The organism is Streptomyces sp. NPDC047014 (genome assembly GCF_040644195.1).
Lineage (GTDB): Bacteria > Actinomycetota > Actinomycetes > Streptomycetales > Streptomycetaceae > Streptomyces.
Window position 1 is genome coordinate 1 of record NZ_JBEYVX010000027.1, and the last position, 56031, is coordinate 56031.

At 72.9% G+C, this 56031-nt stretch carries 49 protein-coding genes, 4 tRNA genes and 1 pseudogene (1 of these 54 only partly in view); 25 read left to right on the forward strand and 29 right to left on the reverse strand.

Annotation, left to right across the window (positions count from 1 at the left end; all coding sequences use genetic code 11):
• Positions 1-7: 7 nt before the first annotated feature.
• Positions 8-81 (reverse strand) — tRNA-Lys (locus tag ABZ873_RS17345).
• A gap of 222 nt (positions 82-303) precedes the next feature.
• Between ABZ873_RS17345 and ABZ873_RS17350 the strand changes: the two genes are divergently transcribed.
• The 5 genes from ABZ873_RS17350 to ABZ873_RS17370 all read left to right on the forward strand — a co-directional run bounded on the left by ABZ873_RS17350 (position 304) and on the right by ABZ873_RS17370 (position 7441).
• Positions 304-1686, forward strand: coding sequence for a peptidoglycan-binding protein (locus ABZ873_RS17350; protein ID WP_360872198.1), 1383 nt, complete (start codon positions 304-306; stop codon positions 1684-1686).
• A gap of 1589 nt (positions 1687-3275) precedes the next feature.
• Positions 3276-4748: an SPFH domain-containing protein gene (locus tag ABZ873_RS17355; RefSeq protein WP_360872032.1), complete on the forward strand. Its 1473-nt coding sequence runs from the start codon at positions 3276-3278 to the stop codon at positions 4746-4748.
• 203 nt (positions 4749-4951) lie between these two features.
• The gene (locus tag ABZ873_RS17360) at positions 4952-5545 is read left to right on the forward strand and encodes a lytic polysaccharide monooxygenase (protein ID WP_360872201.1); all 594 of its coding nucleotides are present in this window, start codon (positions 4952-4954) and stop codon (positions 5543-5545) included.
• A 26-nt stretch (positions 5546-5571) separates the two neighbouring features.
• Complete coding sequence (locus ABZ873_RS17365; RefSeq protein ID WP_360872035.1) at positions 5572-7281, forward strand: AMP-binding protein; 1710 nt, start codon at positions 5572-5574, stop codon at positions 7279-7281.
• An 86-nt stretch (positions 7282-7367) separates the two neighbouring features.
• Positions 7368-7441: transfer RNA gene (locus ABZ873_RS17370), tRNA-Lys, on the forward strand.
• Positions 7442-7550: 109 nt separating this feature from the next.
• On the opposite strand, the gene ABZ873_RS17375 is transcribed toward ABZ873_RS17370, so the two are convergent.
• Positions 7551-8309 carry an IclR family transcriptional regulator C-terminal domain-containing protein gene (locus ABZ873_RS17375; RefSeq protein ID WP_360872038.1) on the reverse strand — a complete coding sequence of 253 codons (759 nt, stop codon included), beginning with the start codon at positions 8307-8309 and terminating at the stop codon, positions 7551-7553.
• A 240-nt stretch (positions 8310-8549) separates the two neighbouring features.
• Here ABZ873_RS17375 and ABZ873_RS17380 point away from each other — a divergent pair, with 240 nt between their 5' ends.
• The 5 genes from ABZ873_RS17380 to ABZ873_RS17400 all read left to right on the forward strand — a co-directional run bounded on the left by ABZ873_RS17380 (position 8550) and on the right by ABZ873_RS17400 (position 13789).
• Positions 8550-9695: an LLM class flavin-dependent oxidoreductase gene (locus ABZ873_RS17380; RefSeq protein ID WP_360872040.1), complete on the forward strand. Its 1146-nt coding sequence runs from the start codon at positions 8550-8552 to the stop codon at positions 9693-9695.
• Positions 9696-9950: 255 nt separating this feature from the next.
• A complete protein-coding gene (locus tag ABZ873_RS17385; protein ID WP_360872043.1) occupies positions 9951-11648 on the forward strand; it encodes a glycosyl hydrolase family 18 protein in 1698 nt (565 codons plus the stop codon).
• Between the two features lie 155 nt (positions 11649-11803).
• Complete coding sequence (locus ABZ873_RS17390) at positions 11804-12640, forward strand: helix-turn-helix transcriptional regulator (protein ID WP_360872046.1); 837 nt, start codon at positions 11804-11806, stop codon at positions 12638-12640.
• Positions 12615-12860, forward strand: a complete 246-nt coding sequence (locus ABZ873_RS17395) for a DUF397 domain-containing protein (protein WP_360872049.1) — start codon at positions 12615-12617, stop codon at positions 12858-12860. The genes ABZ873_RS17390 and ABZ873_RS17395 overlap by 26 nt, the downstream gene beginning before the upstream one ends.
• Positions 12861-12865: 5 nt before the next feature.
• Positions 12866-13789, forward strand: a complete 924-nt coding sequence (locus tag ABZ873_RS17400) for an aminoglycoside phosphotransferase family protein (RefSeq protein ID WP_360872204.1) — start codon at positions 12866-12868, stop codon at positions 13787-13789.
• A gap of 12 nt (positions 13790-13801) precedes the next feature.
• Here the strand turns inward: ABZ873_RS17400 and ABZ873_RS17405 are convergent, their stop codons facing one another.
• Positions 13802-15721 (reverse strand): EAL domain-containing protein, encoded by a 1920-nt coding sequence (locus ABZ873_RS17405; protein ID WP_360872052.1) that lies wholly within the window; start codon positions 15719-15721, stop codon positions 13802-13804.
• Positions 15722-16066: 345 nt separating this feature from the next.
• On the opposite strand from ABZ873_RS17405, the gene ABZ873_RS17410 reads away from it, so the two are divergent.
• On the forward strand, positions 16067-17302 hold the full coding sequence (locus ABZ873_RS17410; RefSeq protein ID WP_360872055.1) for a M6 family metalloprotease domain-containing protein: 1236 nt from the start codon (positions 16067-16069) through the stop codon (positions 17300-17302).
• Positions 17303-17365: 63 nt separating this feature from the next.
• Here the strand turns inward: ABZ873_RS17410 and ABZ873_RS17415 are convergent.
• The 3 genes and pseudogenes from ABZ873_RS17415 to ABZ873_RS17425 all read right to left on the reverse strand — a co-directional run bounded on the left by ABZ873_RS17415 (position 17366) and on the right by ABZ873_RS17425 (position 18542).
• A tRNA-Lys gene (locus tag ABZ873_RS17415) sits at positions 17366-17439 on the reverse strand.
• A pseudogene (locus tag ABZ873_RS17420) lies at positions 17430-17982 on the reverse strand (hypothetical protein); the annotation flags it as partial. The gene ABZ873_RS17415 and the pseudogene ABZ873_RS17420, both read right to left, overlap by 10 nt.
• A gap of 215 nt (positions 17983-18197) precedes the next feature.
• A complete protein-coding gene (locus ABZ873_RS17425) occupies positions 18198-18542 on the reverse strand; it encodes a hypothetical protein (RefSeq protein WP_360872058.1) in 345 nt (114 codons plus the stop codon).
• A 137-nt stretch (positions 18543-18679) separates the two neighbouring features.
• Here ABZ873_RS17425 and ABZ873_RS17430 point away from each other — a divergent pair, with 137 nt between their 5' ends.
• Positions 18680-19156 (forward strand): MarR family winged helix-turn-helix transcriptional regulator, encoded by a 477-nt coding sequence (locus ABZ873_RS17430; RefSeq protein ID WP_360872061.1) that lies wholly within the window; start codon positions 18680-18682, stop codon positions 19154-19156.
• A gap of 6 nt (positions 19157-19162) precedes the next feature.
• Here the strand turns inward: ABZ873_RS17430 and ABZ873_RS17435 are convergent, their stop codons facing one another.
• The 3 genes from ABZ873_RS17435 to ABZ873_RS17445 are packed head-to-tail and all read right to left on the reverse strand — an operon-like array spanning position 19163 to position 23342.
• Positions 19163-20503: an AAA domain-containing protein gene (locus ABZ873_RS17435; RefSeq protein WP_360872064.1), complete on the reverse strand. Its 1341-nt coding sequence runs from the start codon at positions 20501-20503 to the stop codon at positions 19163-19165.
• The gene (locus tag ABZ873_RS17440) at positions 20500-22098 is read right to left on the reverse strand and encodes a hypothetical protein (protein WP_360872067.1); all 1599 of its coding nucleotides are present in this window, start codon (positions 22096-22098) and stop codon (positions 20500-20502) included. Before ABZ873_RS17440 ends, ABZ873_RS17435 begins: the two co-directional genes overlap by 4 nt.
• Positions 22086-23342, reverse strand: coding sequence for a hypothetical protein (locus tag ABZ873_RS17445; RefSeq protein ID WP_360872070.1), 1257 nt, complete (start codon positions 23340-23342; stop codon positions 22086-22088). Before ABZ873_RS17445 ends, ABZ873_RS17440 begins: the two co-directional genes overlap by 13 nt.
• Before the next feature lie 192 nt (positions 23343-23534).
• Between ABZ873_RS17445 and ABZ873_RS17450 the strand changes: the two genes are divergently transcribed.
• Positions 23535-24131 (forward strand): histidine phosphatase family protein, encoded by a 597-nt coding sequence (locus tag ABZ873_RS17450; protein ID WP_360872073.1) that lies wholly within the window; start codon positions 23535-23537, stop codon positions 24129-24131.
• A gap of 1790 nt (positions 24132-25921) precedes the next feature.
• On the opposite strand, the gene ABZ873_RS17455 is transcribed toward ABZ873_RS17450, so the two are convergent.
• Positions 25922-27250 carry a tetratricopeptide repeat protein gene (locus ABZ873_RS17455; protein WP_360872076.1) on the reverse strand — a complete coding sequence of 443 codons (1329 nt, stop codon included), beginning with the start codon at positions 27248-27250 and terminating at the stop codon, positions 25922-25924.
• A gap of 222 nt (positions 27251-27472) precedes the next feature.
• Here ABZ873_RS17455 and ABZ873_RS17460 point away from each other — a divergent pair, with 222 nt between their 5' ends.
• The 3 genes from ABZ873_RS17460 (at position 27473) to ABZ873_RS17470 (ending at position 29590) form a co-directional block, all read left to right on the forward strand.
• Positions 27473-27874: a hypothetical protein gene (locus tag ABZ873_RS17460; protein ID WP_360872079.1), complete on the forward strand. Its 402-nt coding sequence runs from the start codon at positions 27473-27475 to the stop codon at positions 27872-27874.
• Between the two features lie 34 nt (positions 27875-27908).
• Complete coding sequence (locus ABZ873_RS17465; RefSeq protein ID WP_360872082.1) at positions 27909-28781, forward strand: fused MFS/spermidine synthase; 873 nt, start codon at positions 27909-27911, stop codon at positions 28779-28781.
• Positions 28782-28957: 176 nt separating this feature from the next.
• Entirely contained in the window at positions 28958-29590 is a 633-nt protein-coding gene (locus ABZ873_RS17470; RefSeq protein WP_360872085.1) for a class I SAM-dependent methyltransferase, read from the forward strand.
• Here ABZ873_RS17470 and ABZ873_RS17475 read toward each other — a convergent pair whose 3' ends face one another.
• On the reverse strand, positions 29591-30130 hold the full coding sequence (locus tag ABZ873_RS17475) for a hypothetical protein (RefSeq protein ID WP_360872087.1): 540 nt from the start codon (positions 30128-30130) through the stop codon (positions 29591-29593).
• A 79-nt stretch (positions 30131-30209) separates the two neighbouring features.
• On the opposite strand from ABZ873_RS17475, the gene ABZ873_RS17480 reads away from it, so the two are divergent.
• From ABZ873_RS17480 to ABZ873_RS17500, 5 genes are all read left to right on the forward strand, one after another.
• Entirely contained in the window at positions 30210-30899 is a 690-nt protein-coding gene (locus tag ABZ873_RS17480; RefSeq protein ID WP_360872090.1) for a response regulator transcription factor, read from the forward strand.
• 48 nt (positions 30900-30947) lie between these two features.
• On the forward strand, positions 30948-32342 hold the full coding sequence (locus tag ABZ873_RS17485) for a HAMP domain-containing sensor histidine kinase (RefSeq protein WP_360872093.1): 1395 nt from the start codon (positions 30948-30950) through the stop codon (positions 32340-32342).
• A 36-nt stretch (positions 32343-32378) separates the two neighbouring features.
• A complete protein-coding gene (locus tag ABZ873_RS17490; RefSeq protein WP_360872096.1) occupies positions 32379-32543 on the forward strand; it encodes a DUF5993 family protein in 165 nt (54 codons plus the stop codon).
• A gap of 2 nt (positions 32544-32545) precedes the next feature.
• Positions 32546-33211 carry a disulfide bond formation protein B gene (locus tag ABZ873_RS17495; protein WP_360872098.1) on the forward strand — a complete coding sequence of 222 codons (666 nt, stop codon included), beginning with the start codon at positions 32546-32548 and terminating at the stop codon, positions 33209-33211.
• A gap of 63 nt (positions 33212-33274) precedes the next feature.
• The gene (locus ABZ873_RS17500; RefSeq protein WP_360872101.1) at positions 33275-33937 is read left to right on the forward strand and encodes an NAD(P)-binding domain-containing protein; all 663 of its coding nucleotides are present in this window, start codon (positions 33275-33277) and stop codon (positions 33935-33937) included.
• A gap of 135 nt (positions 33938-34072) precedes the next feature.
• On the opposite strand, the gene ABZ873_RS17505 is transcribed toward ABZ873_RS17500, so the two are convergent.
• The 6 genes from ABZ873_RS17505 to ABZ873_RS17530 form a co-directional block, all read right to left on the reverse strand.
• Positions 34073-34252 carry a hypothetical protein gene (locus ABZ873_RS17505; RefSeq protein ID WP_360872104.1) on the reverse strand — a complete coding sequence of 60 codons (180 nt, stop codon included), beginning with the start codon at positions 34250-34252 and terminating at the stop codon, positions 34073-34075.
• A gap of 260 nt (positions 34253-34512) precedes the next feature.
• A complete protein-coding gene (locus ABZ873_RS17510; protein ID WP_360872107.1) occupies positions 34513-35013 on the reverse strand; it encodes a MarR family transcriptional regulator in 501 nt (166 codons plus the stop codon).
• Between the two features lie 289 nt (positions 35014-35302).
• Complete coding sequence (locus ABZ873_RS17515; protein WP_360872110.1) at positions 35303-36661, reverse strand: GH1 family beta-glucosidase; 1359 nt, start codon at positions 36659-36661, stop codon at positions 35303-35305.
• Positions 36658-37482: a carbohydrate ABC transporter permease gene (locus ABZ873_RS17520; protein WP_360872113.1), complete on the reverse strand. Its 825-nt coding sequence runs from the start codon at positions 37480-37482 to the stop codon at positions 36658-36660. Before ABZ873_RS17520 ends, ABZ873_RS17515 begins: the two co-directional genes overlap by 4 nt.
• Positions 37479-38384 (reverse strand): sugar ABC transporter permease, encoded by a 906-nt coding sequence (locus ABZ873_RS17525; RefSeq protein WP_360872207.1) that lies wholly within the window; start codon positions 38382-38384, stop codon positions 37479-37481. Before ABZ873_RS17525 ends, ABZ873_RS17520 begins: the two co-directional genes overlap by 4 nt.
• Before the next feature lie 97 nt (positions 38385-38481).
• On the reverse strand, positions 38482-39834 hold the full coding sequence (locus ABZ873_RS17530) for an extracellular solute-binding protein (protein WP_360872116.1): 1353 nt from the start codon (positions 39832-39834) through the stop codon (positions 38482-38484).
• Positions 39835-39936: 102 nt separating this feature from the next.
• Between ABZ873_RS17530 and ABZ873_RS17535 the strand changes: the two genes are divergently transcribed.
• A complete protein-coding gene (locus ABZ873_RS17535) occupies positions 39937-40995 on the forward strand; it encodes a LacI family DNA-binding transcriptional regulator (protein WP_360872118.1) in 1059 nt (352 codons plus the stop codon).
• Positions 40996-41083: 88 nt separating this feature from the next.
• Here ABZ873_RS17535 and ABZ873_RS17540 read toward each other — a convergent pair.
• From ABZ873_RS17540 to ABZ873_RS17555, 4 genes are all read right to left on the reverse strand, one after another.
• Positions 41084-41156, reverse strand: a tRNA-His gene (locus tag ABZ873_RS17540).
• A gap of 115 nt (positions 41157-41271) precedes the next feature.
• Positions 41272-41874 (reverse strand): oligoribonuclease, encoded by a 603-nt coding sequence (gene orn / locus ABZ873_RS17545; RefSeq protein WP_360872120.1) that lies wholly within the window; start codon positions 41872-41874, stop codon positions 41272-41274.
• Between the two features lie 142 nt (positions 41875-42016).
• Entirely contained in the window at positions 42017-43189 is a 1173-nt protein-coding gene (locus tag ABZ873_RS17550; protein ID WP_360872122.1) for a helix-turn-helix domain-containing protein, read from the reverse strand.
• Positions 43190-43565: 376 nt separating this feature from the next.
• A complete protein-coding gene (locus ABZ873_RS17555) occupies positions 43566-44012 on the reverse strand; it encodes a hypothetical protein (protein WP_360872125.1) in 447 nt (148 codons plus the stop codon).
• Positions 44013-44334: 322 nt separating this feature from the next.
• On the opposite strand from ABZ873_RS17555, the gene ABZ873_RS17560 reads away from it, so the two are divergent.
• Together ABZ873_RS17560 and ABZ873_RS17565 are read left to right on the forward strand one after the other, a co-directional pair.
• A complete protein-coding gene (locus tag ABZ873_RS17560; RefSeq protein WP_360872127.1) occupies positions 44335-44871 on the forward strand; it encodes a universal stress protein in 537 nt (178 codons plus the stop codon).
• 98 nt (positions 44872-44969) lie between these two features.
• A complete protein-coding gene (locus tag ABZ873_RS17565; protein WP_360872130.1) occupies positions 44970-45539 on the forward strand; it encodes a GPR1/FUN34/YaaH family transporter in 570 nt (189 codons plus the stop codon).
• A gap of 79 nt (positions 45540-45618) precedes the next feature.
• Here ABZ873_RS17565 and glmS read toward each other — a convergent pair whose 3' ends face one another.
• The 3 genes from glmS to ABZ873_RS17580 form a co-directional block, all read right to left on the reverse strand.
• Positions 45619-47436, reverse strand: coding sequence for a glutamine--fructose-6-phosphate transaminase (isomerizing) (gene glmS / locus ABZ873_RS17570; protein WP_360872133.1), 1818 nt, complete (start codon positions 47434-47436; stop codon positions 45619-45621).
• 50 nt (positions 47437-47486) lie between these two features.
• Positions 47487-47762, reverse strand: coding sequence for a hypothetical protein (locus tag ABZ873_RS17575; protein WP_030025937.1), 276 nt, complete (start codon positions 47760-47762; stop codon positions 47487-47489).
• A gap of 97 nt (positions 47763-47859) precedes the next feature.
• A complete protein-coding gene (locus tag ABZ873_RS17580) occupies positions 47860-48741 on the reverse strand; it encodes a DUF4429 domain-containing protein (RefSeq protein ID WP_360872137.1) in 882 nt (293 codons plus the stop codon).
• Positions 48742-48793: 52 nt separating this feature from the next.
• Between ABZ873_RS17580 and ABZ873_RS17585 the strand changes: the two genes are divergently transcribed.
• Positions 48794-50377, forward strand: a complete 1584-nt coding sequence (locus ABZ873_RS17585) for a beta-N-acetylhexosaminidase (protein ID WP_360872140.1) — start codon at positions 48794-48796, stop codon at positions 50375-50377.
• A 139-nt stretch (positions 50378-50516) separates the two neighbouring features.
• Here the strand turns inward: ABZ873_RS17585 and ABZ873_RS17590 are convergent, their stop codons facing one another.
• The 5 genes from ABZ873_RS17590 to ABZ873_RS17610 all read right to left on the reverse strand — a co-directional run.
• Complete coding sequence (locus ABZ873_RS17590; protein WP_360872143.1) at positions 50517-52298, reverse strand: IucA/IucC family siderophore biosynthesis protein; 1782 nt, start codon at positions 52296-52298, stop codon at positions 50517-50519.
• Positions 52295-52882 (reverse strand): GNAT family N-acetyltransferase, encoded by a 588-nt coding sequence (locus ABZ873_RS17595; protein WP_360872146.1) that lies wholly within the window; start codon positions 52880-52882, stop codon positions 52295-52297. Before ABZ873_RS17595 ends, ABZ873_RS17590 begins: the two co-directional genes overlap by 4 nt.
• Positions 52879-54180, reverse strand: a complete 1302-nt coding sequence (locus ABZ873_RS17600; RefSeq protein ID WP_360872149.1) for a SidA/IucD/PvdA family monooxygenase — start codon at positions 54178-54180, stop codon at positions 52879-52881. Before ABZ873_RS17600 ends, ABZ873_RS17595 begins: the two co-directional genes overlap by 4 nt.
• Positions 54164-55654 carry an aspartate aminotransferase family protein gene (locus ABZ873_RS17605; protein ID WP_360872152.1) on the reverse strand — a complete coding sequence of 497 codons (1491 nt, stop codon included), beginning with the start codon at positions 55652-55654 and terminating at the stop codon, positions 54164-54166. Before ABZ873_RS17605 ends, ABZ873_RS17600 begins: the two co-directional genes overlap by 17 nt.
• Positions 55655-55814: 160 nt before the next feature.
• Positions 55815-56031: the final stretch of a siderophore-interacting protein gene (locus tag ABZ873_RS17610; protein WP_360872154.1), read on the reverse strand. 683 nt of this gene lie beyond the right edge of the window; the window shows 217 of its 900 coding nt (coding positions 684-900); the start codon falls outside the window, past its right edge — the gene reads right to left on this strand; its stop codon occupies positions 55815-55817.

Consider the following 56031-nt stretch of genomic DNA (forward strand, 5'->3'; position numbering starts at 1 on the left):
CCGTCTGTGCGCCGCCAGGGACTCGAACCCCGGACCCGCTGATTAAGAGTCAGCTGCTCTAACCAACTGAGCTAGCGGCGCTTGCTGACAGGGAAAACTCTACCCCACGTTCCGTGGTGCTCGTGACCAGCCACGCCCGCCTTGTCCGATTAACCCATGTTTGAGGGGTTTATCGTGCACGATATGTCTGCGCCGTGCCAGATCTGATGCTTTATCAGGTCAGGTCGGGTCCGGGGCTGACCAGTGGAGGAGCAGGGGAGTGGACGGAACCGCATGACCATGCAGCCGCCGGCGCAGGCGCCGATGCCGATGCCCGCCTTCGAGGAGTACGAGCCCGCCGGCGACTGCGCCTGCCGGGGATGCGCCGAGCGCCGCCGCTCCCTCGCCCGCGCGCGGGCCATACCGCTCCGGGACGGCGGGCACCCCGCGGCGCGCGGCGCCCGCCGCGCGCTGGTCCTGGCCACCGCCGCGGGCGTGGTGCTCGGCGGGGCGGGCGGGACGGCCGCCGCGGTGGACGTCGTCGACGCGGTGGGCGCGGCGGAGACGCCGCTCCCCGGCGCGGCGGTGGCCGGGGACGACGGGCCGGGCTCCCCGCAGGGCGCCCGTACCCCGCTGCACGGGCCCAAGGGCGGCCCGGCCGGCAGCCCCGGCGCACCGGCCCGGCCGGGCGTGGTCAGGCGGATCGACCGTACGACGATCATCAACCGGGCGAAGCTGTGGCTGGACGCGAAGGTCCCGTACAGCATGTCCGAGTACTGGACGGACGGCTACCGGCAGGACTGCTCGGGCTATGTCTCCATGGCCTGGAACCTGGGCTCGAACGAGTGGACCGGCAGCCTCGCCTCCTTCGCCACGAAGATCACGAAGGAGCAGCTGCTCCCGGGCGACATGCTGCTCTTCCACAACCCGGCCGACCCCAACAACGGCTCGCACGTGGTGATCTTCGGCGGCTGGGTGGACGAGACGCGCACGCACTACGTGGCCTACGAGCAGACGCGCCCGACGACGCGGAAGCTGGCCACGCCGTACGGCTACTGGGCCAACGCGGCGAAGTACGTCCCGTACCGGTTCAACGGGGTGACGGGCGGGGTCGTCCCCGGGGCCCCGGACGGCGGCGACAAGCCGCCCGCGCCGGGGCCGCGGCCGGGGGACGTCAAGGCGTTCCCGGGGGCGGCGAAGTTCGCCGCCGGTGCCACGAACGACGCGGTGGGGCAGCTGGGCCGGATGCTGATCGAGCGGGGCGGTTACCGGTTCTACCCGAAGGGGGTGGCGGACCGGACGTGGAGCGAGCACGACCGGCTCGCGACGCAGGCGTTCCAGCGGGCCCAGGGCTGGACGGGCGCGGAGGCGGACGGGGTCCCGGGCGCGCACACCTGGCGGCTGCTGGTGGAACGCCAGGGCAAGGACATCCCGCCGCTGGTGGGCGGCGCGCCGGGGCCGGGCGGCGTACGGGCCTACCCCGGGGCGGCGGTGTTCCGGCCGGGGCAGACCCATCCGGCGATCGAGTCCCTGGGCCGCCAACTGATCAAAAAGGGCTTCGGCAAGCACTACACGACCGGGCCGGGCCCGCGCTGGAGCGAGGCGGACCGCCGCAACGTCGAGGCGTTCCAGCGCGCGCAGGGCTGGCGCGGCGCGGCGGCCGACGGCTACCCGGGCCCGGAAACCTGGCGCCGGCTGTTCGCATGAGGGAGTCAACGATGTACCCCACCCGCACCACAACCACCACCGGCACCCTCCACCTCCTCCCACCCCCCACCACTTTCGGCTGGGCCCAAGCCACCCCGCCGTACGGCACCCACGTCACCCCGGGGGCGGCGGATCCGGTATCCCCGGCCCGGCCGACACCGGGCGGTCCCGAGCGCTTGGCGGCGCAGCCGGACCCGGCGCGCGCGCCCGGCCAGACCCCCTGCCCGCAGGCGGCCCCCGGGCTGGACGGTCCCGAGCGCCAGGCGGCGCAGCCGACGGGGCCCGGCCGGGCCCCGTGGCCCGAGGCGGTGCCGCACGCGGCCTCTACGCTGGGCGAAGCCCAGCGGCCCGCACCGCAGACGGCCCCCGGCCGGTCCCCCTGGCCGGAGGCCCTGCCGCACCCGGATTCCGCGCTCGCGCGGGGCGCGGAACTTCCCGCGTCGCACCCGATGTGGTCCGGCCGGGGCCCGTGGCCCAAGACGCTGCCGCACGCGACCTCCGCCCCGGGCGAAGCCCAGCGGCCTGCTCCGGGCCGGGACTTCGTTCCCGCGTCGGGCGGCGGCCAGCATTTCGCGCCTCAGGCTGCGCCCGGCCGGTCCCCCTGGCCGGAGGCGCTGCCGCACCCGGATTCCGCGCCCGCGTCCCGGCACCCCGCGCCGCACGCGGATCCCGCACTGGGCGGTGCCCAGGGGCCCGCGCCGTACGCGGGGCCCGCGTCCGCGCGGCTGGCGCCGGAGGCGGACCCGGCGTCCGCGCCGGGCATGGCTTCCGGGCCGGGGGCGCTGCCGCGCCCGGACTCCGTTCCCGCGGCGGGGGCGTTGTCGCACCCCGGCTCCGTGTCCGCGTCGGGCGCCGCTCGGCGCTCCGCGCAAGGGGAGGGCGTGGCCGGGCGTATGCCGTGGCCTGAGGTGGTGCCGCACGCGGGTTCCGTGCCCGCTTCGGTCGGGGCCGCGGGGTCCGCGCCGTCGGCGGAGGCGGCTCAGGCTGTGCCTGCGGCCCGCCCGGAGCCCGCCCAGCCGCAGGCTGATGCCCGTACCCCCTGGCCTGCGACCCCGCCGCATGCCGACCAGGCGCCCGCGCAGGCCGTGCCTGCGGCCCGGCCCGAGTCGGAGCCCGTGGTTCCGGCTGCTGCGCCGCACGCGTCGCACCTGCCCGCCCTGGCGCCGGAGGCGGACTCCGTGCCCGCGCACGGCGGGGCCGTCCTGGCGTACTCGTCGGACCCCGGTCCGGGGGCAGGACACGTGCCCGCTCCGTCGCCGGACGCGGATTCGGCGCCCGTAGGAGGTAAGGCCGAGGGCGTTGCTGCCTCGGCGGCTTCTGGCCCCGGGGCAGCGCGCCCGCCCGTACTGGCGCCGGAGGCGGACTCCGTGCCCGCGCGCGCCACGGCCGCGTGGCCGGAGCCCGCCGGCCGCGCCGCCTCGGCGGATCGCAGCCCCGGTACAGCGCACCTGCCCGCGCCGTCGCCCGAGGCGGATTCCATTCCCGCGCCCGGCAAGGCCGCATGGCCGGAGGCCGAGGGTGGCGCCGCCTCGGCGGAGCCCGGCCCCCGTGCAGCGTGCCTGCCCGCGCCGTCGCCGGAGGCGGACTCCGTGCACGCAGCCGGCAAGGCCGTGGGCCCGGCTGCCTCGCCGTACTCGGGGGACCCCGGCTCCGTGGCAGCGCACCTGCCCGAGGCGGACTCCGTTCCCACGCCCGCCAAGGCCGCATGGCCGGAGGCCGCGGGTGGCGCCGCCTCGGCGGACCCCGGCCCGGGGGCAGCGCACCTGCCCGCGCCGGCGCCCGAGGCGGATGCCGCCGCGGCCACCGGCTTCGCCGTCCGCCCGGAGGGCGAACTGGACGCCGCCTCGTGGCGGCACGCCGGGCACGGCCCCGGGGCGGAGACCCCCGTCGGGCCCCCGCCGCAGGCGGGATTCGGGCGCGGCGGTGTGGAGGGGCGCAGCGGCGTGCCCGGCCCCGGCGTCGTCGAGATCGTGGCGCAAGCCGTCGCGCGGGGGATGGGGGACGGGGGTGACACCCTCGGGCTCGTCGGCGTCGCGGCGGCCCCGCACGCGCGGGGGGTCAGCGCCGTGCCCGCGGGGCTGCCGTTCCCGGAGGCCGCCGCCGCGCGGCCCGCGCCCGCCCCGCGCCCCCGCGCGCCCCGCCCCGCCCCCGGGCGCCGCGTCCCCCGCGGGGACGACCGGCTGCGGGAGCACCGCGGCCCCGTGCTCCCCGGCTGGGCCGGCGTCGCCGTCGGCGGGCTCGCGCTCGCCGGCTGCGCCGCCGTGCTCTGGCGGGCCGGAGCCGTCCCCGACGCCCTCCTCGCCGCCTTCGGCGCGGCCCCCCGCGCCTACCAGGGGCTCCGCCCCGCCCACTGGCCCCCGCTCGCCTTCCTCGGCATCGTCGCCCTCGTCGCACTCGGCGGCCTCGGCCGCTCCCGTACCGGCCACGCCTGGGTGCTCACCCTCTTCGGCCGCTACCGCGGCACGGTCCGCCGTACCGGCCTGACCTGGGTCAGCCCCCTCCTCCTGCGCCGCCGCGTCGACATCCGCCTGCGCCACTGGCGCAGCGACCCCATGCCCGCCGTGGACTCCGGCGGCCTCGCCCTCCAGGTCGTCGTCCAAGTGGTCTGGCAGGTCAGGGACACCGCCCGCGCCACCCTCGCCGTCGAGGACCACACCGACTACCTCGCCGAGCAGGTCGAGTCGGCCATGGCCCGCGTCCTGTCCCAGCTCCCCGCCGACGCCTTCCACGAGGACGCCCCGACCCTGCGCGACGCCGAGGCCGTCGGTGACGCCCTGACCCGGATGCTCGCCGCCGAGACCGAGGCCGTCGGCATCGAGGTCTTCTCGGCGCAGCCGACCAGGATCGAGTACGCCCCGGAGGTCGCGGAGGCGATGCGCCGCCGCCGGGTCGCCGCGATCGACGCCAAGCACCGCGACACCGTGCTGACCTCGGTGGTCGACGCGGTGGACGACACCGTCCACCGGCTGACCTCCCGCGGCCTCGTCGAGCTCGACGACTACGAGCGCAAGGCCCTGGTGAAGGACCTCACGGTGGCCTTCTATACCGGCCGCACCGACTGACAGCACCACGCACCACGCACCACGCACACGGGAACGGGTGGCCGGAAGCATACGGACCACCCGTTCCCCCATTGGTCTGGACATGGCCAACTCCTGTCAATAATCTGGGACTTGGTCTAGACCTGAATGCCCCGCACCACCCCACCCCGCGCGCGCTCACCGAACTCCCCCCACGTTCAAGGAGCCTCATGCGTACCGTCCGCATGCCCCGCCGGGCCGGCGTCGCCACGCTCGGCCTCGGCCTCGTCGCCGGCATCACCCTCCTCGGCGCCCCCAACGCCACCGGCCACGGCTACACCGACACCGCCATCAGCCGCCAGAAGCTCTGCGCCAACAGGACCGTCTCCGACTGCGGAGCCATCCAGTGGGAGCCGCAGAGCGTCGAGGGCTTCAAGGGCTTCCCCGCCGCCGGTCCCGCCGACGGCAAGATATGCGCCGGCGGCCTGCCGCAGTTCGCCGAGCTCGACAACCCCCGCGGCGGCGCCTGGCCCACCACCAGGCTCACCTCCGGCCAGAGCTACGGCTTCGGCTGGCAGTTCACCGCCAACCACTCCACCACCGACATCAAGTACTACGTCACCAAGAACGGCTGGACCGGCACCAAGGCCCTCACCCGCGCCGACCTCGACCCCCAGCCCTTCCTCACCGTCGCCTACAACGGCGCCCGCCCCGCCATGACCACCGTCCACCAGGGCAACCTGCCCGCGGGCAAGACCGGCCGCCACCTGATCCTCGCGGTCTGGACCGTCAACGACACCCCGATGGCCTTCTACGCCTGCTCCGACGTTCAGTTCTGACGCTACGTCAGCTACCCTCCGGCGGCATGCGGAGGACGACGACGACAGCACCGGTGACCGTCGCGGAGCTCATCGCGAGCCGATGGGGCGATCACCGGCCCGGACTCAGGTACGAGGAACGGGGCGACGGCGACGGCCGGCCCGCCCGGTACCGCGTCCTCACCCACCACCGCACCGCCCAGGAGTCCGCCGCCCGCGCCGCGCTCCTCGTCGACCTCATGCCCGCCGGAGCACATCCGCACCTCGGGGTCCTGCTCGACAACACCCCCGAGTTCCCCTTCTGGCTCGGCGCGGCGGCCCTCGCCGGGGCCGCCGTCGCCGGGATCAACCCCACCCGCCGCGGCCCCGAGCTGGCCCGCGACATCCTGCACACCGACTGCCGACTGCTGATCACCGAGCCCGCCCACCTGCCGCTGCTGCGCGGCCTGGACCTGCCGGGCGTACGGATCCTCGTCACCGGCACCGAGGAGTACGCCGCCCTCCTCGCCCCCTACGCCGCCGCCGCGCCCGGCGCCGCCACCCTGCGCGCCCCCGCCTCCGGCTCCCGCTTCCTGCTCTACTTCACCTCCGGCTCCACCGGCGCCCCCAAGGCCGCCGTCTGCACCCAGGGCCGGATCGCGGCCGCCGGCTCCGCGCTGGCCCGCCGCTTCGCGGTCGGACCGCAGGACGTGCACTACGTCTGCATGCCGCTCTTCCACGGCAACGCCGTCATCGCGGACTGGATGCCCGCCCTCGCCGGCGGGGCCGCGGTCGCGCTGCGCCGCCGCTTCTCGGCCTCGGCCTTCCTGGACGACGTACGGGCCCACGGCGCGACCTACTTCACCTACGTCGGCCGGGCCGTGCAGTACCTCCTGGCCACCGAGCCCCGCCCCGACGACCGCGACCACCCCCTGCGGCTCGGCTTCGGCACCGAGGCCGGGGCCGTGGACGCCGCCCGCTTCACCGAGCGCTTCGGGGTCCGGCTGGTGGAGGGGTACGGGGCCACCGAGGGCGGGGCCTCCGTCCAGAGCACCCCGGACACCCCGCCGGGCGCCCTCGGCCGGGCCGGCGCGGGGGAGGACCTGGCGGTGATCGACCCGGAGACGGGCGAGGAGTGCCCGCCGGCCGTCCTGGACGGGGACGGCCGCCTGCGCAACGGCTCCGAGGCCATAGGCGAGCTGGTCAACCGGGGCGGCGGCCTCTTCGAGGGGTACTGGCGCAACCCGGAGGCGGAGGCCGAGCGCACCCGGGACGGCTGGTACTGGACGGGGGACCTCTTCTTCCGCGACGCCGACGGCTTCCTCTACTTCGCGGGCCGCACCGACGACCGGCTCCGGGTCGACAGCGAGAACCTGGCCGCGGCGGTGATCGAGAACATCCTGGCCCGCTGGGAGCCGGCGGCCGCCGTCGCCGTCCACGCCGTCCCGGACGAGGCGGCGGGGGACCAGGTCATGGCGGCCGTGGCCCTCCGGGAGGGCGCCCGGTTCTCCCCGGAGGAGTTCGCCGCCTTCCTCGCCGCGCAGCCGGACCTGGGCACGAAGATGGCCCCGCGCTATGTGCGGCTCGTTTCCGCCATGCCCGTGACGGCCACCAACAAGATCCACCGCGCGGCCCTGCGCCGTACCGGCTTCCGCTGCCCGGATCCCGTCTGGCACCGCACCCCGGCCGGGGGCTACGCCCCGCTCACCCCGGCGGCCCTGACCGCCCTCCTGGGCCGGTACGCCGACCACGGCAGGGCGCACCTGCTGGACGGGTAGCGGCCCGGCCGCCGCCCCCCCGCCGGGCCGCCCGCTCGTGGTGTGGAGCACCCCTGGGGACCAGGTAGTATTTTCTCTGTCAGCAGGCGCCGCTAGCTCAGTTGGTTAGAGCAGCTGACTCTTAATCAGCGGGTCCGGGGTTCGAGTCCCTGGCGGCGCACCTGTCCTTCGGGCGGTTACCGGTTCACCGGTAACCGCCCGAAGTGTTTTCCGGCTGTTCGCCGGGTGTCTTCCGGCCGATGTTTTCCGGCCCCTCCCGCTGCGCAGTCCTAGAGGGTGAGCGACAGCAGCAGCGGTGCGGCCTTGCGGTTCAGGGTGTCGGCCGCCGCCCGCAGCCGGTGCGCGTGCTCGACGGGCATCGACAGGGCCAGGCAGCCGACCGAGGCGCCCGCGGTGATCGGGACGGCCGCGCAGACCGTGCCCACGGCGTACTCCTGGAGGTCCAGCATCGGGACGGTGGCGGGCTGGGCGTCCAGCTTCGAGAAGAGGATCCGCTCGTTCACGATCGTCTTCGAGGTGAGCCGGGCGATCTTGTGGCGGGAGAGGTGGTCGCGCCGCCCGTTCAGGTCCAGCTGGGTCAGCAGGCACTTGCCGACCGCGCTGGCGTGGGCGGCGGAGCGGAAGTCGACCCACTCGTGGACCTTCGGCGTGCGCGGGCTGTCCGCGAACTGCGTGATACGGACCTCGCCGTCCACATAGCGGCTGATGTACACGGCCGCGCCGACCGAATCGCGCAGCCGGTCCAGGGTCTCCTGGAGCTTGTCGGTCAGGGCCTGCTTGCGGTCGACGCCGGAGCCGAGCAGGACGAGGGAGTCCCCCATGGCGTACGCGCCGTCCGCGACCTGGAGGACGTATCCCTCGCGGCGCAGCATGAGCAGCATCGGGGCGAGGTGGCCCACGGGCAGGCCGGTGTCACGCGCGATCTGCGCGTCGGTCACGCCGCCGGGGTGGCGGGCGATCGTTTCGAGTACGCGCAGTGCGTACTGCACCGAGTGGAACGGCGCGGTCGGCTCGGGCTTCAGCGCCACGGTTTCCCCCTAGCAGGTTGTTACCGCTTGCCCTACCACGATAGCCATCAAGGGGGCTCTGTGGAGCGCCTGTTGAGGAGATTGATGGCTCAATCAAGTCGGTCTGCCTGGATCTACCCCAGAGGCATATGCCACGGTCAACGCGCTCGTCCCGGCCCGCCGGGAATGCCCGGCGCCCCTTCATGGTTCGAATTCCTCGTACGGTGCCATACGCATGCGCAGCACGTGACAGGAGCGACGATGAGTGACCCGGGCGACGCAAACCGGCCACACCGGACCGACCGCGGAGCGGAAGCCGCGGCCCGCGACCCCCACGGGATCCGCGGCGCCGCCCCCGGGCGGGCACCCGTGCCCCTGTCCGTGCTCGACCTCGTCACCGTCGGGGCCGGGAGCACCGCCCGCGAGGCGCTGCGGACCAGCGTGGACATAGCCCGGCTCGCCGAGGCCCGCGGGTACCACCGGCACTGGGTGGCCGAGCACCACTCCATGCCCGGCGTTGCCAGTTCCTCGCCCGCCGTGATCCTGGCCCACCTGGCCGCGCACACCTCCCGCATCCGCCTCGGCTCCGGCGGCGTCATGCTGCCCAACCACGCCCCCCTCGCCGTCGCGGAGCAGTTCGGCACGCTGGAGGCGCTCGCGCCCGGCCGGATCGACCTCGGGCTCGGCCGCGCCCCCGGCACCGACGGCCGCACCGCCGCCGCCCTGCGCGGGCCCGGCCGCCTCGACGAGGCCGCGGACGAGTTCCCGCGCCGGCTCATGGAGCTCACCCGCTTCCTCGACGACGACTTCCCCGACGGGCACCCCTACGCCCGCGTGCACGCCGTACCCGGCCCGGTGCAGGGCCCCACCGCCCGCCCGCAGCTCTGGCTGCTCGGCTCCTCCGGTTTCAGCGCCCGCCTCGCCGGCGAGCTCGGCCTGCCCTTCGCCTACGCCCACCACTTCTCCGCCGCCGGCACGATCCCCGCCCTCGACCTCTACCGCGAGAGCTTCCGCCCCTCCGCCGTCCTGGACGCGCCCTACGCCGTCATCGGCGTCTCCGCCCTCGCCGCCGACACCGACGAGGAGGCCCGCGCCCAGGTGCTCACGGGCGCGCTGTCCATGCTCCGGCTGCGCACCGGCCGCCCCGGGCTCGTGCCCACGCCCGAGGAGGCCGCCGCGTACCCGTACACCCCGCTGGAGCGGGAGTTCGTCGACGGCTGGCTCGCGAACATCGTCCACGGCACCCCCGGCGCGGTCGCCGACGGCCTCGACGGGCTCGCCAAGCGCACCGGCGCGGACGAGCTGATGCTGACGGCCAACGCCCACAGCGGGGCGGCCCGGCTGCGCTCCTACGCACTCGTCGCGGACGCGTACGGCATGCCCGCGGAGGTACCCGCCGCCGACTGACCGCGTGCCAACGGGGTTTGGCTGGTTCATTGCCAAAACCTTGCGGAAGCGTGTCTCAAGGCAGCCTTAAACCGCTCGTCACCCGGGGTGGCGGGCGGTTTCTGATGTGCGCTCAGGTCTCTGACTTGGGGAAATAGCGCGGCAGTGGTCTAGTCCTTCTTTGGTCCGAACCATTGACGGGGCGCCGGAGTGATCGCTATCACTTCTCTCACCCGAACTTCCCGCTCTCTCCTCCCACCCCACCGGAGGCAGTTCATGCACATCCGTAAACCCCTCATCGCCGCCGCCGCGACGGTCGCGCTGGCCGGCGGGGCGCTCGCCTCCTTCGCGGGGCTGGGCACGGCCCAGGCGGCCGGCGCCTCGGCCGGTGCCGCGGCGGGCGGCGTCCGCATCGCCTACTACGACCAGTGGAGCGTGTACGGGAACGCCTTCTATCCCAAGCACCTCGACACCCGCGGCATCGCCGGCAAGCTGGACGTGCTGAACTACTCGTTCGGCAACATCCACCCCACCGAGCTGACCTGCTTCGAGGCCAACAAGGCGGCGGGCGACGACAACAACCCCAACGCGGGTGACGGCGCGGGCGACAGCTACGCCGACTACCAGAAGTCGTTCAGCGCCGCCGACAGCGTCGACGGCGTCGCCGACAAGTGGGACCAGCCGATCGTGGGCGTCTTCAACCAGTTCAAGGAACTGAAGGCCAAGTACCCCCACCTCAAGATCAACATCTCGCTGGGCGGCTGGACGTACTCCAAGTACTTCCACGACGCGGCCAAGACCGACGCCTCCCGCAAGAAGTTCGTCGCCTCCTGCATCAAGCAGTACATCAAGGGCGACCTCCCGGTGGAGGGCGGCTTCGGCGGCCCCGGCACCGCGGCGGGCATCTTCGACGGCATCGACATCGACTGGGAGTACCCGGGCTCCTCCGGCGGCCACCTCGGCAACCACTACGGCCCCGAGGACAAGCAGAACTTCACCCTCCTGCTCCAGGAGTTCCGCAAGCAGCTCGACGCCGAGGGCGCGGCCAACGGCGGCAAGAAGTACCTGCTCACCTCGGCCCTCCCGGCCGGCCAGGACAAGATCAAGTACATCGAGACCGACAAGATCGGCCAGTACTTGGACTACGCCAACATCATGACGTACGACATGCACGGCGCCTGGGACGGCGACGGCCCGACCTACCACCAGTCCCCGCTGTACCCCTCCGCGGCCGACCCGACCGACCCGATCGCGCCGGGCACCGAGAAGTACAGCATCGACAACGCCATCGACTCCTGGATCGACGGCAACCCGGCCTACGGCATCACCGGCGGCTTCCCCGCCAACAAGCTGACGCTGGGCTACGAGTTCTACTACCGCGGCTGGAAGGGCGTCCCGGCGGGCAGCACCCACGGCCTCGCCCAGACCGCGACCGGCGGCTCCGGCGCGCGACCGCTCAGCCAGCAGGCGGGCATCGCGCACTACAAGGAGCTCGGCGGCATCGTCGACAACCCGGCGACCACCTTCTGGGACGACCAGTCGAAGTCCTCGTACTTCTACAAGGACGGCGAGTTCTTCACCGGCCTCAACCAGAAGTCCATCCAGGCCCGGGTGGACTACGGCAAGCAGCGCGGTCTGGCCGGCGCGATGATGTACTCCCTGCTCGGCCTGGACAACAACGCCACGCTGCTGGGCCAGATCTCGGACGCCCTCGGTGGCACCACGGTCCCGCCGACCACCCCGCCCACGACGCCTCCGACGACCCCGCCGACCACGCCCCCCACCACCCCGCCGACCACGCCTCCGACCACCGGCTGCGGTGCGACTCCGGCGTACGTGGCGGGCACGGTCTACACGGCGGGCAAGGAAGTCGCCCACAACGGCCGCAAGTACAAGGCCCAGTGGTGGACGCAGAACGAGACGCCCGGCACCACGGGTGAATGGGGTGTCTGGAAGGACCTCGGCGCCTGCTGATCTCCCCCCACCCCGCGCCGAGCGACGCCTCCGCCCCGCCCCGGATCTCCGGGTGCGGGGCGGAAGTGTCACATGGTTATGGGATTTCCGGTACCCCTGCGTGGCGCGATCGCTACGCTCGGCGATATCTGCCAATCCCTTGGGGGTGCCGTCGCATGGTCCTGACCCGTCGTGACATCGATCCCAGTGAGTCGCCGCTGGCGTACTACGGCTCCGAGCTGAGGCGGCTGCGTGAAGCCGCAGGGTTCAAGCAGCAGAGGTTGGGCGACATCATCTACTGCACCGGTTCGCTGATCGGCATGGTCGAGAACGGCCGCCGCATCCCGACCCGGGATTTCTCGGAGCGCATTGATGCCGCCCTCGGAACGGACGGCCACTTCTCCCGCCTGGTCGGGCTCGTCCTGCGCAGCGTGCTGCCGACGTGGTTCCGGGCCTACGCGGAGATGGAGGCCCGGGCCACGTTCATCTCCACCTTCCAGGCCCAGGTGGTCTACGGGCTGCTACAGACGGAGGCATACGCGAAGGCCCTGCTGAGCGTCGAGTTCCCCGACCGGGCTGACGACATCGCGGCGGCCCGGATCGAGCGTCAGCGGATCCTGGGCCGTGACGAGCCGCCGGCGCTGATGGTGGTGCTGGACGAAGCGCTGCTGCACAGGAACGTCGGCGGTCGTGAGGTCATGCGCAACCAGCTGTCCCACCTGTTGAGCTTTGCTGACCGGCCCTGGGTCCAGATCCAGGTGATGCCGTTCTCATCCGGTGAACACAGCGCAATGACTGGATCGTTCAACCTCCTGCGCTTCGACCGGGAGCCTGACCTCTTCTACCGGGAGAGCTACGACTCCGGTCATATGACAGCTAACTCGCAGCTGATCAAGCAGCGTTCAGTCGGCTACGCTCGGCTGCAAGCCGACGCCCTCTCGCCGAGGGAATCGGCCCTTCTGATCGCACGTGTAATGGAGGAGCGCTATGGGGACCAGCCTGCTTTGGCGTAAGTCGTCCTACAGCAGCACCAACGGGGGCGACTGCGTCGAGTGCGCACCCCTCGGCGGCGTGGCCTGGGTCAAGGCGTCGTACAGCAGCACCAACGGAGGCGACTGCGTCGAGGTGGCCGCTCAGCCCTGCAAGGTAGCCGTGCGGGACTCCAAGTGGGCCGACGGGCCGATGTTCAGCGTCGGGCCCGAGGCGTTCGGGGCGTTCGTCCGGAGCCTGTGAGCACCCTGCCGGGCGCCACCCGCGCATGGGTGGGGAACGCCCTGGCCGAGTCGGAACGTATCGCGGAGGTCGTACCGCTGCGCGGCGGCTGGACCTCCGAGATGCGCCGCCTTGAGCTGCGGCACGGCCCGGCGGGCCCCCGCTCGCTCGTGCTGCGGTCCTTCACGAAGCCCTTCTACGTCCGCCACGCGGAAGGGCTGTTGACCCGGGAGGCCGACATCCTGCGGCTCCTGGGCGACACCGACGTGCCCGCCGCCACGCTCGTGGCGGTGGACGCGACGGCCCGGCACTGCGCGCACCCCTCGCTGCTGATGACCCTGCTCCCCGGCGCCGTACAGCTGGCCGACGAGGGGGCGCAGGCGCGGGCCGAGCTGATGGCGCGGCAGCTGGTGCGGATCCACCGGCTGCCGGTGACAGGGCGGCGGCCCCGGGACTACCAGGCGTGGACCTCGCCCGAACGGGTGAGCCCGCCCACCGGTACCGCCCGGCCGGACCTCTGGGCGCGGGCCGTCGACGTCATCCGGCGGGAACCCCCGGCCTACGAAGGCCGTTTCCTGCACAGGGACTTCCACCCGGGGAACATCCTCTTCACGGGGAGCGGGCCCGAGGCGTCGATCAGCGGTGTCGTCGACTGGGTGGAGACCTCCTGGGGCCCCGCCGACCTCGACGTCGCGCACTGCTCGACGGCGCTCGCCCTGCTCCACGGCGCCCCCGCCGGCCTCCGCTTCGCGGACCGGTACCTCGCCGCCGGGGGCGTGCTGGCTCCCGACGGCGCGTCGCGCCTCTACTGGCGGCTGCTCGACGCCCTGGCGTTCGCGCCGGACGCGGAGAAGGTGGCCGTGCCGTGGCGCGAACTGGGCCGCGCCGACCTCACGTCCGAGGTCCTGGCCGGGAGGCTGGAGGACTACCTCGCGGCCCTCCTCGGCTGAGCCCCCTGCGGGTCAGACCAGCGGATGCGGAGCCGGTTCGTCCGGCTGGGCCGCGGGCGCCGGGCCCACGCGGTGGCCGATCATGCGGGCGATCACCTCCGGGGCCACCGCCCGCGAGTACAGCCAGCCCTGGCCCGTGTCGCAGCCGACCCGCCGCAGCCGGGCCGCCTGGCCGGCCGTCTCCACGCACTCCGCCGTCACCGTGAGGCCCAGCCGGTGCGCGAGCTGTACCAGCGCCTCCACGATGGTCTCGTCGGCCGGATTCGGGTGCGCGCCCTCCTCGTAGCGGAAGCCCTTCACGAAGGAGCCGTCCAGCTTGAGGACCGACACCGGGAGCCGGCTCAGATAGGCCAGGTTCGAGTAGCCCGTACCGAAGTCGTCGATGGCGATCCGCACGCCCATGTCGCTCAGCGCCTGGAGCGCCTGGAGGGGGCGCCCGGCCGAGCCCATCACGGCCGATTCGGTCAGCTCCAGCTGGAGCAGCTGCGGGGCCAGGCCCGTCTCGGCCAGGATCTCCGCGACATCGCCCACCAGGTCCGAGTCCCACACCTGCCGCACCGCGACATTCACCGAGACGAAGACCGGCGCGTCGCTCGGCTGCTCGATCTGCCAGCGCCGGGCCTGCCGGCAGGCGGTCCGCAGCACCCACTGCCCGAGGGGGACGATGGAGCCGTCCTCCTCCGCGATCCCGATGAACCGATTCGGCGTCAGCGTGCCGAACTGCGGGTGGTTCCAGCGCACCAGCGCCTCCACCCCGCGCAGCGCCCCGCTGTCCAGATCCACCAGCGGCTGGTACTCCAGCGCGAACTCGCCGCGCTCCACGGCCGGCCGCAGCGTGGAGGAGAGCGCCTGCCGGGTCATGCGGTGCGCGTTGCGCTCCGGGTCGAAGAGGGTCCAGCGGGCCTTGCCGTCCGCCTTGGCCCAGTACAGCGTCGTATCGGCGGCCTGCATCAGGCCGGTCGCGGAGGTGCCGGCGGCGGCCCGCTCCACCACGCCGATGGAGGCGGAGACCGACAGCCGCTGCCCGGCCAGGTCGAAGGGCTCCTGCACCGCCGTGAGCACACTGCGGGCCAGCTCCGCCAGCTGCTCGGTGCCGGTGGAGTCCTCCACGAGCAGCGCGAACTCGTCCCCGCCGAGCCGGGCCACGAGATGCCCGCCGGTGCGGCCGTAGCCGGACTGGTCGGCGCACTGGGAGAGCCGGGCGGCGACGGCGGTCAGCAGCCGGTCCCCGACCCGGTGGCCGAGGGTGTCGTTGACCGCCTTGAAGCCGTCCAGGTCCAGGTAGCACAGGCCGATCCGGCCGGTGCCGCCGCCGTGCTCGTAGGAGGCGGACTCCAGGGCGCCGGAGAGCCGTTCGAAGAACAGCGCGCGGTTGGGCAGCCGGGTGACCGGGTCGTGCATCTGGAGGTGCCGCAGCCGCGCCTGGAGGTCGCGCCGGTCGCTGATGTCCGCGACCGACAGCAGTACGTTCCCCGTGCCCGGTACGGGCCCCAGCGTGACCTCCGTCCACAGCGAATGCCCGTCGGGGTGCTTGAGCCGCCGGGTGCAGCGCAGCCGCGCCTGCCGCCCGCGCAGCACCTCCTGGTACGCCGCCCAGGTGCGGGCCTCCGCGCCCAGGTCGACCAGATCGGCGGCGCAGCGCCGGACGAGGGCCTGCGGTTCGCTGCCCAGCAGCCCGGCGAAGGCGTGGTTCGCGGTGACCACGCGGCCGTCCCGGTCCACCACGGCCATGGGGAGGTGGGCGGCGTTGAAGGCGGCCCGGTAGTCGCGCGACTCGGACTCGGCGGCCGGAATGGGGGCGATGGCCGGATTGACCGGATTGCCGGGATCGGCCGGGCCGGACGGCACTGCCGGCACTGCCATGTGACGCTCCGTGATGGCCGATCGGATGCTGTCGGCCGCCGAACCGGTTCCTTCTGAGGTTCCGCTCACCGTTGGCCCCGCCGTGTTCGTGAGTGTCCGTGCAGGAAAGTGTGCCGATCATAGAGGCTGCCGGGAGGCTCTATCCAGCGGCGTCGCCGCGGAACACGGTGAGGTTCGGCGTGATGACGGATCGTCGGCCGTGACCGGCTCGATCGTTTCTGCGCGGCTCTGGACAGGATCCGCCCCCTCCTGATCCCCGGTGATCGGTCGTGACGTTCTGTAGGGAGGGGCGTGAAGTCCGGGGGTCACCGGCTTGCCGTATCGCTCACTCGTGTGGGGCACCGGAACAGGGCGTTAGTAAGACAATCGACTCAAGGTGGCTAAACAGGAACGAATCCACCACCGGAGGTCGATGTGACGCGACAGCAGACACCCGGGGGAGTGGACCGCTCTCGCGTCCGAAGTACCGCCGCGGCCCTCACCTCCTTGACGGCGCTCGCCGCCATGTCGCTCGTGGCCGGCCCCGCCGTGGCCGAGTCCGGGGCCGCGCCGTGCGCGCTGACGCGGACGGCGGCGCACCACTCGCTGGGCCTGGACAGCTGGAACGGCGCCTACCCCAAGCCCGTGCGCACCCTCAACGCGGTCATGGTCTTCCTCTCCTTCCCCGACCACCGCACCACCCTCCCCACCCGCACCCTCACCCGCGACTACTTCCCCTCCACCAGCGATTTCTTCGAGCGGGCCTCGTACGGCCGCTTCAAGCTCGTCCCCCATCCGCAGCAGCGGTGGATCCCGATGCCCCGGCCGTCCACCGCCTACGGCATAAAGCGGGACTGGGCCCCCGCGGACCGGGCGGCCTATCTGCGGGACGCGGTGGCCGCCGCCGACGCCCAGGTCGACTTCGGGCAGTACGACGTCGTCTACTTCGTGGCCGACCCGGACGCGCCCGGGGTGGACTCCGACGCCACCAAGGTCGTCAACTTCGACCGGCCGATCGTCGCGGACGGCGCGGAACTGCGGCGCATCGTCACCGTCTTCGAGCGCCACCCGCCGGACCGCAACGTCCTGGCCCACGAGACCGGGCACGTCTTCGACCTGCCCGACCTCTACCACCGGCCCACGGACGGAAAGGGCGACTGGGACACCTACGTCGGTGACTGGGACGTCATGGGCAGTCAGTTCGGCATGGCCCCCGACCTCTTCGCCTGGCACAAGTGGAAGCTCGGCTGGCTCGACCCCTCGCAGGTGGACTGCGTGCAGTCCGGCTCCTCCCTGCACACCCTCCAGCCGCTGGCGGAGGTCCCGCCGGACGGCGGTACGGGCGGCACCCGGCTCGCGGTGATCCGTACTGGGCCCGGCAGCGCGATCGCCGTCGAGGCGCGGGGCTCCGCCGGGAACGACGGGGACACCTGCACCGAGGGGGTGCTCGTCTACCGGGTGCGCAACGAGGCGGCCTCGGGCGGCGGCCCGATCGAGGTCCTGGACGGCCATCCGCGCACCGAGGCGTGCTGGGACCGCTCGGTGTACCCGCCGCTGGCGGACGCGCCGCTGGAGGTGGGGGAGACGTACACCGTGCCGGGGGAGCGGATCACCATCGAGGTCGCGGACCGGACCCGGTCCGGGGCCTACACGGTGAAGATCACGACCTAGCGCCCGGAACGCTCGCGACACGAAGAAGGCCCCCCACTCGCGTGGGGGGCCTTCTTCCGTCTGTGCGCCGCCAGGGACTCGAACCCCGGACCCGCTGATTAAGAGTCAGCTGCTCTAACCAACTGAGCTAGCGGCGCTTGCTGACAGGGAAGACATTAGCAGGAGGATCCGCGGAACGAAAAATCGATATCCGCTGGTCCGCCCGGTGCGGCCGGAGCGGGCGTGCGGGCCGCCCGTACGAAGGCCCACAGCAGGGCGTCGGGCCCGGGGAGCCGGGGCTCGCGCGTCTCCGGGGCCACCACCCACCGGGAGGAGCCCGGCCCGGCGGCCAGCGGCGGCACGGTCACGGCGTCCCCGAGGCCGTGGCACAGCGGCGCCGGGGTGCTCCGGGAGCCGCCCCACTCCTCCCAGGCCAGCAGCGCGGGCAGCCGGTGGGCGGTACCGGGGGCGGCGAACAGCAGCATCCGGCCGCGGTGCACGGCGACGGGCCCGCAGCCGGGGCCCTGGGGGCGCAGCAGGTCCAGGATCCGGCGCCCGGGGACGAGCGGGACGTTGACGACGTCGAAGGCGACCCCGCACGGCAGCGTGGCCGGCAGTCCGGGCCGCGCCTGCCACAGCGCGAGGGTGCCGCGCGGGTGGGCGGACGCGGAGGCCAGCCAGGCGGCGCCCTGCGGGGTGACGTGCGTGCCGGGGGCGGTGCGCGGGGCCTCGGCGCGCGCGGGGAGGGCGGTGCGTCCGTGGGCCGTCGTCAGCGTCGTCATATGCCAGGTCTACCCGGCGTAGCGGGCCGAACCCCCGGAGTTACCGAAAACCCGGACACGGCGGCCCGGAGGGGCGTATCGTGCGCCCCGCATATGCCTGCTGCCGGTGGTACCGGGCCAGGGCCGGGCAGGTCCTACGTGAGGTCGGCCCGGCCGCGCTGGAGGGATTCGCCGAACTCGATCATCCGGCGGGCGTAGTCCTCGGTCCACTCCGCCTGCGCGGCGATCGCGTCGGGGGAGAGCCGGTCGAAGCGGCGCGGGTCCGCCAGCTGGGCCGCCGCCAGCGCCTGGAACTCCACGGCCCGCTCCTGCGCCGCCCGGAAGGCGAGCGTCAGCTCGGTCGCGCGGGCCAGCAGCTCGCGCGGGTCCTCGATGGACTCCAGGTCGAAGAAGTGCTCCGGATCCGCCGTGGCCTCGGCGGGTTCGAAGAGCAGCGGCGCCGGCCGCAGCCGCCGTCCGGTCCGCTCGGGCTCTGCCATGCCTGTCCTCCTGCTGCGCTGCGAAATCCTGCCGGGCCACCGTCCATTGTCCAACGGCGCGCAAGTGCGCATGCGCGGATGACCGCCCGTCAGGCCGGCATAGATGATGTGTCATCGAACTGGCTACAGTGGAAGCCATGACAGCCCCACCCGAGCCGCGCTGGCTCACCGAGGCCGAGCAGGACGCCTGGTATGCCTGGCGGCGGATGTTCCCGCTGGTCAACGCCGGGATCGCGCGGGATCTGACCCGGGACAGCGGACTCTCCGAGGCCGACTACGACGTGCTCTCCGTGCTCGGCTCCGCCGACGGCCACCGCACGCGCATCAGCACCCTGGCCGAACTGCTGCGCTGGTCCCGCAGCCGGGCCTCCCACCAGCTCAGCCGCATGGAACAGCGCGGCATCCTGCGCCGCGAGGAGGTCGAGGGCGACGGGCGCGGTGCCGAGGTGGTGCTGACCCCCGACGGCGTGAGCGCGATCACCGAAGCGGCCCCGCTGCACGTGGAGTCCGTACGCCGCCATCTCGTGGACGTCCTCACGCCCGAGCAGCTGCGCACCCTCGCCGAGGTCGGGGAAGCCCTCCGGGAAGGGCTCGGGGCGCCCCCGCGGGCGTAGGACCGCTCAGGGGCGCCAGGCCACCCGGTGCTCCGCCAGGTGCGCCAGCACCGAGTGGTTCGCCTCCCAGCCGTCCGGGAACTTCACCGTCACGCCCAGCTGCACCGGCTCCGTCGACGGATGGTCGTCCAGCAGCTCCGCGATACCCGCCCGCGCCACCACCACGCAGGCGTGCCGGTGCCGCGAGGCCAGCACGCACAGCCGGCCCGTCTCCAGATGGAAGGCCGTCGCGTCCGGCCGGCCCGACAGCGGATGCAGGACCACCGTCAGGTCGTACTCCCGTCCCTGGAGCCGGTTCGCGGTGTCCACCGTCACCCCCGCCACGCCGAGCCCGGCCAGCGCCGCGCGCACCGCCGCCGCCTGGTCGCGGTGCGCGGTGCCCACCGCGATCCGGTCGGCCGTCAGCGGGGCCGGGACGGAGGACCGCTCGTCGGAGGTCACCGCCCCGCGGTCCAGGGCCCGGCGCACCACCAGCGCCACCGCCGCCACCGCCTCCGGGTCCGTGCGCGGCGTGTGCCGCGCGGGCAGCTCCAGCAGGCCCCAGCCCGCCTCGGCCGCCTCGTCCAGCACCCGGTCCGGACCCGACCCGTCCGAGGCCACGCCGTACGACAGCCGCCGCTCGCCCGGCCCCGTACCGCTGCGGAACTGCGTGTACGGGTAGAACGCGCGGGAGACCAGCGGCGCGGCCGTCGCCGGGAGCCGCCAGGACACCGGCAGCCGGTGCTGCGGCAGCTGCGGATTGTGCGCCAGCAGCGTGCTCACCGCCGACGCCGAAGGGTCGTAGGACAGCCCCGCCCACTGCTCCGCGCCGACCACGCTGAACGGATCCAGCTGCCCCGGATCGCCCACGAACAGCGCCCGCTCGAACAGGCCCGCCACCGCGAGCAGCGCGTCCGAGCGCATCTGGTACGCCTCGTCCACGATCGCGTGCTGCCAGGGCTCCACATCCTTGACGTAGGCCCATTTCGCCGCCGTCGACAGCGTGATCGGCAGCTCGGCCAGATCCCCCGGCTTCGCCGACAGGGTCACCGAGGACAGCTCGCGCAGCGCCGGATCGTAGGCGTCCCCCTCGCTGCTGTGCAGCCGGCCGACCCGCAGCTCCGGATCCTTCTCGGCCAGCCGCAGCACCAGGTCGTCCACCTGCGCGTTCGTCTGCGCCACCACCATCAGCCGGCGGCCCGCCGCGGCCAGCTCGCGGGCCGCGCGCACCACCAGCGTGGACTTCCCGGCGCCCGGCGGGGAATCCACCACCACGCCCCGCTCCGTGCCGTGCAGGGTGTCGTGCAGGATCGCTGCGGTCGCCCGGGCGGCCGCGGCCCCCGGGTCGAAGGCGGCGGGTGCGATCACAGGATGTCCTCGTCGGTGACGGCGTCGGGCAGGTGGACGGCGCCCGCGGACCCGGGCGGGCCGCCGTGGGTCCAGGGCGTGGCCTCCGGATCCGGGAGCTTCGGGCCGCCGCGCGCGTCGTGCTCGAAGAGCGTCCAGCACAGCCGGTCGCCCTTCTCGGGAACCGAACCGGGCTCCGGGTCCCGGCCGCGCCCCATCTTGTCGAGGAGGCGCAGCACGACCTGGCCGTCCTCCTCGTAGCGGACGAACTGCGCGCTCTGCGGGCGGCCGTCCAGCGAGCGGAACACCTTCCCGCCGCCGCCGTCCGCGAGCTGCGGACTGTCCTCCGTCGCCACCGTGACCAGCGGGCGCGGACTGGGCCGCTTGGACTCCGTCCACTCCATCACCACCTCGGTGACCTCGCCCGCGAACGCCTCGCCCGCCAGCCGGCGGCCCGCCATCACCAGCGGATCGTCCAGCGCCTCCTGGGCGTCCAGCCGGACCTGCTCGGTCTCCCGCGTGGCCAGCTTCTGCGCCGCCGTCACCGCGTCGTCGCGGCGCGGCTGCGGGGGCTCGCCGGCCCGGACGCGGTCGCGGTGGCCGGTGTAGGACCAGCGGTCGCGCGTCCAGCGCTCCTCGGCGCGCTCGCCGGGGGGCAGCGCGCGGACCAGGTCGACGGCCTCCCAGGTGCTCCACCAGGTACGGGACATCTGCTCCACGACGAGGCGGCGCACGGCCTGCTCGGCGGCGCGCACGGCGTTGTCGTCCTGCGGGGCCTCCTCGCCCGCGTGGCCGGTGGCGAGGGCGGCGCGGGCGGCGTCGTAGCGGGCGATGGCCGGGGCCAGCAGCTTGTTGTCGAAGGCCGGATCGGTGGCCGGACCGGCCGGCGGGCACAGCAACTGGCCCGCCGCGTCCCGCTCCAGCTCCGCGCTCAGCGCCACCTCGGCGCCGGACCGGCCCTCGGGCGGGGCGATCCAGCCCAGCAGGGCGCCCAGGTGCTGGTCCTCCAGATTGCTCTGCCCGGTGGCCCAGTGCCGCGACAGCAGGTCCGTGGCCGCGAGCAGCATCGAGGAGCCGGGCACGCGCGAGCGCTCCGCCAGATGGGTGAACCAGCGGCCCAGCATCGGCACCCGCGAGGGCGCCGGGAACGGATTGTCCGGGTCCTCCTCGGCCGTCCGCCGGAACCGCATCGACCGCCCCAGCAGCCGTACGTACTCGATGCCCGCGCGGCTCGGCACGATCAGCTGCGGGGCGTCCACGCACAGCTCGGTCTCGACCTTGACCCGCTTGCCCGTCTCCGGATCGGTCTCGGTGCGCTCGGCGGGCTCGGTCTCGTCCGCGTACGCCTCGATATGGGCCAGCACGTCCACGGCCAGCTCCGCGAGGAAGGCCCAGCGCAGGTCGCGGTCGCGGGGCTGCGGTATGACGAAGACCCGCGGCGCGTGGCGGTCGGTGCCGACCAGCGCGCCCAGCGGAGCGCCGGCCTCACCGGCGGTGGTGAGCGGGACGAAGACCATCGGCTTCTCGCTCAGGTGGCGGTGCCGGACGGTGGCGAGGGGGCGGGCCTGCCCGGCGCGGACGGCTTCCAGCCGGGCCAGGGTGCTCAGCAGGGGCATGCGGGGCCCTCCGAGGGCTCGTACGGGGGCTCCGGGTGCGCGGCCTCGGGGTGCGCGGCCTCGGGGTGCGCGGGCTCCGGGTGCGCGGGCCGGGCGTGCGGCAGCCGGGCCGCGGCCTCTTCCAGGGCCTCGGCGCGCAGGCGGGCGGCGCGGTGCAGGGCCTCCGCGGTCGGATCCTCGGCGGGGCCGTCCCCGGCGGCCGCCGCGAGGGCGGCCTCGACGGTGGTCAGCCCGCCCAGCTCGCCGCGCACGGAGCGGCCCAGCGCGGTCACCCGGTCCGCGGCGCGGGCCCGCTCGCGGCAGTGGAAGGCCAGCTCGCAGGCGGCCAGGCACTCCGGCGCGTACGAGGCGTCCACCGCGGCCACGGCCTCGGCCAGCTCCTCGGCGGTGCGCTGCGGGTCGAAGCTGAGCCCGGCGGGGAGGGCGGCGGCCAGCTCCTCGACGCGGGTCAGCCGGTCGAGCTGCCGGCGGGTCACGGCGCGCTCGCGGCGGATGTCGACGGGGGCGGCGGCCGGCAGGTTGGAGAAGTCCTTCGGGCAGACCAGCAGCACGGTGTGCCCGACCTCGGCGCCGGCCAGCTTCTCGGCGGTGCGCTCCAGGGCCAGGACGTACACGGCGGCCTGGCGGGCGGCGGCGCCCACCTTCGCGGCGTCGGCCGCGCCGTCGATCATCGGGAAGGACTTGATCTCCACCACGGTCCAGCGGCCGTCCGGATGCACGACGACGGCGTCGGGCTCCAGATAGGCCGGGGAGCCGGCCACCTCCAGCGCCAGCATGGGATGGTCCAGCAGGGTCCAGGCGCCGTGCTCCCGCCCGGCGGCGGTGGCCTCGCGCAGCGCGAGCGCGGTCCGCGCGGCCCGGCCCTCGGGCCCGGCCGCGGTGAGATCCGGGACGCGGGCGCCGGTGGCGGGGGGCTCGGCGGAGGGATCGAGCCGGGCGTGCACGAGCCGCAGCAGCTCGGCGCCGCCGTCGGCCTTGACGCGGGCCTCGAAGGAGTTGCCGCGGACGATCGCGAACTGCGACTGGCCGAAGGCGGCGGGCGAACCGAGGGCGGTGGCCAGGGCGTTCTTGTCCACGCCGGCACCGTCGAGCAGGGCGCGTCTGCCGCAGCCGGGATTGGCGGCGAGCGCTGCGAGCGCCCGCGCGTCGAGCGGGCGGGGCGGCACGGCGGGACCGCGCAGACCGGCGAGCCGCTGGCGCAGCGTGGTCGGCTGCGCGGGGCTGCTGGGCGGGTAAGAGCTCACCCGCGGAAGTGTCCCATCCGCCACTGACAATCGTGGTCGGAGCGGGGAAAAGGGCGGGGGGTGGGGGGAGAGGCGGGGGCGTTCGCGGGGTGATGGATGATGGTCACACAAGAAAACCACCGCAAAACGCGCAATTGGCGCACCGCTGACGCACTGCTCACGCACTACTCATGCACTGATCGGGAGATTCGCATGGCCCCCCGCATCCTGCTGGCCCGCCACGGCCAGACGGCGTGGTCCAAACTCGGCAAGCACACGGGACGCACGGACGTGCCGCTGCTGGAGGAGGGCAGGCGGGGCGCGAAGCTCCTGGGCGAACGCCTGGCCCGCGAGCCGTGGCAGGGGCTGCCGGGCGTGGAGGTACGGACGAGCCCGCTGGTGCGCGCGAGCGAGAGCTGCGAGCTGGCGGGGTTCGGGGTGCGGGCGGAGCCGTGGGACGCGCTGCTGGAGTGGGACTACGGCGAGTACGAGGGCATGACCCCGGCCGAGATCCAGGCGATCCGGCCGGGCTGGCTGATCTGGCGCGACGGGGTCCCGGGCGGCGAGTCGGTGGCGGATGTCGCGGCCCGCGCGGACGAGGTGATCTCCTGGGCCCGCGCCTCGGAACACGACGTCCTGGTCTTCGCCCACGGCCACATCCTGCGCACGCTGGCCGCCCGCTGGCTGGGCTTCGACGCCGCTTTCGGCGCCCGAATCCGCCTGGACCCGACGTCACTGTCAACCCTGGGCTGGGCCTACGGCGCCCCAGCCCTGGAACGCTGGAACGACACGGGCCACTTGGACGGCTAGGCCCCAGCCCCTGCGGGGCGACGGATTCCGGCGGGGCCGAAGCCCGCCTCCGGGTCGGGGGCCCGGGGTGCGGGCAGCCCCTGCCGGCGGCGCGGAGGTCCCGGCGCCGGGCGGGCCCGAGCCCCTGGGGCGGGGGTCCGGGGTGCGGGCAGTCTCTGCCCGCGGCGCGGCAACTCCGGTGCAGGGCGGGACCACGCCCCCCCGGGCTGGCCCGAGCCCCCGGGGCCGGTTTGGGGTGCGGGGAGTCTCTGCCCGCGGCGCGGGAGTCCCGGAGCCGGGTGGCCCCGATCCCGGCGCGGGGGTGCTTCTCCCGCCGAGCGGAGCCCGGTCCCGGTGCGGGTTGCTTCGTCCGCTGGGCGGGGCCCGGTCCTGGTGCGGGGTTGCTTCGCCTGCTGGGCGGGATTGCTCATCCTGGCGGGCGGTTTGCGGTGCCGGGGTGGGGTATCTCCTCGGCTCGCGCGTGCGGCGGGGTTCGTCCTGTACGGGGTGGTTGCGCGCTCGTCCTGCGGGGACACCCCACCCCGTCCCCGCTGCGCGCAGTACGAGCCCGATCCCCGAAACAGCCCAAGCAGCCCGACCTCACCGTCCCGTACGAGCCGACTCCCCGAACAGCGCCAACCGGCCCGGCCCCACCACCCCACACGGGCCGACTTCCCGAACAGCGCCAACCGGCCCGGCCCCACCACCCCGTACGAGCCGACTCCGCAAGCAGCCCCATTCGGCGCGGCTCCGCCCTGCCCGTACGGGCCGACTCGGCGAACAGCCACCCAGCCTGGCCTTACCTGCCCACACGAGCTGACTCCGAGAACAGCCCAACTGGGCCAGCCCCACCCGCCCGCACTGGCTGACTCCGCGAACAATCAAACGGCTCGGCCCTACTCGCCCGTACGGACTGTTTCCTGAACAGGACAGTCGGCCCTGCCCCACGGCCCCGGATGAGCCGACCCGCGAACACCGCAGAACAACCCGGCTCCACCCGCCCGTACGGGCCGACTCCGCTATCGCCCTGACTGCCCCGGCCCCGTGCACGAACCCCGGCTCCGCCTGCCATACCGCCCCACCTCCCCGTACGAGCCGATTCCGCAGGCGGATGCCGCGAGCGACACGGCCTGGTCTTGCCCTGCCCGTACGGGCCGGTCCCGCGTGCCACACCCCGTACGGGCCGATGCCATAAGCGACGCTGCCCGGCTCGGTTCCGCCCGCTCGTACGGCCCACCTCCGTGAACAACAACGCCCGGCCCGGACTTACCCGTACGGGCATGGGTCGCGCACGCAGCCCCGTACGGGTCGGGTCCCGGTGATGGTGATGAGGCGTTCCCGTGCGGGGACAAGGTCGAGGGGGCGGAGCCGGGGCAGTGGGGTGGGGACACGCAGGAGGGTCCCCGCAGGACGAGCGCGCAACCCAGGCCGTACGGGACGAACCCCGCCGCACGCGCGAGCCGAGGAGACCTTCCGGAGGGGCACCGCCCCACCCACCCCCACCCGGCCGCGCCGAAACAAACCCGCGTACCGCACCACCCCGCACCCGAACCCAGGCCCCACCGCCCACAGGGCACCGCCCCGCACCGCACGACACCGCCAAGCCGCCCGCAGGGCACCCCGCACCGAGCCTCGGGCCCGCCAGGGCATCAGCCTGCGGAACGGCCCGCGCAGCGGAGCACCGCCCCGGCCGCCCGCAGGGCACCCCGCACCGGAGCCCGGGGCTCAGCCGCCCGCAGGGCACCCCGTGCGGAGCATCGGGCGCTCGCCCGCACGGCACCCCCCCGCCCCCGGGGCCCCCGCCCCCCGGCCTAGACCGCCGCGTGCCGGGTCAGGAACTTCGATACTCGCGGCGAGCGTTGGTGGGGGAGGAGGGAGTGGGCCGTTTCGGTCAGGGTCGTGCGGACGCGGGTGGAGCGGACCTCCGTCAGGAGGTCCAGGACGCGGGTGCCGGCCCACGCCGCCTCGTCGGGGGCGTTCGCCCGGGCCAGGTTCGCGGCCAGCTCCGCCGTGTACAGCGCCACGTTCCGCGCGAAGTGCGGGTCCTGGAGGTCCGCGGCGCGCCGTGCGTGCCGCGCGGCCCGGCCGTGCTCGCCGAGCGCCCCCCAGCACCGCGCCTCCAGCGACTCCCGCTCGGCCTCGCCGAAGAACGACATCCACTCGGGGTCGGCGTCAGCCGTCCCCCGCGAGAACTCCTGGTGCGCGCGCGTCAGCGCGCCCTCGCACGCCCGCCGGTCCCCCAGCCCCGCCCAGCCCCCCGCCTCCCGCAGCGCCAGCAGCGACAGCAGCCGCGGCGAGCCCAGCGAAGCCGCCGCCCGAAGACCCGCCTGCGCCGCCCGCACCGCCTCCCGCGGCCGCCCGCAGTCCCGCGCCAGGAAGGACATATTGCTGAAGGCGTGCGCCTCCAGATGCGCGTCCCGCGCCACCCGCGCCGTCGCCAGCGCCTCCGCGTAATGCGAGCGCGCGTCCTCGAAGCGGCCCGAGTCATGGGCCAGCCACCCCACCGAGACGGCCAGTTCTCCCGCCCCCGAGTGCAGCCGGTCGTCCGTGGACTGCCGCGCCGCCCCCGCGTCGAGCAACGCGTACGCGGTGCGCAACGGCTCCGCCGCCTGCCGGTAGAGCGCGTCCGCCCCGTGCCGGTCGTCGAGCAGGCGGATCCTGCGTACCGCGTCCTCGACGGCCGCGGCCTCGGTCTCGCCGGGCCGGGAGGGAAGCCGGCGGCCGTCGCCGAGCAGGGTGAGGCCGAGCGTCGCGGCCGCCACGGTCGCGGAGCCGCCCGCCATGAACGCGCGACGCAGCACGTCGCTCTCCTTGGCACTGGTAGGGGTAGGGGCAGGAAGGGGAAGGGCAGGGGCGCCGGGCGGCCGCTGCGCTCCGCGGCCGCGGACGGTCTCGCGGGGGGAGAAGCCCAGGTCGGCCAGGGTGCGGCCGGGGAACATATGGAGGAAGACCCGCTCGTAGGCGTAGTTCGGGCAGCGGATCTCGCCGGACTCCACCCGGCCGACGTAGCGCGCGTCGCAGGAAACCGTTTCTCCGATCTCCCGCGCCGCCCGCCGCACCTGCGCCGCGAACTCGGCCGGGGACTGCCGGCCGCGCAGCGTCCGGAAGCTGGAGTTGGGTGAGTGGGGGGACGCCGCCATGGACGTGACCTCTCTGGCAAGTGCTGGGGCCCAGCGCGCATGAAAGTACCGCCGCCGAGGGGCCGTTCACCCGACGTTTGGCTACAAAAGGGATATCTCACCTGCGATCCGCCATGAACTGCCATCCTTTGCGGCGTCTTGGCACCGAACCTGTTGACGCGCCCGTGCGTTGTACCCATGCGCAGACGGATCGAGGAGGGGTTCCCCTTGTTGGAGGCCGGCATGGAGACCACTGGAGCGAACACCGCGCCCGAGTTCGGTGCGGCCCCGGATCTGGACCTGGTGACCGTGCCCACGCGGCAGGGCCTGGAGGCGGTGGACATCATCCGCCGCGGGGCCAGCCGGACTTGCGGGGTCGGGCCCGTCCTGCACGACGGCTCGGGCGACACCCTCGGCTTCCTCGTCCCCTCCGGCACCGCCGACGCCTGGGACCTCCCGGGCAGCGCCTGCACGCAGACCGACGGCCGGGGCATGCGCTTCGGCGACGCGGTCTCGCCCGCCGCCGGGCCCACCGACTGGCTGCTGCCGCCGGAGGCCGTCGGTCCGGTCACCGACCCCGAGGTGCTGCGGGCGGCGCTCGGCGAGGCGGCCCGGCTGATCGAGGCCGCGGACAACTGCCGCTGAGCCCTCCGGTCCGCCCGCCCCGCACAATGGGGTGGTGGCGGGTAAGGACAGGAACAGAGGCAGGCAGCGCGGCGGCGCGGAGACGGTCGTCGGGCAGGTGGGCGGCGGCCGGGCGGAGCTGGAGCCGGACCGCGAGCGTTCGCGCGCCTGGACCCTGCTGATCGACGGCGCCCCGCAGTCCCATGTGGACCTCGACGACCCCGGCCACCTGGACTTCTCCTACCAGCGGCGGATCGGCCACCTCATCGACCTCGTCGCCCCCGCCCGCCAGCCGCTGAACGTGGTCCACCTCGGCGGCGGCGCCCTCACCCTGGCCCGCTACACCGCCGCCTCCCGCCCGCGCTCCACCCAGCAGGTGGTGGAGATCGACGCCGCGCTGGTGGCCTTCGTACGGGAACACCTGCCGCTGGACCCGCAGGCGCGGGTCCGGGTCCGCGCGGTGGACGCCCGGGCCGGGCTGGCCAAGGTGCCGGACGGCTGGGCGGACCTGGTGATCGCGGACGTGTTCAGCGGCGCGCGGACCCCGGCGCACCTGACGAGCGCCGAGTTCCTGGACGACGTACGCCGGGCCCTGTCGCCCACCGGCTGGTACGTGGCCAACCTCGCGGACGGCCCGCCCCTGGCCCACCTGCGCGGCCAGATCGCGACGGCGGCCACCCGCTTCACCGAGCTGGCGCTCGCGGCGGACCCGGTGGTGTGGCGGGGGAAGCGTTTCGGCAACGCCGTCCTGGTGGCCGCCGACCGCCCCCTCCCCGTGGCGGAGTTCACCCGCCGCGTCGCGACGGACCCCCACCCGGGCCGCGTGGAACACGGCCGCGCCCTCACCGCCTTCACCGGCGGCACCCCTCCGGTCTCGGACGCCTCAGCGGTAGCCTCCCCCCAGCCCCCACCGTCGGCCTTCCGGTGAAAAACCGGCCGTACGGCGAGCGGGCGGGCACTTTCTCCGGCGTGACTTGCCCGCGGGTGACAAAGATCTTGCAGATCCCTCCCGTTGAGCCGCTGAGCTGCGTAGCCTGATCGTTCCTGGGAGGCCGCCCGGTGCCGGGCAGCCCCATCGCGCAGCGTCCGGAAGACGGCAGAGCCATGTCTGATTTCGCCACCCCCTCCGAGCCCGACCCGAACACGCCCGGTACCGCCGGTGCGGACTACACCCGGCGGCTCGCCCGCCTGGAGCAGTCGGGCATCAAGCGGCTCGTGCCCGCACAGGCCCCCTACCGGTGGAACCTGCGGCGGCTGAGGCTCGGCCGGGTGCTCGACATCGGCTGCGGGCTGGGGCGCAACCTGGCCCACTGCGGCCCGGACAGCGTCGGCGTGGACCACAACCCGCACTCGGTGCGGACCTGCCGGGAACGCGGCCTGAACGCCTACGTCCCCGACGAGCTGGCCGAGGCGCCGGACTGCGGGCCCGGCTCCTTCGACAGCCTGCTCGTCGCGCACGTGCTGGAGCACGTGGACGAGGAGACCGGGGAGAACCTGCTGGAGCAGTACCTTCCGCTGGTCAGGCCCGGCGGCTCGGTGGTCATGATCACCCCGCAGGAGGTCGGCTTCCGCTCCGACGCCACCCACATCCGCTGGGTCGGCTTCGAGGAGCTGCGCGACCACGCCGGGCGGGCGGGGATAGCGGTCCGGCGGACCTACTCCTTCCCCTTCCCCCGCAGCGCGGGCCGGGTCTTCCCGTACAACGAGTTCGTGCTGGTCGGGACCGTCCCGGCCTGATCAGGGATCGACGGTCTCGACCATCGGGGGGTGGTCGTGCCAGGTGCAGAAGACCGAGACCTCGCGGCCGTCGCGGGTGAAGGTGACCCGGATCCAGTAGTCCAGCTTCCACACCTGCATGCGCCAGCCGGCCGCCGGGGTCGCGGAGACCAGTTCGGCCGAGGACGTGCCGAGGGAGAAGACCACCCGGCCGCCGGAGACCGGGTACGCCTGCACCTTGCCCGCGTCCTGCCCGCTCGCGCCCTGCTGCGCGCCGCGCGGTGAGGCGGAGGGCTTCGGCGAGGGCTTCTCCGGGGTCGGTGACGGCGACTGCGAGGGCGACGGGGACGCGGACACCGGTGCGGAGGCCGACGGGGACGGCGACTGCGACGGTTGGGCGCTGCGCGTCGAGGAGGACAGCGGCTGCGTGGCCAGCGGCACCGCGAGCGGAGGATCGTAGGCCGTGCCCGACATGACGGTGTGCACGCCCCACCAGGACAGCGTCACCGCCGCCCCGGTCGCCAGCGTCCAGGCCATGGCATGAACAATTCCTCTGTGCATCACGGCACATACTGCACCACCCGTCACAAGAGTGGCCCGACACCCCGTGAGGTCCCCCGGATGGACTACGGTGCCGCCCATGGCAAGTGTGCTCGTGGTCGAGGACGACCAGTTCGTACGATCCGCCCTCATCCGGCACCTGACCGAGGCGTCGCACACCGTGCGCAGCGTCGGCACGGCCCTGGAGGCCCTGCGCGAGGTCGCGCACCACCGCTTCGACGTGGTGATCCTCGACCTCGGTCTGCCCGACCTGGACGGCTCCGAGGCGCTCAAGATGCTGCGCGGGATCACCGACGTACCCGTGATCATCGCCACCGCCCGCGACGACGAGGCGGAGATCGTCCGGCTGCTCAACGACGGCGCCGACGACTACCTGACCAAGCCCTTCTCCGTCGAGCACCTCTCCGCCCGGATGGCCGCCGTACTGCGCCGCTCCCGCGCCGCCGCCGGGGCCGAGCCGCCCTCGCGCGTGCTGCGGGTCGGCGGGCTCGCCATAGACCCGCTGCGCCGGCAGGCCGAGCTGGACGGGGCGGTACTGGACCTCACCCGCCGGGAGTTCGACCTGCTGGCCTTCCTCGCGGGGCGGCCCGGCGTGGTCGTGGCACGGCGCGAACTGCTCGCCGAGGTGTGGCAGCAGTCGTACGGCGACGACCAGACCATCGACGTGCACCTGTCCTGGCTGCGGCGCAAGCTCGGCGAGACGGCGGCCCGGCCGCGCTACCTGCACACGCTGCGCGGGGTCGGCGTGAAGCTGGAGCCACCGCAGTGAGCGGAGCCGCAGCGGTGAGGGGACGGCAGCGGTGAGGGGGCGGCGGCCGTGAGATGGGCCCTGGTCAAGGTGTGCCTCGCGGTCACGGCCATGGTGGTCGTGGCCTTCGCCGTACCGCTCGGGCTCGTCGTCCAGGAGATGGCCAGCGACCGGGCCTTCTCCAACGCCGAACGGCAGGCCGCCACCATCGGGCCGACGCTGTCCATCACCACCGACCCCGTCCAGCTGCGCAAGGCCGTCGAGTCCACGCAGATGGGCGCCGCCCGGCGGATGGCCGTGCACGTGCCCGCGATCGGGGACAGCCCGCCGGTGGGCATCGGCCAGGGCCGCGCCGGGGAGCGGGCCGTCGCGGAGACCCGGCGCATGGGGCGGGCGACCACCGCCAAGGTGGCCGGCGGGGGCTCGGCGCTGCTCCAGCCGACCGCGCTCGGCTCCGGGGACATCGCCGTGGTGGAGATCTTCGTACCGGAGAGCGAGGTCAGCAACGGCGTCGCGACGGCCTGGCTGGTCCTCGCGGGCGTCGGGCTCGCGCTGATCGTGGGCTCGGTGGCGGTCGCGGACCGGCTCGGCGCCCGCCTGGTCCGCCCGGCCGAACGGCTCGCGGACGCCGCCCACCAGCTGGGCGAGGGCAAGCTCGGGGCGCGGGTGCCGGAGGCGGGGCCGAAGGAACTGCGCTCGGCGGCCGTGGCGTTCAACGCGATGGCCGACCAGGTCGTCGAACTCCTCGCCAACGAAAGGGAACTCGCCGCCGACCTCTCGCACCGGCTGCGCACCCCGCTCACGGTGCTGCGGCTCAACACGGCCTCGCTCGGGGACGGCCCGGCCGCCGAGCAGACCCGGGCGGCGGTGGAGCAGCTGGAGCGCGAGGTCGACACGATCATCCGGACGGCCCGCGAGCAGCGCCCGGCCACCGGCCTGACCGGGGCGGGCGCGGGCTGCGACGCCTCCGAGGTGATCCGCGACCGGATGGACTTCTGGTCGGCGCTGGCGGAGGACGAGGGCCGCGAGGTGCGGCTCGCGGGGGTGGACCGTACGGTACGGATCCCCGTGGCGCGGCCCGAACTGGCCGCCGCGCTCGACGCCATGCTCGGCAACGTCTTCCGGCACACCCCGGAGGGCACCCCCTTCGCGGTGGACGTCCACGACGCGGGCGACGCGGTCATCGTGCTGGTCTCCGACGCGGGCCCCGGCATCTCCGACCCGGACGCGGCCCTGCGCCGGGGCAACGACGGCGGGCGGGACGGCTCGACGGGGCTCGGCCTGGACATCGTGCGCCGGGTCGCGGAGTCGACGGGCGGCGACGTCCGGCTGGGGCGCTCGGTGCTCGGCGGGACCGAGGTCCGGGTGTGGATCGGCCTGGACGGCCGCAGCCTGGGCGGTCCGGGCGCGGGCCGGCAGGGACGCGGGCGGCGCGGCAACCGACGTACCCGGGGGCGCGCCTAGCAGGCATGATGCGCCCGTCTCGGTACGGTCCGCCGCATGGACACCCTGATCTTCGGCGGGCTCCTCGCCACGCTGGTCGCCCTGTACCGGGACTCGTCCCGGCTGGTCGTGCTCGGAGCGTGGTGGGCGGTGCTGATCGCCGTACTCCTGCTGACGGCGCACCACGTCACGGGCGGTCTCGCCCAGACGCTGAGCCACTGACCGTGGCCACGATCGACAGCCTCGTCGAGGACGCCCCGCCGGAGGGCGCCGTACTGCTGGGCAAGGTCCAGTACTGGTTCGCCTGCCTGTTCGCCGCCGGGTGGGCGGCGGTCGTCTGCGCCGGCCTGTACCGGCAGCTCGCGGACTGGGAGCACCCGTGTCCGCTGTGCCTGGTGCAGCGCATGTGCATGCTGCTGGCGGCGCTGGGGGCGGCGTACGTCATCCGGACCGCGCTGTGGAACGGCACGGTGTCCGGGCGGGACTACATGACGGGCTGGGGCCTGTCGCTGGTCGCGGCGACGGCGGGCACGTTCGCGGCGTGGCGGGAGGGCGCGGGGCAGGTGCTGCCGGGGGCGGGGGTGAAGGGGGGCGGTGGCGCGGGCGAGGTGTTCGGGCTGCAGCCGTACCTGTGGGCGGGGATCCTCTTCCAGCTCTCGGTGCTCGCCGTCGGTGTCGCCCTGGCCTTCGCGTACGGGACGGCGGACCGCAGCGTTCCGGCGGACTGGCCGGGGCCGCTGCGGGCGGTGGGCGTGGGGGCGCTGTGGTTCCTGGGGCTCGTGATCGCGGTGAGCCTGGTGGCCGCCTTCTTGGAGGAGGGCTTCCACTGGTTCCTGCCGGACGCCCCGGCCCGGTACCGGTTCTTCGACGACGTGGGCGCCCTGAACTGACCGTCGGCTAGTCGGCTAGTCGGAGTGCCCGCTTGCCCGCTTGCCCGCTGAAAGGATTTCCGCATGCGCTACGCAGTCCTCGGCACCGGGATCGTCGGGCGGACGCTGGCCGCCCGGCTGGACGGGCTCGGCCATCCGGTGGTCATCGGGACCAGGTCGCCGGAGGCCACCCTCGGGCGGGCGGAGTACGCGGAGTGGCAGGAGGTCCACCCCCGGGTGGGCCTGGCCGGCTTCGCGGAGGCGGCCCGGGAGGGCGGGACGCTGGTCAACGCCACCGGCGGGCGCAGCGGGCTCGCGGCCCTGTCGGCGGCGGAGCCGGCGGACCTGGACGGCAAGGTCCTGCTCGACGTCGCGAACCCGCTGGACTTCGCGGGCGGCTTCCCGCCGCTGCTGGACCCGGTGAACGACGACAGCCTGGGTGAACTGCTCCAGCGCACGTTCCCGCGGCTGCGGGTGGTCAAGACCCTGAACACGATGAACTGCCGGATCATGGTCGACCCGACCCTGGTCCCGGGCCCCCACCACGTCTTCCTCTCGGGCGAGGACGCGGACGCGAAGCGGTCGGCCCGCACCCTCCTCCACGCCTTCGGCTGGGAGGACCCGAACATCCTGGACCTGGGCGGCATCGAAACCTCCCGCGGCACAGAAATGCTCCTCCCGGCTTGGCTCCGCCTGATGACCACCCTGGGCCACACGGACTTCAACTTCCACATCCAGGGGGCGTGAGGGCACGGAAGGCCCCGCCGGAGTTCGCCCGGCGGGGCCTTCGCATGTTCTATGACACGGATTCTCTCCGGCGGGTCAAGGATTCACCGCTGATTCTCTGTAAGAAATGCTGGCGCATCGGACCAAGAGAAGCAATCACTTCGACTCCTCGGGGGAATCCACTCCGCGGAGGAAACTCACCTTGCTGAGCGCCAGGGCGTAGGCCCCGCCCAGGATGAATGTCGCCGCGTATTGCGCCCAGGTGTGGTCCTGGAGGGCCCGGTTGGTGACGACGAGAACGACAACCCAAGCGAGGGTGAAGGCAATCTTGGCCATGATGTTCCTGCCTTGGGCGAGAGACGAGAGGCAGCCAGTGGCCCCGGTGGCAACGGTCTTCGCGTCTCGGGTGCAGGTGAATGTACCCACCAACGATGTTCAGGGGAATCGTGCTTGAGGAAATTCTGAGCTTGATCTGCTGTGCCCTCGGAGGGATTGGGCGGTAAATTCTGGCCAGTTCGGTTGCATTCAGCCGCATGATTTTCGGCCGCGCCTGGCGGTCGATTGGGCCCGGCGGCGGTACGGGGCCCGAGCGGTGGTCAGTCGGTTTCGCCTGAGGCGAGGCGGTGGGCCTGGGTGCGGCCGGCTTCGGCCGTGCGGTGGAGGTAGTCGGCGATGACGGCCAGTTCGGCGTCGGAGTAGCGCTCCAGTACGGCGCCGAAGGCGCGGCCGGGGGTGTCCCAGGCGGCGCCGATCCGGCGGCGGGCCTCGGGGGAGAGGGAGACCAGGGCGCGGCGGCGGTCGTGGGGGTCGGTGCGGCGCTCGACGATGCCCGCCTTGACCAGGCGGTCCACGAGGCGGGTCGCGGAGCCGGAGGTCAGGCCGGTGAGGCGGGCGATGTCGCCGGTGCTGACGGGGCCGGACTCGCGGTCCAGGAGGGCCACGCACTGCATGTCGGTGGGGTGCAGGCCGACGTGGTCGGCGAGTGCCTGGTGGAAGAGGGAGTAGTCGGCGTGGTGTCGCTGGCTCTCGGTGACGATGCGCACGAGCAGTTCGGCGCGGCTCCACTCATCACCCGTACGAGGGGCATCTGTTGACATCGGCTGCTCCCGGCTTCAAATTTGTATGTGTGACGCAGATGATGCGCGATACAGAATCTGTATCGCGTAGTCATCCTAGCGTCCGCCGTGTCGCCAACAGCCTGGAACTGGAATGGGAAGAGGAGTAGTAGTCATGTCGCATCTCGTCACCGCTGCCGCCGCCGCTGTCACCGGTGCTGCCGTCACCCGCACCGCCTTGGCGCGCCGCCCCGGGCCCTTCGGGCAGGGGCCCGGGAGCGCGTCGCCGCCGGCCTTACCGGCCGGGCGGGCGCGCCCCCGGGCGCGGGGCTCAGAAGGCTCCCCTCCGGGCCAGCCGCGCGTACCAGTGCGCGCTGGCGCGCGGGGTCCGTGCCTGGGTCTCGTAGTCCACGTGCACGATCCCGAAGCGCTTGCTGTATCCGTACGCCCACTCGAAGTTGTCCAGCAGCGACCACAGGAAGTAGCCCTTCACGGGCGCGCCGTCCGCCAGCGCCTGGTGCACGACGGCCAGGTGCGACTCCAGGTAGGCGATGCGCTGCGGGTCCTCGATGTCGGGGGCGTAGGCCGCACCGTTCTCGGTGACCAGCAGCGGCAGCCCGGGCGCCTCGCGGGTGAAGCGCATCAGCAGGTCGTACAGCCCGCTCGGGTCGACCGCCCACCCCATGTCCGTGCGGTCGCCCGGCGGCTGGTGGAAGGCCACCGTGTCCGCGGCGGGCCAGGGGGAGTGCTCGGCCGCGCCATGGCCGTCGGCCCGCGGACCGTTCCGGTCCGGCGCCGCCGACACCAGCGCGGGGGTGTAGTAGTTCACGCCGAGGAAGTCCAGCGGCTGGTGGATCAGTGCCTCGTCCCCGGGGCGGACGAAGGCCCAGTCCGTTACCGAGGCGGTGTCCTCGAACAGGTCCTTCGGGTAGGCGCCGTGCAGCAGCGGCCCGGTGAAGATCCGGTTTGCGAGCGCGTCGATACGGCGCGCCGCGTCCCGGTCGGCCGCCGAGTCGGTCAGCGGCCGGACCGCGCTCGGGTTGAGGGCGATGCCGACCTGGGCCCCGGCCGGCAGGGCGGCCGCGGCCAGCCCGTGCGCGAGGTTCAGGTGGTGCGCCGCCCGCAGCGAATCGGCCGGGGAGGTGCGGCCCGGGGCGTGGACCCCGGAGGCGTAGCCGAGGAAGGCGCTGCACCAGGGCTCGTTCAGGGTGGTCCACAGGTTCACCCGGTCCGCCAGCACCTCCGCGACCCGCGTGGTGTACTCGGCGAAGGCGTGCGCGGTCTCCCGCTCGGCCCAGCCCCCCGCGTCCTCCAGATCCTGCGGCAGATCCCAGTGGTAGAGCGTCACGCAGGGCCGGATCCCGTGCGCCAGCAGCTCGTCGACGAGCGCGTCGTAGAAGCCGATCCCGCCTGCGAGCACACGCGGCCAGGAGACCGAGAACCGATAGGACTTCAAGCCCAGTTCGGCCATCAGCCGGACGTCCTCCCGCCACAGTCGGTGGTGGTCGACCGCCACATCACCGGTGTGCCCGCCGAACACCTTCCCCGGCGTCCGGCAGAAGGTGTCCCAGATGCACGGCCCGCGCCGGTCGGCCGCGCCCTCGATCTGGAAGGCCGCCGTGGCCGTCCCCCACAAGAACCCCTCGGGGAAGCGCAGTTCCCCCTTGTCGTCCGTGGCTTTCACCGTCATCCCTTCACCGCTCCCTGCATGATGCCGCCGACGATCTGGCGGCCGAAGACGAGGAACACCAGAAGCAGCGGGAGCGTGCCGAGCAGCGCACCCGCCATGATCACCGACTGGTCGGGGATATATCCCCGGCCCAGCCCGGTCAGGGCCACCTGCACCGTCGGGCTGCCGTTCTGGGTCAGCGCGACGATCGGCCAGAAGAAGTCGTTCCAGGCCATGACGAAGGTCAGCATCCCCAGCACCGCCATGGCCGGCCGGGCCGCTGGGAACACCACGTGCCACAGGACCCGCAGGGAGCTCGCCCCGTCGGTGCGGGCCGCCTCCACCAGCTCCATCGGCAGCGCGTGCACCAGGTACTGGCGCATGAAGAACACCCCGAAGGCGCACACCAGCGACGGCAGCACCACCGCCTGGAGCCGGTCGGTCCAGGACAGCTCCGCGATCAGCATGTACAGCGGCACCACGCTGAGCTGCGGCGGGATCAGCATCGTCCCCACCACCAGCGACATCAGCATCCGCCGCCCCCGGAAGCGGAGTTTGGCGAAGGCGAAGCCCGCCAGGGTGGAGAAGAGCACCGTCCCCGCCGTGACCGTGCCTGCCACGATCACCGTGTTCAGCAGGGCCGTCCCCATATGGGCGTCGGTCCAGGCGGTCTGGAGGTTGCGCCCCAGGTTCCCGCCGAACCAGAAGGGCGGCGGGGTCTGGGCCAGCCGGGTCGTGGTCCGGGAGGCGGCGATCGCCGTCCACACCAGGGGGAAGAGCGAGCCGGCCGTGAAGAGGGCGAGCACCACATAGGTGAGCGCGCCCGGGCGCAGAGACTTCATGCGGAGTCCTTCCGTCCGCGCAGCAGCCGCGCCACCCCGGCGATCAGCAGCAGGATCAGGAACATCGCCCACGCGATCGCCGAGGCCCGCCCGAGGTGCAGGTTCACCCAGCCCTGCTCGTACAGGTACAGGCCGAGCGTCTGGAACTGGTGGTCCGAACCGCCCGTCGCGCCCGCGCCGCCGTTGAACAGCAGCGGCTCCCCGAAGAGCTGGGTGGCCCCGATCGTCGACACGACACAGGTGAAAAGGATCGTCGGACGCAGAGAGGGAACGGTCACATGGAAGAACTGCTGCCAGCGGGAGGCGCCGTCCAGCGCTGCCGACTCGTACAGCTCGCCCGGAACGGCCTGCATGGCCGCCAGGTAGATCAGCGCGTTGTAGCCGGTCCACCGCCAGATCACGATGGTGGAGACCGCCAGCTGGGAGGCGAAGGTGCCGTTCTGCCAGTCGACGGCGTCCAGGCCGACCGTCGACAGGGCCCAGTTGATCATCCCGTAGTCCCGCCCGAAGAGCAGGACGAAGACGAGCGTGGCCGCGGCCACCGAGGTGGCATAGGGGGTGAGCACCGCGACCCGGAAGAAGGCCGAGCCGCGCAGCCGGTAGTTGAGCAGATGGGCCAGGCCCAGCGCGATCGCCAGCTGCGGCACCGTCGACAGCAGCCCGATGGTGACGGTGTTGCGCAGCGCGTTCCAGAAGAACTCGTCGCTCCACAGCCGGGTGAAGTTCCGCAGCCCCACCCAGGTCATGGCGTCGGGATCGGTCAGCTCCACCTGGTGGAGGGCAGCCCAGCCCGTGTACAGCAGCGGGAAGAGCCCGAAGGCGGCGAAGAAGAGGAAGAAGGGGGCCACGAAGGCGTAGGGGGACCAGCGCAGGTCCCAGCGGTAGCGGCGCGAGCGCCACACCTGGCTCCGCCGGTCCCGGCCGCCCCCCTCCGCGGCGGGCCGCCGCCGGCCCGCCGCGGAGGGGGACAGTACAGCCGTCTTGTCCGTCACCGGCGTCTCACTGGTCCAGGGCGTTGTCGATGGCCTTCACCGCTGCCTCCCAGCCCTCCTGCGGGCTGCGGCCCTTCTGGTCCACCTGGAGCATCCCGATGTCCGCCAGGTTCTGCGCGATCACCAGGTCCTTGGGCCCGACCACCGTGACCGGTACGCCCTCGGCGGCCTTGGAGAAGATCGAGCCGATCGGGGCGCCGCCGAAGTAGGCGTGCTGGGCGCCCGACACCGAGGGCAGCGTGTAGGCGGCGCTCGCGCTCGGGAAGCTGCCCCGCTTCTCGAAGAGCTTCGCCTGCTGCGCGGGGGCCGTCAGCCAGGCCGCCAGCTTGGCCGCCTCCTCGGCGTGCTTGCCCGCCTTGGGGACCACCAGGAAGGAGCCGCCCCAGTTGCTGGGCCGGGGCGCCTGCGCCACGTCCCACTTGTCCTTGCCCGCCGGGCCGGCCTTGTCCTGGATGTAGCCGAGCATCCAGGCCGGGCAGGAGAGGGTGGCGAAGGAGCCGTTCGCGAAGCCCTGGTCCCAGGCGGGGGTGAACTGCTGGAGCTTGGCGCTCAGGCCCTCGGTGGCGAAGGAGGCGGCGAGGTCGAAGGCCCCGCGCACCGCCGGGTTCGTCTTGTAGACGACCTTGCCCTGGTCGTCGTAGAACCGCTGGGCGCTGCTTCCGGTCACCGCCGCCATGACACCCGAGGCGGAGTCGACGAAGGCTTTGCCCTCACCGGCCTTCGCCTTGTACGCCTTGCCCGTTTCGAGGTACTTGGTCCAGTCGCCCGCCCACAGCGCTCCGACGGCCTCGCGGTCGCCGGGCAGTCCGGCGGCCTCGAAGAGGTCCTTGCGGTAGCAGATGCCCTGCGGGCCTATGTCGGTGCCGAGGCCGACGGTGGCCCCGCCCTTGGCCGCGGGGGCGGTGCCCTGGGCCCACTTCCACGGCAGGTAGGCGGACTTGTCCACGCCGGGGGCCTTGCCGAGGTCGACGAGCTTGTCGGCCTGGGTGGCGGTGATCTCGGCGATGTTGTTGACCTCGACGGCCTGGATGTCGGCGAGTCCGCTGCCGGTGCCGAGGTGGGTGAGGAGCTGGGGGTAGTAGTTCTCGTTCCGCTCGATGGAGGTCTGCTCGATGCGGATGCCGGGGTTCTGGGCCATGTAGTCGTCGTAGAGTCCGGCCTCCTGGAGTCCGAAGGCGCCGAAGACCCCGACGGTCAGGGTCAGCTTGGCCTTGTCGCCGGAGGGGCTGCCGCTGGCGTTGGCGCCGCCGCCCTCCTCCGGGTCCTGGGCGCAGCCGGAGAGCAGCAGGGAGGCCACCCCCACCGCCGTCGCCGCGGTGACGAGGGCTCTTCGGGAACGGGCTCGGGCTCGGACTCGCATGGGCTTCCTCCCTGAAGGACGAAACGTGCCGGGTGTCGTGTGACACAGTGTGGGAGCGCTCCCACAGTCGTCAAGAGGTAGATTCACAACCGGGAGGAAGCCATGAACGGGCATGGGCGCAGTGGGGGACGGCCGACCCTGGAGGAGGTCGCGGCGCACGCCGGGGTCGGGCGCGGCACGGTCTCCCGGGTGATCAACGGATCCTCCAAGGTCAGCGAGCGGACCCGGGTCGCGGTGGAGGCGGCCGTGGCCGAGCTCGGCTATGTCCCGAACCGCGCCGCGCGCGCCCTCGCGGCCAACCGCACCGACGCCATCGCCCTCGTGATCCCCGAGCCCGAGGCCCGCTTCTTCGCCGAGCCGTACTTCTCCGCCGTGGTCAGCGGGGTCGGCGCCGCCCTCGCCGAAACCGACGTACAGCTCGTCCTCACCCTCGCCGGCAGCGACCGCGAGCGCCGCCGCCTCGCGCAGTACCTCTCCGGGCACCGCGTCGACGGGGTGCTGCTCGTCTCCGTCCACGCCGACGACCCGCTCCCCGAACTGCTGGCCGAGCTGGGCATCCCCACCGTGATCAGCGGCCGCCGCTCGGCCGCCGAGACGCTGCCCTGCGTGGACTCCGACAACCTCGCGGGCGCCGCCGACGCCGTACGCCACCTCCTCGCGCGGGGCCGCCGTACGATCGCCACGATCACCGGCCCGCTGGACGTGTACGGGGCCCAGTGCCGCCTCGACGGCTACCGCCAGGCCCTCGCCGCCGCGGGCCGCCCGGTGGACGGGGACCTGGTCGCCGTCGGCGACTTCACCGAGGAGGGCGGACGCCGCGCCATGCGCGCGCTCCTGGCACGCCGCCCCGCGCTCGACGCCGTCTTCGCCGCCTCGGACGTGATGGCGGCGGGCGCCCGCCAGGAGCTGCGCGCGGCCGGGCGCAGCATCCCGCAGGACGTGGCGCTGGTCGGCTTCGACGACTCGGTGGTGGCCCGGCACATGGACCCGCCGCTGACCAGCGTCCGGCAGCCGATCGAGGAGATGGGCCGCACGATGGCGCGCATGCTGCTGGAGCACGTCTACGGAGGCCAGGCGGCCGGGAGCGCGGGCACGGACACGGCTCGCGAAGGGTCCGCCGTCGTCCTGCCGAACCGGCTGGTGGTCCGCGAGTCCTCCTGAGCCCGCCCGCCGCCCACCCGCCCCGGCCACGGCCCCAGGACACGCAGAAGGCCCCGGTCCGCTTCCGCGAACCGGGGCCTTCCCGCAGGGTGAGTGACGGGACTTGAACCCGCGGCCACCTGGACCACAACCAGGTGCTCTACCAACTGAGCTACACCCACCATGTCCGGTCGAAACCGACCGGCCGAAGAAAAGGGTACAGGGTCCGGGAGGGTGCTCGCTCCACCCTTTCCCCGCACCCCCCTCCGGAGGGCTCCGGCCGAGGCCGGAGGGCTGCTAGGCGCCCGGCGTCGTGAGCCTGGCGGCGATGGTGCGGGCGGTGTCCGAGTCAGGGCCGGGCTGCGGCACGAAGACCGCGTCCCGGTAGTAGCGCAGCTCCGTGATGGAGTCCTTGATGTCCGCCAGCGCCCGGTGGTTGCCGTTCTTCGGGGGGCTGTTGAAGTACGCCCGCGGGTACCAGCGGCGGGCCAGCTCCTTCACCGAGGACACGTCCACGATCCGGTAGTGCAGGTAGCTCTCCAGCGCGGCCATGTCGCGCAGCAGGAAGCCGCGGTCGGTGCCGACCGAGTTCCCGCAGAGCGGCGCCTTGCGGGGCTCCTTCACATGCTCCCGCACATAGGCCAGCACCTGCGCCTCGGCGTCGGCGAGGGTGGTGCCGCCGGCCAGCTCGTCGAGGAGCCCCGAGGAGGTGTGCATCTCGCGGACCACGTCGGGCATGGTCTCCAGCGCGTGGTCCGGCGGGCGGATCACGATGTCCACGCCCTCGCCGAGCACGTTGAGTTCCGAGTCGGTGACCAGTGCGGCCACCTCGATAAGTGCGTCGTCCGTCAACGAGAGCCCGGTCATCTCGCAGTCGATCCACACCATGCGATCGTTCATGTGTCCCACCTTATGCGGTTGCCCGGCAGCGGGACCGCATATGCGGAAGGTCCCCACCGGCGGTGAGCCGATGGGGACCTCCTCGTCCGTACCCGCGAGCGGGCCGTACCCGTGAGCGAGCCGTGTCCGGCCCGCGACGGGGTTACGCGTGTTCGCGCAGGACCCGGCCCGGGGCGTACAGCTCCGTCACCGTCGGGCCCGACGCCGCCAGCGCCGCCGCCGCCCGGTGGGGCTGCGGGGTGCGCTGGTGCGGGACCGGCCCGCCCGAGAGCTCCGAGACCTGGGCCACATCCGTCTGCGGACGGCGCGCCCGGTAGGCGGAGCGGTAGGCGGCCGGGGAGGACCCCAGCTGCCGCCGGAAGTGCCCGCGCAGGGCGACCGGCGAGCGGAAGCCGCAGCGTCCGGCGACCTCGTCGACCGAGTAGTCGGAGGTCTCCAGCAGCCGCTGTGCCTGGAGCACCCGCTGGGTGATCAGCCACTGGAGCGGCGCGCTGCCGGTGAGCGAGCGGAACCGCCGGTCGAAGGTGCGCCGGCTCATGTAGGCGCGGGCGGCCAGGGTCTCCACGTCGAACTGCTCGTGGAGGTGTTCCAGCGCCCAGGCGACGACCTCGGCCAGCGGGTCGGCGCCGATCTCCTCCGGCAGCGACCGGTCGAGGTAGCGCTCCTGCCCGCCGGTGCGGCGGGGCGGTACGACGAGCCTGCGGGCCAGGGCCCCGGCCGCCTCGCTGCCGTGGTCGGTGCGCACGATGTGCAGGCACAGGTCGATTCCGGCCGCGGTGCCCGCGGAGGTGAGCACGTCGCCGTCGTCGACGAAGAGCTCCCGCGGGTCGACATGGACGGACGGGTACCGCTTGGCCAGCGTCGGCGCGTACATCCAGTGCGTCGTCGCGGGCCGGCCGTCGAGCAGGCCCGCGGCGGCGAGCACGAAGGCTCCCGTGCACAGGCCGACGATCCGGGCCCCCTCCTCGTGCGCCAGACGCAGTGCGTCGAGCGCCTCGGGCGGCGGCGGTGAAGTGATGGAGCGCCAGGCGGGCACGACGACCGTGCCTGCCCGGGCGATCGCCTCCAGCCCGTACGGCGCGGTCAGTTCGAGTCCGCCGGTGGTCCGCAGCGGACCGTCCTCCCCGGCGCACACGAGCAGTCGGTAGCGTGGAACTCCCGCGTCCTGGCGGTCGATACCGAACACGGACAGTGGAATGGAGCTCTCGAAGATCGGTCCGCCGCTGAACAGCAGCACCGCGACGATCTCCCTGCGGCGACGCCCCGCGAGCTTCCGGCCCGCGTCCGCGACGACGGCGGTGGAATCCTGGCTCATGGCGCTAAGCCCCCCTTGGGTGTCGCGACTCCTTGGTCTGGTCGCACCTGCACGTTTCCCCTCGGCCTTGCACGTGGATCCCCCGCCGTAAATACATGATCGAATCTACTGCGTCCCGTGGTGTCGGCGTGACAAGTTCAGCACGCAGCGCTATGTCGACTTCTCAACTTGGCGAAAAGCATTCGATCAGGAAGGGTTCCACTCCGCTACCCGGGTGGGAAGTGCGCCCCTCGGCCGTGGCCAGTACCCGTACGGCCAGGAAGCCCCTTGCGAAGTGTCGTCGCTGGTGGTGGGGCGGTTGGGGGGACATTCCGGCAAGGGGGGCACCTTGCCGGGAAGTTGGCTGAAAACATGCGGGTGTGGGTGTGCGAACGAGTCAGTCGTGCGGGGAGGCCGGGCCGGTGGTGCGGCAGCCGTGCCGCCCCGCGGTCCCGCCGCGCGGGCGCCGGCCGCGGTGCCCCGGCGGAAGCCGTTCCTCCGTCAGCACCCGGGCCAGGGAGCGCTCCGCCTTCTCGGACTGCCGCAGCAGGGCCCGGCAGGCGGCCGTGACGGCGAGCAGCCCGAGGGTGGCCACCGCCGCCCCGCCGAAGGAGCTCCCGTAGACGACGAGGACCACGGGGACGAGCAGGCAGCTGAAGGCGGCCCAGCGCACGACGTCACCCGCCGGGTCCTCGTGGGGCCGCCCGGCGGCTGACCCGGACGGGTGAACGGAGGAAGGGGCGGAGTGCCGCGCGGCGGGGGCGCGGCGCGCGGCCGGATCGGGGACGTGGACGGACTGCGTCGGCTGAGCTGGCTGGACGGGGTGGACCGGATGGCCGGGCACGGCGTACTCCCTGCGGGCTCTTCGCTCAAGGTCGGACGCATGTCCAACGGCGCACGGCGGGGCTCGGTCACTGCGCGCACGGGTGGCAACTCCCGCTCTCGTCACTGCCTGTAGGGGGCAGCGGACATTGCCAAGGCGCGCTCGCTCCGGCATGCTCCCTGGGACGCTCTCCAAGTGCGGCAAGCCCTGTGCAGGACAGGAGTGTCGCCGTACCCTGGTGGGTATGGGCTTGGGAAGATGCTTCCCGGACAGAGCTCCGTCACACTGCGTCGCCGCTTTCGCCCCTGTTGCTTCCTCCAAGGACCTCTTCGCCGAGACACCCATGGCCGGTCACGAATTCTCCGAACCCGCGGACCGTAAGCGCAAACGGCTCGCCGACCCCGCGTCCGCCGCCGCCGAGCCGCGTGCGGCGGAACAGACACGCTCGCCCTGCGACCCGGCCTTCCGGCACGGGGTCGTCGTGGGCTTCGACGGATCCACCTCCAGTGAGCGCGCGCTCGCGTACGCGATCGGCATGGCCCGGCGCTCCGGATCCGGCCTGATCATCGTCCATGTGGCCAACCGGCTGCCCACCACGGTGTGGGCCGGCTGCGAGCCGCCCGTCTTCGTGGACGTCCCGGACCACCGCACCGAGGTGCTGGGGCTGGAGCTGGCCTGCGCGGACTACCTGTCGGAAGTGCCGTGGATCCTGGTCGAGCGGGGCGGTGACATCTGCCATGAGCTGGAGGAGGTCGGCCGGGAGTATTCGGCCGACGCCATCGTGGTGGGATCCACCCACGGCCTGGTGGGCCGGATCTTCGGCTCGGTGGCGGGGCGGCTCGCCAAGCGCGCTCAGCGACCGGTTGTTGTCATTCCGTGACTGCCTGTAGAGCCGCTTGTGCGGTTGTGCACCCGTGTAAAGGGTAGATAAATGCTGCTGGGACGCAGCACACAACTGCAGATCGAAGGGAGCCCGCCGTGGACAATGGTGTCTCTGCGGGAAGCACGGCCTCGACCTCGACCCTTGGGAACATCGCCCTGGGTCTCACCCTTCTCGCATTCGGTATCGGCCACACCGGCGTCATCGACGGTGTCTCCGCCGCCGGCTCCGTGTCGCTCGCCATGTACGTCGGCGGAGCGGCCCTCTTCCTCCTCGGCCTCCTGGAGTTCCGCGGCGGGGACGGATTCCACGGCACCGCCTTCGCGGGCCTCGGCGTCTTCTGGTTCACCTGGGCCAAGGGTGCCGGGGGTGCGGCCTCCGGCGAGGCCGCCGGAACGTTCCTCGTCCTCTTCGCGATGCTCGCCCTGAGCCTCACGGTCGCCGCCGCGAGCGGCCTGTTCGACCAGGGCGTCTACGGCCTGCTGACCCTGTCCCTCGTCCTGCTGGCGATCGCCTCGTTCGCGGACAGCGGGCTCGTCGCCAAGGCCGGCGGCTGGGTCGCCGCCGTCGCCGGGCTGCTGGCCTGGTACGGGGCCACCGCGGCCCTCGCCCACTGGCCGATGGCCTTCGGCAGGGCCGGGCGGCGCGACGCGGTCGCCGCGGGCTGAGTTCCCGTAGCGGCGGAAGGAAGGAACCCCCGTGCGCCGGTGCGCACGGGGGCTCTCGCCTGTCCGGGGTGGCCGGCGGCTACTCGACGGTGACCGACTTCGCCAGGTTGCGCGGCTTGTCGATGTCCCGGCCCATGGCCAGGGCCGTGTGGTACGCCAGCAGCTGGAGCGGGATGCCCATGAGGATCGGGTCGAGCTCGTCCTCGTTCTTCGGGACCACGATGGTGTGGTCGGCCTTCTCCTGCTCGCGGTGGGCGACGGCCAGGATCCGGCCGCTGCGGGCCTTGATCTCCTCCAGCGCCGCGCGGTTCTTCTCCAGCAGGTCGTCGTCCGGGACGATGGCGACGGTCGGCAGGGAGGGCTCGATCAGGGCCAGCGGGCCGTGCTTGAGCTCCGAGGCCGGGTACGCCTCGGCGTGGATGTAGGAGATCTCCTTGAGCTTGAGGGAAGCCTCCAGGGCCACCGGGTAGCCGCGCACCCGGCCGATGAACATCATCGACTGGGCCTCGGCGAACTCGGCCGCGAGCTTCTTGATGTCCTCCTCGCCCTCCAGGATCTCCTGGATCTGGGCGGGCAGCCGGCGCAGGCCCTCGATGATCCGCTTGCCGTCGGTGACGGAGAGGTCCCGGATGCGGCCGAGGTGCACGGCCAGCAGGGCGAAGGCCACGACCGTGTTGGTGAAGCACTTGGTAGAGACGACGCAGACCTCGGGGCCGGCGTGCACGTAGACGCCGCCGTCGGCCTCGCGGGCGATCGCGGAGCCCACCACGTTGACCACGCCGAGGACGCGGGCGCCCTTGCGCTTGAGCTCCTGCACCGCCGCGAGCACGTCGTACGTCTCACCGGACTGGGAGACCGCGATGTAGAGGGTGTCGGGGTCCACGACCGGGTTGCGGTAGCGGAACTCCGAGGCCGGCTCGGCGTCGGCGGGGATCCGGGCCATGCCCTCGATGAGGCCGGCGCCGATCAGGCCCGCGTGGTAGGAGGTGCCGCAGCCCAGGATCTTGACCCGGCGGATGCCGCGCGCCTCGCGCGGGTCCAGGTTCAGGCCGCCCAGGTGGACGGTGTTGAAGCGGTCGTCGATCCGGCCGCGCAGCACGCGGTCGACCGCGTCGGGCTGCTCGGAGATCTCCTTGTGCATGTAGGTGTCGTGGCCGCCCATGTCGTAGGAGGCGGCCTCCCACTCCACGGTCTCCGGGGTGGAGTTGGTCGTCGTCCCGCTGGTGGTGTAGGTGCGGAAGTCGTCGGCCTTGAGGGTGGCCATCTCGCCGTCGTTGAGGGTGACGACCTGGCGGGTGTGGGCGATGAGCGCGGCCACGTCGGAGGCGACCAGCATCTCCTTCTCGCCGATGCCCAGGATGACGGGGGAGCCGTTGCGGGCGACGACGATGCGGTCGGCGAAGTCGGCGTGCATGACGGCGATGCCGTAGGTGCCCTCGATGACCTTGAGCGCCTCGCGGACCTTCTCCTCCAGGCTGTCGGCCTGGGAGCGGGCGATCAGGTGGGTGATCACCTCGGTGTCGGTCTCGGACGCGAAGACGACGCCCTCGGCCTCCAGCTTGGCGCGCAGCTCGGCGGCGTTGTCCACGATGCCGTTGTGGACGACGGCGACCTGGTTCTCGGGGTCGAGGTGCGGGTGCGAGTTGTGGTCGCTCGGGGCGCCGTGGGTGGCCCAGCGGGTGTGTGCGATGCCGGTGGTGCCGGCGAAGCGCTTGGGGACGCGGGCCTCGAGGTCACGGACGCGGCCCTTGGCCTTGACGGCCTTGAGGGCGGCGGACTTCGGGCTGTTGACGACGATGCCCGCCGAGTCGTAGCCGCGGTACTCCAGCCGCTGGAGTCCTTCCAGCAGCAGTGGTGCCACGTCGCGCTTGCCGATGTATCCGACGATTCCGCACATACGGTGATGCCCCTCCTGAAGTTCGGTTCGTGTGCCCGGCCGCGGCCGGCTCAGCCGTAGACGATGCGGCGCAGCTGCCGGAGCGAGAGCTCCGGGGGCGCCACGGCGCGGTGCGGCAGTTCCGCCGCGATCCGTTCGAAGATCTCGGCGTTGACCGCTCCGCCGGCCTGGAGTTCGCGGTGGCGGCGGCGGACGAAGTCCTCCGTCGTCTCGTCGAAGTAGGCGAGCACGTCGAGGACCACCCGGGCCGCCTCACCCCGCTGCAGCGAGGTGCTGCGCACCAGGTGTTCGACGAGGTCGTCGTAGGACGGGCGGCGGTCGAGCACCCGTAGATACTGACGGCTCGCGGCCCCCAAAGCAAAGATCCTGCCCGATTCCGGGCAGGATCCTTATGGTCTGGACCAGCGGAATGGCTGCATCCGGTCAGAAACGGCGCAAAACGGCCTGCTTCGCCGCGGTGAACTCATCGGCCGTGAGGATCCCCGTCTGATGCATCTCCCCCAGCTCCCGCAGCCGCCGCAGCAGGGCGTCGTGGTCCTCCGCCGCGCTCCGGGCCTCCGCCGCCGGCACCGGGACGGCCTCCTCCGCCGGGGCCTCGGGCCGCGCCGCCGGATGCGGCAGCCGTACCGCCACGGCCGCCGCGACCAGCGCCATCAGCGGATCCTTCTTGAAGCCGAACAGCTCCACCGTGTACGGGTCGTACTTGGGCGCCGCGGGCTGCGAGGCCCCTGCCGGGGTGAAGCGGAGCCAGCCGTTCTCCAGCCCCTTGGAGGGGGCCCACTCCACCGCCCGCAGATCCGCCACCCGGAACTCGCGCGGCCCGCCGGAGCTCTTGGCCTCCTCCGTCGTCCAGTTCCACTCCAGGGAGATCCGGTCGCCGTCGAAGGCCACGCTCCCGTCACCCGCGCCCACCGCGATCGGCACGGCCGGGCCCGGCAGCAGATAGGTGTCGCAGGGGCCCGGGTCCACCTGCTCCAGCAGCAGGGCGTTGCGGACCGCGTCCACGAAGTACTCCGCCACCCCCGTGCGGTCCGGCTCCACGGTCAGCCGGTACGGGTCGGAGCCCTCCGGCAGCCGTCCCCCCGTCACCTGGAGGAGCGGGTCGGCCCCTTCGCGCAGCCGGAGCCGCAGCCGCCCCGCCTTGCGGCCCGGCTCGAACGAGATGCCCGCCAGCGCGCGCACCGGTACGAGCACCTCACCGAGGTTCTGCCGGAGCAGCGCGACCCCCTTGTCGCGGCCGGGCACGATGCGCACCGCGTCGCCGTCGAACGTCCAGGTTCCGTCCTTCTGGATGATTTCCGCCATTCGACGATTCTCCCACCGCCCCCGGCGGGCCACGGGGCCTATACCTGGGCTCATGAGAGTCCTGCGACGCGCGCTCGGCACCCTCCTCGTCCTCGGTGCGGTCTCCTGCACCGCCGCCCACGGTGACGACGCGCGGGCCGGCGACGGTCCGCCCGCCGCCCTCACCCCCTTCGAACGGCTGCTGCCCGCACCGCTCTCCGTGCGCACCGGCGGCTCCGGCTACTCCTTCGGCCCGGCCACGGTCATCCGTACCGCCCCCGGATCCGGCGGCGAGGTCCGCCGGGTCGGCGAGCTGCTGGCCGGGCAGCTGCGCGAGCCGGGCGGCCCGGCGCTGCCGGTGGTCGACGGGGTCCGGGGGGACGGGATCCGGCTGCGGATCGACACGGCGGCGCAGGGGATCGGGGAGGAGGGCTACCGGCTGGCCTCCGGCCCCAGCGGCATCGACCTCGTCGCGCGGACCCCGGCCGGGCTGTTCCGCGGCGGGCAGACGCTGCGTCAGCTGGTGCCCGCAGCCGGGCCGGGGGAGGTGCCGGGCGGCACGGTCACCGACCGGCCGCGCTTCGCCTACCGGGGGGCCATGGTCGACATCGCGCGGCACTTCTTCACCGTGGAGCAGGTCAAGCGGTACCTCGACCAGCTCGTGCCGTACAAGGTGAACACCCTGCACGTGCACCTCACCGACGACCAGGGGTGGCGCCTCGCGGTCGACTCCTGGCCGCGGCTGGCCCCGTACGGGGGCGCCGGCGAGGTCGGCGGCGGGCCCGGCGGCCACTGGACGAAGGAGCAGTACCGCGAGCTGGTGGCCTACGCGGCCGAGCGGTACGTGGACGTGGTCCCCGAGATCGACATGCCCGGCCACACCAACGCGGCCCTCGCCTCCTACGCCGAGCTGAACTGCGACGGCCAGGCGCCGCCCCGGTACACCGGGATCAAGGTGGGATTCAGCTCGCTGTGCGTGGCGAAGGAGCGCACCTACGCTTTCGTGGACGACGTGCTCCGCGAGCTGGCCGAGCTGACCCCCGGCCGCTATCTGCACATCGGCGGGGACGAGGCCCACGCGACCCCGGCGGCGGACTACGCGGCCTTCATGGACCGGGCGCAGCGTGTGGTGGGCCGGTACGGAAAGACGGTCGTGGCCTGGCACCAGCTGGCGGGGGCGCGTCCGGCGCCGGGCGCGGTGCTCCAGTACTGGGGCCATGACAAGACCTCCGCGGCGGACCGGGCGGAGGTGGTGGCGGCGGCGAAGGCCGGGCACCCGCTGATCCTGTCGCCGGCGGACCGGGCCTACCTGGACATGAAGTACGAGCCGGCGACGCGGCCGGGGCTGGCCTGGGCCGGGTACGTCCCGGTGTCGCGCTCCTACTCCTGGGACCCGGGGGCCTACCTGGCCGGGGTGCCGGAGTCGGCGGTGCTGGGCGTGGAGGCCCCGCTGTGGACGGAGACGGTGGCGACGCGGGGCGACTGGGAGCTGCTGGCCTTCCCGCGCGTGCTGGGCCTGGCGGAGCTGGGCTGGTCACCGGCGGCGGCCCTGGACTGGGAGGCGTACCGCGGGCGGCTGGCGGCGCAGGCGGAACGGATGGAGGCGCAGGGCATCGGCTTCCACCGCTCGGCGGAGGTCCCCTGGCCCCGGCGGTGAGCCGGGGCGGAGGCAGAGGGAGGAAAAGGGGCGGGGGCGGGACCGCGAAGAGGGCCATCTGACGTCGCGGTCACGCCCCCGCACCGGCGGCGCGGGGGCGGTGTCGAGGGACCGTATCGACACCGCCCCGCCCCGTGTCTCACCGTCGGGCGTAGGCCGCGACGGGGTTCTTGAGGGTGCCGATCAGCTGGAGCGCGGCGGACGGGTCGGAGAGGTCGACCATCTGCTTGTTGTTGCGCAGCTGGAGGCGGTTGAGGCAGGACAGCTCGAACTCCTCGGCGAAGAAGTCGTAGCGCTCGAACTTCTCCGTGAGGGCCGGCATGGACTCCTGGTAGTCGTGGGCGCAGTCGGCCACGGCCCGCCAGAAGGTCTCCTCGGTGCAGACGCCCTCGGTGACGAGGATGGAGGACAGGAAGCGGAAGAAGCAGTCGAAGACATCGGTGAAGATCGACAGCAGCTTCATGTTCTCCGGGACGTCCGCCCGGATGCGCTCCACCGCGGGCGGCAGCACCGCGTCCGCGTCCATGATGACGATCTCCTCGGCGATGTCCTTGAAGATCGCCCGCTGCACCACGCCGTCCTTGATGACGAGGATGGTGTTCTCGCCGTGCGGCATGTACGCGAGGTCGTACTGGTAGAAGCAGTGCACCAGCGGCAGCAGATAGGCCCGCAGGTACGGCTTGAACCACTCGGCCGGGGTGAGCCCGGACTCCGCGATCAGCGCGCCGACGAAGGACTTGCCGTCCTCGTCCACGTGCAGCAGCGAGGCCATGGTGGCCAGTCGCTCGCCCTCGCGGAGGTGATTGACCGGCGACTCGCGCCACAGGGCCGCGAGCATCTTGCGGTACGGCGAGTAGCGGTCGGTGGCGCGCTCGTACTGGAGGTGGCGGTAGCCGACGGCGGCGCGCTCGCGGATGATCGAGAAGTCGACGGAGCGCAGCACCTCGTCGGACTCGATCAGCTGGTGCAGCCAGTCGTTGATGGCCGGGGTGGCCTCCATGTAGGCGGCGGACAGGCCCCGCATGAAGCCCATGTTCAGCACCGAGATGGCCGTCTTGACGTAGTGCTTCGTCGGCGTGGTGGTGTTGAAGAAGGTACGGATCGACTGCTGCGGGAGGTAGGCGTCCTCGCCCTCGCCCAGCAGCACCAGCCGCTGGTTGGCGATCTCCGCGGCGAAGGTGATGGTGGTCTTGTTCCACCACTGCCAGGGGTGCACCGGGAAGAGCAGGTAGTCCGCCGGGTCCAGGTCCATCGAGCGCAGCTTCGCCGCGAACAGGTCCACGGCCGGGTCGCCCAGCTCGGCGCGCATGAAGCTGTCGTGCTCCAGGCCGGCGCCCGCCGTGAAGGTGGCGACGTCCTTGTGCGCGGCCGCCCAGATCAGGTGGACGGGGTTCGCGGCCTCGGGGGCGTAGGCGTGGTACTCGTGCACGCCGAAGCCGAGGCGGCCGTTGTTGGCCACGAAGCAGGGGTGGCCCTCGGTCATACCGGTCTCGATGTCCTGGAAGGAGGACTTGGCGAGGACGTCGGCGGCGACGTGGGGCTTGGTGTACTTGAAGGCCGAGCCCGCCAGGGTGGAGGAGATCTCCTCCAGGTAGACCGGCAGGACCTCCGGGCTCAGGCCCAGGGTCTGCTGGAACTCGATGTGGAAGTCGAGGGCGTCCAGCGGCAGGGAGTCGCCGCCGCGCAGCCGGGTGACACTGGCCTCGTCCACGGACCAGTGGTCCAGGGCCTGCCGGCCGGCGTCGAAGCGGTACTCGACCGTGCCGTCGTCGGAGACCACGGAGTAGCGGTCGCCGCCGAGGGAGACGGGGGTCAGGAGCCGTTCGTGGGAGAACTCCGCGAGCGCCTTGCGGACCAGCGCGCGGTTGGCGCGGGCCCACAGCTCGGGGGAGAGGTGGGAGACGGCGTCGCCGAGGCTCATATGGACGCTCCCTGGACGATGCCGGTGGCGGCCTCGAACTGCTCGCGGGTGCAGAAGCTCAGCAGGGCTTCCTTCTCCGGCTTGGTGATGGCGCGCTCGGGGACGAAGCCGACGGCCTCGTTGAGGGCGTGGACGGCCTTGTTGTCCACATCGGGCTCGACGACGACGCGGCGGTTGGCCGGGTCGGCGAACAGGGCCGCCATGACCGTGGTGATCACGGCGCGGGTGAAGCCGCTCAGCGGGGTGTCGGTCGGCGCCACGAGGAAGTGCATGCCGACGTCGCCGGGCTCCGGGTCGTACAGGCCGACCAGCTCCAGCTCGCGCGGGTCGTAGCTCTCCATCAGGAAGGCCGGGCGGCCCTCGTGCAGGCCGATGAACGCCTGGTGGTGCTCGTGCGCGGTGATGCGCATGTACTCGCGCTCGACGTCCGGCAGCGAGGCGTCCTGCATCATCCAGAACGCGGCCTTGGGGTCGGTGACCCAGCCGTGCAGCAGCTCCGCGTCGGCGAAGGGGTCCAGCGGGCGGATCGCGAAGTCCCCGAGGACCGCGTCCGTCCGCGCGTAGAGGGTGTCGGTGGTGCTCATGCGTGCGTGCCTTCCGGGGCGGCGAACTGCTGGAACGCGATGGACTTCTCGACCTTGTAGTACTCGCGGCCGAGCAGCTCACCCACGAGGTACGCGTTGCGGTACGCGGCCATGCCCAGGTCGGGGGAGGTCAGGGAGTGGTTGTGCGTGGTGCCGTTCTGCAGGTACACCCCGCGGCCCGTGGTGTCGACGCTGTAGTTGCGGGCGGCGTCGAGGCGGCCGCGGCCGTCGAAGTGGAGGCGGTCGCGCACCGGGTTCAGGAAGTCCGGGGTCCGGTACTTGTAGCCGGTGGCCAGGACCAGGCCCTCGGTGGTGAGGGAGAAGTCCCGCTCCTGCTCCTCCTGGCGCAGCCCGAGGGTGTAGGTGCCCGTGGTGGTGTCGTAGGCCGTGCTGTTCAGCGAGGTGTTGGTCAGCAGGGTGGTCGGGACGGCGCCCGGCATGGAGATCTTCTTCTGGTAGAGCAGGTCGAAGATGGCGTTGATCAGGTCGCCGTCGATGCCCTTGAAGAGGTTCTTCTGCTGGGTCTCCAGCCGGTAGCGGGTGTCCTCGGGGAGGGCGTGGAAGTAGTCCACGTACTCCGGGGAGGTCATCTCCAGGGTCAGCTTGGTGTACTCCAGCGGGAAGAACCGCGGGGAGCGGGTGACCCAGTTGAGCTGGTAGCCGTACACGTCGATCTCGGCGAGGAGGTCGTAGTAGATCTCCGCGGCGCTCTGGCCGGAGCCGATCAGCGTGATCGACTTCTTCTTCTGCAGCTCCGTCTTGTTCGGCATGTAGGCGGCGTTGTGCAGGAAGTCGCCGCCGAGGCCGGCGCACGCCTCCGGGATGTACGGCGTGGTGCCGGTGCCCAGGACCAGGCGGCGGGCGCGGTGCGTCTCGCCCTTGTCGGTGCGGACCTCGTACAGGCCGGCGGCCTCGTCGTAGGTGACCTCGGTGACGGAGGTGGAGTACTGGACGTTGTCGAGCCGGTCGGCGGCCCAGCGGCAGTAGTCGTTGTACTCGGCGCGCAGCGGGTAGAAGTTCTCCCGGATGTAGAAGGAGTACAGCCGGTCCTGGTCCTTCAGGTAGTTCAGGAAGGAGAAGGGCGAGGTCGGGTCGGCCAGGGTGACCAGGTCCGACATGAAGGGCGTCTGGAGGTGCGCGCCGTCCAGGAACATCCCCGCGTGCCACTCGAAGTGCGGCTTCGACTCGATGAACAGGCCGCTCAGCTCGTCGATCGGCGCGGTCAGGCAGGCCAGTCCCAGGTTGAAGGGACCGAGGCCGATGCCGATGAAGTCGTAGGGCTCAGTGGTGGACGGCAAGGGATTCTCCCAGGAACTGCTCGGCGTGTGCGGCGAGGAGGTCGAGGACGGCGGTGATGTCGGCCGTCGTGGTCTGCGGGTTGAGGAGGGTGAACTTGAGGTACTGCTTCCCGTCCACCTTGGTGCCGGCGACGACGGCCTCACCGGAGGCGAAGAGCGCCTTGCGGGCGTGGAGCTGGGCCTCGTCGAGAAGGTCCGCGGGGACCTCGTCGCCGGGCAGGAAGCGGAAGACGAGGGTGGAGATCTGCGGCTCGACGACCACCTCGAAGCGGGGGTCGGCCGCGAGGATGCCGTAGCCCTCGGCGGCGAGGGAGATGACCTCGTCGAAGAGCGAGCCGAGGCCGTCGGCGCCCATGATGCGCAGGGTCATCCAGAGCTTGAGGGCGTCGAAGCGGCGCGTGGTCTGGATGGACTTGTCGACCTGGTTCGGGATCCGCTCCTCGGCCATGCGGCGCGGGTTGAGGTAGTCCGCGTGGTACGTGGCGTGCTTGAGGGTGTCGCGGTCGCGGACCAGCATCGCGCTGGAACTCACGGGCTGGAAGAACGACTTGTGGTAGTCGACCGTGACGGAGTCCGCGTGCTCGATGCCGTCGAGGAGGTGCCGGCGGGTGGGGGAGATCAGCAGGCCGCAGCCGTAGGCGGCGTCCACGTGCATCCACGCGGAGTGCTCGGCCGTCAGGCGGGCGATCTCGGGGAGCGGGTCGATGGACCCGAAGTCGGTGGTGCCACCGGTGGCGACGACGGCCATCGGGAACAGGCCCTCGGCGGCGCACTCCTCCAGCTCCAGCGCGAGGACGGAGGTGTCCATGCGCCGGTTGCGGTCCACGGGCACGGAGATGACGGCCTCGTAGCCCAGGCCCAGCATCGCGGCGGACTTCTGCACGCTGAAGTGGCTGGCCTCGGAGGTGAAGATGCGCAGCTTCGGCAGGACTTCGGCCTTGGTCAGGCCGATGCCCGCCTCCAGGGCGCGGCGCATGACCTTGCGGCACGCCTCGTCGCGCGCCAGCAGCAGCGCGTGGAAGTTGGACTGGCTGCCGCCGGAGGTGAAGATGCCGTCCGCGTCCGGGCCGAGGCCGATGCGGCCGGCGGTCCAGTCGATGAGGCGGCGCTCGATGAGCGTGCCGCCGATCGACTGGTCCCAGGTGTCCAGCGAGGAGTTGACGGCGGCCATGACGGCTTCGCCGACCACCGCGGGGATGACCACCGGGCAGTTGAGGTGGCCCAGGTAGCGCGGGTGGTGGAAGTAGACGGCGTCGCGGAGGTAGACGTCCTCCAGCTCGGCGAGGGCGGCGGAGGAGTCGCCGAGCGGGGTGTCGAGATCGATCCCTGCGATGACCGGGGAGAGTTCGTCGACGGATATGCCGGTGTGCGGCCGTTCGGTGGTGGCGAGCTTGGCGGCGACACGGTCGACGCCCTCGATGACGGAACGGCGGTAGATATCCGCGGTGGACTCGTTCAGCAGATGCTGGCGCATCAACTTTCCTCCGGGCAGGGGGAGCGGGGGTGGGGATGACGGTGGGGGTGGGGTGTGCGGGGTTTAGGTTAGCCTAACCTAAACAAAATGACCAAATGAGAAGGGGCCCCGGCCGAAACCGGGGCCCCTCGTCAACTGCTTCTGGCTGAGCGGGATCTGACTACAGCTCGGACGCCGGGTCCTCGCTGGGCGCCTTGCCCGCGTACGCCTCGGCGAGCAGCTGCTCCTCGCTCGCGCCGAGCCGCCAGTAGCCGGTGAAGCGCACCGAGCGGCGGTCGACGGATCGTTCCTGCACAAAGTGGCGGCGCACCGCCCGTATGGTGCCGGCCTCACCGGCCAGCCAGACGTACGGAGCCTGCGCCGCGAGCGGTTCCGCC

What these genes read in the sequence shown, in the direction of transcription:
- ABZ873_RS17385 (WP_360872043.1), top strand. Translation starts at nt 9,951, where the DNA reads ATGCACATCCGTAAACCCCTCATCGCCGCCGCCGCGACGGTCGCGCTG.
- ABZ873_RS17460 (WP_360872079.1), top strand. Translation starts at nt 27,473, where the DNA reads ATGGAGACCACTGGAGCGAACACCGCGCCCGAGTTCGGTGCGGCCCCG.
- ABZ873_RS17360 (WP_360872201.1), top strand. Translation starts at nt 4,952, where the DNA reads ATGCCCCGCCGGGCCGGCGTCGCCACGCTCGGCCTCGGCCTCGTCGCC.
- ABZ873_RS17500 (WP_360872101.1), top strand. Translation starts at nt 33,275, where the DNA reads ATGCGCTACGCAGTCCTCGGCACCGGGATCGTCGGGCGGACGCTGGCC.
- ABZ873_RS17450 (WP_360872073.1), top strand. Translation starts at nt 23,535, where the DNA reads ATGGCCCCCCGCATCCTGCTGGCCCGCCACGGCCAGACGGCGTGGTCC.
- ABZ873_RS17395 (WP_360872049.1), top strand. Translation starts at nt 12,615, where the DNA reads ATGGGGACCAGCCTGCTTTGGCGTAAGTCGTCCTACAGCAGCACCAAC.
- ABZ873_RS17455 (WP_360872076.1), bottom strand. Translation starts at nt 27,250, where the DNA reads ATGGCGGCGTCCCCCCACTCACCCAACTCCAGCTTCCGGACGCTGCGC.
- ABZ873_RS17470 (WP_360872085.1), top strand. Translation starts at nt 28,958, where the DNA reads ATGTCTGATTTCGCCACCCCCTCCGAGCCCGACCCGAACACGCCCGGT.
- ABZ873_RS17480 (WP_360872090.1), top strand. Translation starts at nt 30,210, where the DNA reads ATGGCAAGTGTGCTCGTGGTCGAGGACGACCAGTTCGTACGATCCGCC.
- ABZ873_RS17365 (WP_360872035.1), top strand. Translation starts at nt 5,572, where the DNA reads ATGCGGAGGACGACGACGACAGCACCGGTGACCGTCGCGGAGCTCATC.
- ABZ873_RS17535 (WP_360872118.1), top strand. Translation starts at nt 39,937, where the DNA reads ATGAACGGGCATGGGCGCAGTGGGGGACGGCCGACCCTGGAGGAGGTC.
- ABZ873_RS17440 (WP_360872067.1), bottom strand. Translation starts at nt 22,098, where the DNA reads ATGCCCCTGCTGAGCACCCTGGCCCGGCTGGAAGCCGTCCGCGCCGGG.
- ABZ873_RS17510 (WP_360872107.1), bottom strand. Translation starts at nt 35,013, where the DNA reads ATGTCAACAGATGCCCCTCGTACGGGTGATGAGTGGAGCCGCGCCGAA.
- ABZ873_RS17430 (WP_360872061.1), top strand. Translation starts at nt 18,680, where the DNA reads ATGACAGCCCCACCCGAGCCGCGCTGGCTCACCGAGGCCGAGCAGGAC.
- ABZ873_RS17595 (WP_360872146.1), bottom strand. Translation starts at nt 52,882, where the DNA reads ATGAGCACCACCGACACCCTCTACGCGCGGACGGACGCGGTCCTCGGG.
- ABZ873_RS17380 (WP_360872040.1), top strand. Translation starts at nt 8,550, where the DNA reads ATGAGTGACCCGGGCGACGCAAACCGGCCACACCGGACCGACCGCGGA.
- ABZ873_RS17350 (WP_360872198.1), top strand. Translation starts at nt 304, where the DNA reads ATGCCGATGCCCGCCTTCGAGGAGTACGAGCCCGCCGGCGACTGCGCC.
- ABZ873_RS17515 (WP_360872110.1), bottom strand. Translation starts at nt 36,661, where the DNA reads ATGACGGTGAAAGCCACGGACGACAAGGGGGAACTGCGCTTCCCCGAG.
- ABZ873_RS17585 (WP_360872140.1), top strand. Translation starts at nt 48,794, where the DNA reads ATGAGAGTCCTGCGACGCGCGCTCGGCACCCTCCTCGTCCTCGGTGCG.
- ABZ873_RS17390 (WP_360872046.1), top strand. Translation starts at nt 11,804, where the DNA reads ATGGTCCTGACCCGTCGTGACATCGATCCCAGTGAGTCGCCGCTGGCG.
- glmS (WP_360872133.1), bottom strand. Translation starts at nt 47,436, where the DNA reads ATGTGCGGAATCGTCGGATACATCGGCAAGCGCGACGTGGCACCACTG.
- ABZ873_RS17505 (WP_360872104.1), bottom strand. Translation starts at nt 34,252, where the DNA reads ATGGCCAAGATTGCCTTCACCCTCGCTTGGGTTGTCGTTCTCGTCGTC.
- ABZ873_RS17550 (WP_360872122.1), bottom strand. Translation starts at nt 43,189, where the DNA reads ATGAGCCAGGATTCCACCGCCGTCGTCGCGGACGCGGGCCGGAAGCTC.
- ABZ873_RS17520 (WP_360872113.1), bottom strand. Translation starts at nt 37,482, where the DNA reads ATGAAGTCTCTGCGCCCGGGCGCGCTCACCTATGTGGTGCTCGCCCTC.
- orn (WP_360872120.1), bottom strand. Translation starts at nt 41,874, where the DNA reads ATGAACGATCGCATGGTGTGGATCGACTGCGAGATGACCGGGCTCTCG.
- ABZ873_RS17530 (WP_360872116.1), bottom strand. Translation starts at nt 39,834, where the DNA reads ATGCGAGTCCGAGCCCGAGCCCGTTCCCGAAGAGCCCTCGTCACCGCG.
- ABZ873_RS17475 (WP_360872087.1), bottom strand. Translation starts at nt 30,130, where the DNA reads ATGCACAGAGGAATTGTTCATGCCATGGCCTGGACGCTGGCGACCGGG.
- ABZ873_RS17425 (WP_360872058.1), bottom strand. Translation starts at nt 18,542, where the DNA reads ATGGCAGAGCCCGAGCGGACCGGACGGCGGCTGCGGCCGGCGCCGCTG.
- ABZ873_RS17590 (WP_360872143.1), bottom strand. Translation starts at nt 52,298, where the DNA reads ATGAGCCTCGGCGACGCCGTCTCCCACCTCTCCCCCGAGCTGTGGGCC.
- ABZ873_RS17580 (WP_360872137.1), bottom strand. Translation starts at nt 48,741, where the DNA reads ATGGCGGAAATCATCCAGAAGGACGGAACCTGGACGTTCGACGGCGAC.
- ABZ873_RS17490 (WP_360872096.1), top strand. Translation starts at nt 32,379, where the DNA reads ATGGACACCCTGATCTTCGGCGGGCTCCTCGCCACGCTGGTCGCCCTG.
- ABZ873_RS17605 (WP_360872152.1), bottom strand. Translation starts at nt 55,654, where the DNA reads ATGCGCCAGCATCTGCTGAACGAGTCCACCGCGGATATCTACCGCCGT.
- ABZ873_RS17560 (WP_360872127.1), top strand. Translation starts at nt 44,335, where the DNA reads ATGGCCGGTCACGAATTCTCCGAACCCGCGGACCGTAAGCGCAAACGG.